At 37.1% G+C, this 40,528-nt stretch carries 36 protein-coding genes and 1 tRNA gene; 35 read left to right on the top strand and 2 right to left on the bottom strand.

The annotated features are described in order from the left end of the window. Positions 1-167: 167 nt before the first annotated feature. From J5J03_RS06155 to rsmI, 3 genes are read left to right on the top strand one after another with little or no spacing between them, the layout of a single operon-like run. Positions 168-914 (top strand): tRNA1(Val) (adenine(37)-N6)-methyltransferase, encoded by a 747-nt coding sequence (locus J5J03_RS06155; protein ID WP_208587364.1) that lies wholly within the window; start codon positions 168-170, stop codon positions 912-914. Further along, positions 898-1,203, top strand: coding sequence for a GIY-YIG nuclease family protein (locus J5J03_RS06150; protein WP_208587362.1), 306 nt, complete (start codon positions 898-900; stop codon positions 1,201-1,203). The genes J5J03_RS06155 and J5J03_RS06150 overlap by 17 nt, the downstream gene beginning before the upstream one ends. Then, on the top strand, positions 1,175-2,041 hold the full coding sequence (rsmI, locus tag J5J03_RS06145; protein WP_208587360.1) for a 16S rRNA (cytidine(1402)-2'-O)-methyltransferase: 867 nt from the start codon (positions 1,175-1,177) through the stop codon (positions 2,039-2,041). The genes J5J03_RS06150 and rsmI overlap by 29 nt, the downstream gene beginning before the upstream one ends. 52 nt (positions 2,042-2,093) lie before the next feature. Here the strand turns inward: rsmI and J5J03_RS06140 are convergent, their stop codons facing one another. Next, positions 2,094-2,372, bottom strand: coding sequence for an AbrB/MazE/SpoVT family DNA-binding domain-containing protein (locus tag J5J03_RS06140; RefSeq protein WP_153836820.1), 279 nt, complete (start codon positions 2,370-2,372; stop codon positions 2,094-2,096). Between the two features lie 430 nt (positions 2,373-2,802). Here J5J03_RS06140 and metG point away from each other — a divergent pair, with 430 nt between their 5' ends. From metG to J5J03_RS06010, 26 genes are all read left to right on the top strand, one after another. Further along, positions 2,803-4,755: a methionine--tRNA ligase gene (gene metG / locus J5J03_RS06135; protein ID WP_208587358.1), complete on the top strand. Its 1,953-nt coding sequence runs from the start codon at positions 2,803-2,805 to the stop codon at positions 4,753-4,755. A 404-nt stretch (positions 4,756-5,159) separates the two neighbouring features. Then, positions 5,160-5,930: a TatD family hydrolase gene (locus tag J5J03_RS06130; protein WP_208587356.1), complete on the top strand. Its 771-nt coding sequence runs from the start codon at positions 5,160-5,162 to the stop codon at positions 5,928-5,930. A 191-nt stretch (positions 5,931-6,121) separates the two neighbouring features. Continuing rightward, positions 6,122-7,369, top strand: a complete 1,248-nt coding sequence (locus J5J03_RS22145; RefSeq protein ID WP_208587354.1) for a G5 and 3D domain-containing protein — start codon at positions 6,122-6,124, stop codon at positions 7,367-7,369. Between the two features lie 151 nt (positions 7,370-7,520). Further along, on the top strand, positions 7,521-8,084 hold the full coding sequence (gene rnmV / locus J5J03_RS06120; RefSeq protein WP_208587344.1) for a ribonuclease M5: 564 nt from the start codon (positions 7,521-7,523) through the stop codon (positions 8,082-8,084). Next, positions 8,081-8,971 (top strand): 16S rRNA (adenine(1518)-N(6)/adenine(1519)-N(6))-dimethyltransferase RsmA, encoded by an 891-nt coding sequence (gene rsmA / locus J5J03_RS06115; RefSeq protein ID WP_208587342.1) that lies wholly within the window; start codon positions 8,081-8,083, stop codon positions 8,969-8,971. The genes rnmV and rsmA overlap by 4 nt, the downstream gene beginning before the upstream one ends. Before the next feature lie 174 nt (positions 8,972-9,145). Next, positions 9,146-9,409, top strand: a complete 264-nt coding sequence (gene veg / locus J5J03_RS06110; RefSeq protein ID WP_018934293.1) for a biofilm formation stimulator Veg — start codon at positions 9,146-9,148, stop codon at positions 9,407-9,409. 590 nt (positions 9,410-9,999) lie between these two features. Beyond that, complete coding sequence (locus J5J03_RS06105) at positions 10,000-10,179, top strand: small, acid-soluble spore protein, alpha/beta type (protein WP_208587340.1); 180 nt, start codon at positions 10,000-10,002, stop codon at positions 10,177-10,179. 92 nt (positions 10,180-10,271) lie between these two features. Further along, positions 10,272-11,141, top strand: coding sequence for a 4-(cytidine 5'-diphospho)-2-C-methyl-D-erythritol kinase (ispE, locus tag J5J03_RS06100; RefSeq protein WP_208587338.1), 870 nt, complete (start codon positions 10,272-10,274; stop codon positions 11,139-11,141). A gap of 54 nt (positions 11,142-11,195) precedes the next feature. Next, on the top strand, positions 11,196-12,014 hold the full coding sequence (gene purR, locus J5J03_RS06095; protein WP_208587336.1) for a pur operon repressor: 819 nt from the start codon (positions 11,196-11,198) through the stop codon (positions 12,012-12,014). Between the two features lie 166 nt (positions 12,015-12,180). Beyond that, positions 12,181-12,471, top strand: coding sequence for a septation regulator SpoVG (gene spoVG / locus J5J03_RS06090; protein ID WP_018934289.1), 291 nt, complete (start codon positions 12,181-12,183; stop codon positions 12,469-12,471). A 471-nt stretch (positions 12,472-12,942) separates the two neighbouring features. Then, positions 12,943-14,307 (top strand): bifunctional UDP-N-acetylglucosamine diphosphorylase/glucosamine-1-phosphate N-acetyltransferase GlmU, encoded by a 1,365-nt coding sequence (glmU, locus tag J5J03_RS06085; RefSeq protein ID WP_208587334.1) that lies wholly within the window; start codon positions 12,943-12,945, stop codon positions 14,305-14,307. Between the two features lie 28 nt (positions 14,308-14,335). Next, entirely contained in the window at positions 14,336-15,283 is a 948-nt protein-coding gene (locus J5J03_RS06080) for a ribose-phosphate diphosphokinase (protein WP_208587332.1), read from the top strand. Positions 15,284-15,365: 82 nt separating this feature from the next. Next, positions 15,366-16,004, top strand: a complete 639-nt coding sequence (locus tag J5J03_RS06075) for a 50S ribosomal protein L25/general stress protein Ctc (protein ID WP_208587330.1) — start codon at positions 15,366-15,368, stop codon at positions 16,002-16,004. A gap of 275 nt (positions 16,005-16,279) precedes the next feature. Next, entirely contained in the window at positions 16,280-16,840 is a 561-nt protein-coding gene (gene pth / locus J5J03_RS06070; RefSeq protein ID WP_208587328.1) for an aminoacyl-tRNA hydrolase, read from the top strand. Positions 16,841-16,986: 146 nt separating this feature from the next. Then, entirely contained in the window at positions 16,987-17,220 is a 234-nt protein-coding gene (locus J5J03_RS06065; RefSeq protein ID WP_231710626.1) for an anti-sigma-F factor Fin, read from the top strand. A 126-nt stretch (positions 17,221-17,346) separates the two neighbouring features. Next, positions 17,347-20,880 (top strand): transcription-repair coupling factor, encoded by a 3,534-nt coding sequence (gene mfd, locus J5J03_RS06060; protein ID WP_208587326.1) that lies wholly within the window; start codon positions 17,347-17,349, stop codon positions 20,878-20,880. Between the two features lie 135 nt (positions 20,881-21,015). Beyond that, complete coding sequence (spoVT, locus tag J5J03_RS06055) at positions 21,016-21,552, top strand: stage V sporulation protein T (protein WP_208587383.1); 537 nt, start codon at positions 21,016-21,018, stop codon at positions 21,550-21,552. 742 nt (positions 21,553-22,294) lie between these two features. Beyond that, positions 22,295-23,161 carry a glucose PTS transporter transcription antiterminator GlcT gene (gene glcT, locus J5J03_RS06050; RefSeq protein WP_269435791.1) on the top strand — a complete coding sequence of 289 codons (867 nt, stop codon included), beginning with the start codon at positions 22,295-22,297 and terminating at the stop codon, positions 23,159-23,161. Between the two features lie 186 nt (positions 23,162-23,347). Then, positions 23,348-25,369, top strand: a complete 2,022-nt coding sequence (gene ptsG / locus J5J03_RS06045; protein WP_231710624.1) for a glucose-specific PTS transporter subunit IIBC — start codon at positions 23,348-23,350, stop codon at positions 25,367-25,369. A gap of 444 nt (positions 25,370-25,813) precedes the next feature. After that, positions 25,814-27,382 carry a putative polysaccharide biosynthesis protein gene (locus J5J03_RS06040; protein ID WP_208587324.1) on the top strand — a complete coding sequence of 523 codons (1,569 nt, stop codon included), beginning with the start codon at positions 25,814-25,816 and terminating at the stop codon, positions 27,380-27,382. Between the two features lie 11 nt (positions 27,383-27,393). Then, positions 27,394-28,851 carry a bifunctional methyltransferase/pyrophosphohydrolase YabN gene (gene yabN / locus J5J03_RS06035; RefSeq protein ID WP_208587322.1) on the top strand — a complete coding sequence of 486 codons (1,458 nt, stop codon included), beginning with the start codon at positions 27,394-27,396 and terminating at the stop codon, positions 28,849-28,851. Between the two features lie 24 nt (positions 28,852-28,875). After that, on the top strand, positions 28,876-29,136 hold the full coding sequence (locus tag J5J03_RS06030; protein ID WP_208587320.1) for an RNA-binding S4 domain-containing protein: 261 nt from the start codon (positions 28,876-28,878) through the stop codon (positions 29,134-29,136). Between the two features lie 70 nt (positions 29,137-29,206). Next, positions 29,207-29,506: a sporulation protein YabP gene (gene yabP / locus J5J03_RS06025; protein ID WP_018934276.1), complete on the top strand. Its 300-nt coding sequence runs from the start codon at positions 29,207-29,209 to the stop codon at positions 29,504-29,506. Further along, positions 29,503-30,066, top strand: a complete 564-nt coding sequence (gene yabQ / locus J5J03_RS06020; RefSeq protein ID WP_208587318.1) for a spore cortex biosynthesis protein YabQ — start codon at positions 29,503-29,505, stop codon at positions 30,064-30,066. The genes yabP and yabQ overlap by 4 nt, the downstream gene beginning before the upstream one ends. A gap of 27 nt (positions 30,067-30,093) precedes the next feature. Continuing rightward, positions 30,094-30,471 (top strand): FtsB family cell division protein, encoded by a 378-nt coding sequence (locus J5J03_RS06015; protein ID WP_208587316.1) that lies wholly within the window; start codon positions 30,094-30,096, stop codon positions 30,469-30,471. 73 nt (positions 30,472-30,544) lie between these two features. Then, positions 30,545-30,955, top strand: a complete 411-nt coding sequence (locus J5J03_RS06010) for a S1 domain-containing RNA-binding protein (protein ID WP_018934273.1) — start codon at positions 30,545-30,547, stop codon at positions 30,953-30,955. A 726-nt stretch (positions 30,956-31,681) separates the two neighbouring features. On the opposite strand, the gene J5J03_RS06005 is transcribed toward J5J03_RS06010, so the two are convergent. Further along, positions 31,682-31,755: transfer RNA gene (locus J5J03_RS06005), tRNA-Met, on the bottom strand. Between the two features lie 278 nt (positions 31,756-32,033). Between J5J03_RS06005 and spoIIE the strand changes: the two genes are divergently transcribed. The 6 genes from spoIIE to ftsH all read left to right on the top strand — a co-directional run bounded on the left by spoIIE (position 32,034) and on the right by ftsH (position 40,370). After that, on the top strand, positions 32,034-34,490 hold the full coding sequence (gene spoIIE, locus J5J03_RS06000; protein ID WP_208587314.1) for a stage II sporulation protein E: 2,457 nt from the start codon (positions 32,034-32,036) through the stop codon (positions 34,488-34,490). An 83-nt stretch (positions 34,491-34,573) separates the two neighbouring features. Further along, positions 34,574-35,308 (top strand): vWA domain-containing protein, encoded by a 735-nt coding sequence (locus tag J5J03_RS05995; RefSeq protein ID WP_208587312.1) that lies wholly within the window; start codon positions 34,574-34,576, stop codon positions 35,306-35,308. After that, entirely contained in the window at positions 35,280-36,224 is a 945-nt protein-coding gene (locus J5J03_RS05990) for a serine/threonine protein kinase (RefSeq protein WP_208587310.1), read from the top strand. Before J5J03_RS05995 ends, J5J03_RS05990 begins: the two co-directional genes overlap by 29 nt. A gap of 66 nt (positions 36,225-36,290) precedes the next feature. Beyond that, a complete protein-coding gene (gene tilS, locus J5J03_RS05985) occupies positions 36,291-37,697 on the top strand; it encodes a tRNA lysidine(34) synthetase TilS (protein ID WP_208587308.1) in 1,407 nt (468 codons plus the stop codon). Between the two features lie 11 nt (positions 37,698-37,708). Then, complete coding sequence (gene hpt, locus J5J03_RS05980) at positions 37,709-38,254, top strand: hypoxanthine phosphoribosyltransferase (protein ID WP_208587297.1); 546 nt, start codon at positions 37,709-37,711, stop codon at positions 38,252-38,254. 91 nt (positions 38,255-38,345) lie between these two features. Then, the gene (ftsH, locus tag J5J03_RS05975; RefSeq protein ID WP_208587295.1) at positions 38,346-40,370 is read left to right on the top strand and encodes an ATP-dependent zinc metalloprotease FtsH; all 2,025 of its coding nucleotides are present in this window, start codon (positions 38,346-38,348) and stop codon (positions 40,368-40,370) included. Positions 40,371-40,528: the final 158 nt, after the last annotated feature.

The raw sequence follows: 40,528 nt of genomic DNA, 5'->3' as shown, positions 1-40,528 counted from the left end.
TTTTCTTCACCAAGTTAGCTGAGGCCGTGCCCCCGGAAAGGGAGTATTTTTCCGCAGCGTCGACTTAGCACTCATCATCAATCAGAATGGAAGAAAGCTTCACTCCACAAATTTTCATTACTTCGCAGTATGTATCAACTATGCACTTTATTGAAGGGGATAAACAAATGCAGCTTAAAGAAGACGAACGAATTGATGATCTGTTAGTAGATCAAACCATGAAAATTATTCAAAGCCCGACTAAGTTCGCCTTTTCCATCGACGCTGTGCTACTGGCAGACTTTGCTTCAACACCAAAAACAAGAGGAAAAATACTGGATCTTTGCTCAGGTAACGCCGTCATTCCATTGTTATTATCAAGACAATCTAACGTCCCCATTACAGGAGTAGAAATCCAAGCACGGCTATATGACATGGCATGCCGCAGTATTGAGTTAAATAAACTGGGCGATCAAATTGATATGATCCATGGCGATTTAAAAGATATGCCAGATCACTTTAAAAACAACAAGTTTGATTTAGTAACCGTTAATCCACCTTATTTTCGAACTGTGAATAAAAACCACCAAAATCATAATGACTATCTAACAATTGCAAGACATGAAATCTATTGTACGTTAGAAGATGTGGTACAATCGTGTAGTAAGCTTGTAAAATCAGGTGGGAAAGTAGCCATGGTACATCGTCCGTCACGTTTTGTCGATATTATTACTTTATTCAGGCAATATAAAATAGAACCTAAGCGTGTTCGTTTTGTATACCCGAAAGAAGGAAAAGAAGCAAACATTTTATTAATAGAAGGAATTAGAGATGGAAATTCAGATCTCAAGCTACTGCCACCATTATATGCTTTCGATGAAAAGGGAAAATATACAAAAGAGGTAGAAGGTATATTATATGGAAGAAAAAAATAATCATTATGTTTATATTCTTAAATGCAAGGATGAAACTTTATATACAGGCTATACAACCGATATCAAGCGAAGATTGAAAATGCATGAACAAGGTAAAGGTGCTAAATATACAAGAGGTAGAGCTCCATTTCAATTGCAGTACCAGCAACCATGTAAGACAAAATCAGAAGCATTGCAGTTAGAAGCAAAAATTAAAAAGCTTACTAGAAAGCAAAAGGAATTATGGATTGAAGAAAACCAAACGGAAAGGTATGGCGTATATGCAGATACAGAAGAGCTACCAAACTGATGCAGAAAAAGGCACATTATACGTGGTGCCGACACCAATCGGCAATTTAGAAGATATTACGATTCGTGCATTACGCATATTGGAAGAAGTTGATGCTGTTTTAGCTGAAGATACTAGAAATTCCGGGAAGCTGTTACACCATTTTGAATTGAAGAAAAAGATGATCAGCTACCATGAACATAACAAAATGGCAAGACAGGGTCAAATTCTTGAGATGCTAAGTAATGGACAAAATCTGGCTCTAGTAAGTGATGCAGGTATGCCAGGAATCTCAGACCCAGGATATGAAGTGGTACAAGCTGCAATCAAAGCAGATCTTCCAGTTGTTGTTTTACCAGGGGCAAATGCTGCATTATCAGCATTAGTTGGTTCAGGATTGCCAACTGATCATTTTTATTTTTATGGCTTTTTACCACGTAAGAAAAAAGATCGTGAACAGGCACTACAATTACTGCAATCCATTGATACAACGTTTATCTTGTATGAATCACCACACCGTATTGAGGAGACAATTAAGGTGTTAGGGGAATCGCTTGGTGTTAGACAAGTAGCAATAGCAAGGGAGTTAACCAAAAGATACGAAGAATTTATTAGAGGGACATTACCAGAAATAGCAGAATGGATAGCAGATAAATCGATAAAAGGTGAATGCTGTATTGTTGTGGAAGGAATTAAGGATCATCCACAAACGAATTGGTGGACAGACCTTACCTTAAAAGAACATGTCGAAAAAGTGATCGAACTAGAGGGATGTGCAAGTAAGGAAGCCATCAAAACCGTAGCAAAAGATCGCAATGTTACAAAAAGAGAAGTATACAGTGCTTATCATGTGGAGTAAAACTGCAAATAAAAACCCTGTTTCAATCACTGAAACAGGGTTTTTATGTATCTTATTTGTTCAATTTCTTTTGGATTTCGTCAACTAGTGTCTGAGCACCTTCAGGACTAAGTACTAGCTTTCCATCCGCTAATGTAAAGTTGTCGTCAGAGATATCACCAGTAATATGACAAGTCATATTTGGTTTATATTTTTGTAAAATAATACGCTCATCATCGACATAAATTTCAAGAGCATCTTTTTCTTCAATTCCTAAAGTACGACGTAGTTCGATCGGAATTACAACACGACCAAGCTCGTCTACCTTTCTCACAATACCTGTTGATTTCATTATTTATTCTCCCCTTTGATAAATAAATTCGGCAATATTCGACATCTATAGCGTTATAATACCATTAGTTGCCATTATTGTCAAACTTAATTTTCTCATTTTTTTCAAGCTTTTATAAAAAATTTGAAGAAATACAAGTCTATAGTTTGGTAGAGACTTTTCGACAATTTTAGATGTTTTAAACGTAAATAAAATGGTGACAATGTATTTATCACGGTTTAACCGTCCATAAGATTTACTTAAAGTTTCAGAACTGCAAGGAAGTTAACTGGGGGATCACGGACGTTAACTCTAATAATTTTCGCTATTAAGCAGTGGGATACCCTTCCCATTGCTCGAAGTCTCACTTTATAATGGAAAAATGTTCGAAAAATCGCTACAATGAAAGCAGACTGTTTATATAGATGAATATGTATTGAGGAGGTATAGCATGACAGAGCAAAAGAAAACTTTTTATCTAACGACACCAATTTATTATCCGAGTGGAAATTTACATATTGGCCATGCATATAGTACGGTTGCTGGTGATGCGATGGCGCGTTATAAAAGACTCAGAGGATATGATGTTCGTTATTTAACAGGAACAGATGAACATGGTCAAAAAATTCAAAAAAAAGCGGACGAAGCAGGAGTTACACCACAAGCATATGTGGATGAAATTGTAAGTGGCATTAAGGATTTGTGGGAAAAATTAGATATTTCTTATAGTGATTTTATTCGTACGACAGAAGAGCGTCATAAAAAAGTTGTCGAAAAAATTTTCGCTCGCTTGTTGGAACAAGGTGATATTTATTTAGATGAATATGAAGGTAAATATTGTACTTCTTGTGAATCCTTTTTTACGGAACGCCAATTAGTTGATGGACGATGTCCTGATTGTGGTGGACCTGTTGAGGATGTAAAAGAAGAATCTTATTTCTTTAAGATGAGTAAGTATGTTGATCGTTTGCTAGCTTTTTATGAAGAAAATCCAGAGTTTATCCAGCCAGAAAGCCGTAAAAATGAAATGATCAATAACTTTATTAAACCAGGATTGGAAGACTTAGCGGTATCTCGTACAACATTTGATTGGGGAATCCAAGTCCCTGGAGACCCTAAACACGTTATCTATGTATGGATTGATGCATTAAGTAATTACATTACTGCATTAGGTTATGGTACAGATGATGACAGTTTATATCAAAAATATTGGCCGGCAGACGTTCATTTGATGAGTAAAGAAATTGTGCGCTTCCATACGATTTATTGGCCAATTATGTTAATGGCGCTTGATTTACCATTACCGAAAAAAGTCTTTGCGCACGGTTGGATTTTGATGAAAGACGGAAAAATGTCGAAATCAAAAGGGAATGTTGTGAATCCGACAGATTTAACGGAGCGTTATGGATTAGACGCATTACGCTATTACTTGCTACGTGAAGTACCATTCGGTTCAGACGGTGTTTTCACACCTGAAGGATTTGTAGACCGAACAAATTACGATCTTGCCAATGACTTAGGTAACTTATTAAATCGTACAGTAGCGATGATTAATAAATACTTTGATGGTGAAATTCCAGCTTTCCGTGCTTCAGAAGAGCCGTTTGATGAACAATTAGAAATATTAGGGAAAGAGACAGTAGCTAATGTAGAAGACGCATTAGATGAGATGGGCTTTTCTGTTGCATTAACACACATTTGGAAGTATGTAAGTCGAACAAACAAATATATTGATGAAACAGAACCTTGGGTTTTAGCGAAAGATGAAAGCAGAAAAGATCGTTTAGGTAATGTCATGGCACATTTAGTCGATAGTTTACGCCGAACTGCAATTTTATTACGCCCATTCTTGACACAAACACCGAATCGAATTTTCGAACAGATTGGTGTAAGTGATAATGAAACACTTCAAACTTGGGAAAGTATGTCAGATTTTGGAGTGATTGAAGCAGGAACGAAAGTGATTAAGAAAGATCCGATCTTCCCACGTTTAGACGTTGAAAAAGAAGTACAAGTTATTAAGGACATGATGACCAAACCTGAGCCAGAGAAGAAAGAATCGAAATCCCAAGCCAAAAATGAAATAACGTATGATGATTTTATGAAGCTAGATTTACGTGTAGCAGAAGTAACGCACGCTGAGAAAATGAAAAATGCAGATAAATTATTGCGTATTCAATTAGATCTTGGTAGCGAAAAACGTCAAGTAATATCAGGTATTGCACAATACTATACTCCTGAATCATTAGTAGGGAAAAAGGTAATTTGTGTAACCAACTTAAAACCAGTTAAGCTACGTGGCCAATTGTCAGAAGGTATGATTCTATCCGGAGAAGACAAAGACGGCTCCCTATCCTTGGCTACAGTAGAATCAAACCTGCCAAACGGCTCCGTCGTAAAATAAATATCAAAAAGTATACACACATACCATTTGAAACGTGTGTGTACTTTTTATTTATGCGCAGAAAAATAGACTGCGAAGTAACGTGGATATGGAAAAGAGATATCCCCGGAAGCGCCGATCTGTTCCGAGGAAAAAGGCTTCTCTTCCAGGGAAAAGATCTTCTCTTCCGAGGATAAACGACTATATCCAGGGAAGAGAAGGCGATATCCTCGGAACAGCAAAGGATATCCCCGGAAGCGCCGTTCTGTTCCGTGGAAAAGATCCTCTCTTCCGAGGATAAACGACTATATCCAGGGAAGAGAAGTCCTGTTAACTTTGCAACTAAGCTACTTCAGTTTGTATCTACTACGAATGAAATGAGCAGAGTAGAATCAGTTTAGTTTGTTTTTTTAAGGAGGAATAGTATGTTATTTGATACACACGTTCATTTAAACGTATCGCATTTCGATGAAGACCGTGAGGAAGTATTACATCGAGCGAAAGAGGCCGGTGTCGAAAATATGGTCATTGTTGGATTTGATCATGAAACGATCCCGAAAGCAATTGAGATGGCCGAACAATATGACGATATTTATGCTGCAGTTGGCTGGCATCCAGTCGATGCTATCGATATGACTGACAAAGAACTAGAGTGGTTAGAAGAATTGTCCTCTCATCCAAAAGTAGTCGCTTTAGGTGAAATGGGCCTAGATTACCATTGGGACAAATCTCCGAAAGATGTACAAAAAGAAGTTTTTCGCAAGCAAATTCAGTTAGCCAAAAAAGTTAATTTACCTATTATTATTCATAATCGGGAAGCGACAGAAGATATTATCCAAGTGTTGCAGGAAGAAAAAGCAGAAGAAGTTGGAGGTATCATGCATTGCTACAATGATTCTGTTGACTATGTTGATGCATGCTTAAAAATGAACTTTTATATATCACTAGGTGGGCCAGTAACGTTTAAAAATGCTACTTTACCGAAGGAAGTAGCAAAGTATGTACCGGAAGATCGTTTATTGATCGAGACAGACTGTCCATTTCTCGCGCCACATCCAAATCGAGGAAAACGAAATGAGCCTGCCTACGTGAAGTTGGTTGCAGAAAAAATAGCAGAACTGCGTGAGGTAAGTTATGAAGAAATAAGTAAGCAAACAACTGAAAATGCCAAAAGATTTTTCGGTCTAATAAACTGATGCTGCCTTTAGCAGCATATGTTTCAGGCAATGTTACGGTAATGTAAACAAACTGAAATATTCTGTGGAAAAGAGCAGCAAAACCCTTTGAATTCAAGGGTTTTGCTGCTCTTTAGTTTTCATAACTCCATTTGACACTGAAAAAGGATCTTTATATAATACAACGGCGAGTAAAAAGGAGGGAAGAGTTCATGAAACGTCTTAAAATTAGTCACTTATTGAACAACAAAGACTTCATATACGCACTTTCTTTATTTGCATTTATCGGCTTTATCTGTATATCATTTTATGAATTATCAAAAGCAGAAGTTACAGTTGTTCAAGAAGATGAATCAACGACAGTCCGTACACATGCTAATACTGTCGAAGATGTTCTAAATGAACTTGCAATTGAAGTGGGAGAGCATGATGAACTTTCACATGAATTAAGTGACCTCGTAAATAGAGATATGAAAATCGAGCATACAATTGCAAATCAAGTCATAGTCAGCATAGATGGCAATGAACAAACATATTATACAACTAGTGATACAGTTGAAGAATTTTTGGCAGAACAAGATATAGAATTAACAGAAAATGATCAATTATCATTAGCAGCTAATACAGAAATAGATGATAACTTAGTAATTGGTATCGATAAAGCTTTTCAAGTTGTCATTAATGATGCTGGTGAAGAACAACAAGTCTGGACGACTGGAGGATCTGTTCAGGAATTATTAGCGGAATATGACATTGAACTAGATGAATTAGATCGTGTGGAGCCAGAACAGACTGCATCAATAAGCAAGAGCACCGATATCGAAATTACACGAGTAGAAAAAGTAACAGATGTTGTAGAAGAAGAGCAAGACTTTAGTTTGGTAAAACGAAACGATAGTTCACTTGAAAAAGGAAAAGAAGAAGTAGTATCAGAAGGTGAACCAGGTTTAATTGAAAAACACTATGAAGTTGTATTAGAAAATGGGGAAGAAGTATCCCGTGAATTAGTGAAAGAAGAAGTGAAAAAGGAAAGTAAAGAAAAAGTTGTAGCAATTGGTACGAAAGAAAACCAGCCAAAAACGACGACAACAGCTTCTGCGGATACATCTTCTAATAGTAACGGAACGGCAACCGAAACAGTATCCAGAGGTGACAATGAAGAAGAGGGTGAAACCCTTTACATGAAAGCGACAGCATACAATTGGGACTGTCCATCATGTGATGGTAGAGGTAAGACTTCTACTGGATATGATTTAAAAGCAAATCCAAATGGAGTTATAGCAGTAGACCCTAGCGTAATTCCTTTAGGTACGAAAGTTTGGGTTGAAGGATATGGATATGCAGTCGCTAGAGATACTGGCGGCAATATCAAAGGGAATAAAATTGATCTTCATATGCCAACCAAGCAAAAAGCTGAGAGCTATGGTATGAAAACAGTTCAAGTAAGAATTGTGGAATAATTGTAAAGCTTACCTTTCTAAACAAAGGTAAGCTTTTTTGTGTTAAAATGAGAAAGGCTATGAGTGTTAAATAGCAAAGCTTCTACTCAGAAGTTAGCTGATCATTCGTAACGTATAAAAGCTATAATAAGCAAGAATGGAGGAGCCTTTTTTGAAGGTGAAGGAAATCATTGTCGTAGAAGGAAAAGACGATACCGCAAAATTAAAACAGGCATTAGATGTCGATACAATAGAAACAAACGGTTCAGCTATCAACAAAGATATATTAGCACAAATTGCACATGCTAAAAATAAACGAGGTGTTATTGTATTTACTGATCCTGATTATCCAGGTCAGCGAATCAGACAAATTATAGATCAGCATGTTCCAGGTTGTAAGCATGCCTTTTTAACAAAAGCTGAAGCTGTCCCGATCAAAAAACAATCTAAGAGTCTTGGCATAGAACATGCTTCATTAGATGTTCTCCGTGAGGCACTAGGACAAGTTTATGAGTTAACAGCGAACGGCGAAACTGAAATTACCAAATCAGATCTGCTTCGTTTTGGCTTAATAGGTGGACATGGTTCAAAAGATAGAAGACAGAAGCTTGGGGAACAATTAAGAATTGGACATATTAATGGAAAGCAGTTATTAAAAAGGTTGCAGATGTTTCAAATTGGGAAAGATGAATTTGAACAAGTGATGGAACAAATAATTCAGGAGGAACGTGCATGAGCGAGCAGAAAGCAATAGCCACACCGAAACGAACAAGAGAAATCCTTAAAAAATATGGCTTTTCATTTAAAAAAAGTTTGGGGCAGAATTTCCTCATCGATATAAATATTTTAAAAAATATAATTCATAATGCTGGCATTACGAAAGAAATCAATGCAATTGAGATTGGTCCTGGTATTGGTGCACTTACAGAACAATTAGCTATTGCTGCTAATAAAGTTGTCGCATTTGAAATAGACGGACGTTTGGTACCGATTTTAGAAGATACTTTACAAGCGTATGATAACGTAAAACTTATCAATCAAGATATTCTCAAAGCAGATTTTGAAGAGGTATGGGACAGGTATTTTCAAGATGATAAACCAGTGAAAGTAGTGGCGAATCTCCCTTATTACATAACAACACCTATCTTAATGCAATTATTGATGGCTAATTTACCAATATCAAGTATTACAGTAATGATTCAAAAAGAAGTTGCTGAAAGGATGGCAGCTGCTGAAAATACAAAAGAATATGGATCTTTATCGATAGCAATCCAGTACTATACAGAAGCAAAAGTAAAAATGGTTGTACCGAAAACAGTTTTTATGCCGCAGCCACGCGTAGACTCAGCAGTTTTGCATTTAGAAAAGCGAACAACTCCACCAGTTGACGTTGAGGATGAGAAATTCTTTTTTCAATTAGTTCAAGCAAGCTTTCAACAACGAAGAAAAACATTGCGTAACAATTTATCACGACATTTTAAAGATATACTGTCAAAGGATCAGATAGAAGAAGGGTTTGACCGAGTTGGAATTGATGGGACAAGACGAGGAGAATCTTTAAATATTCAAGAGTTTGCTACTTTAGCAAATTATTATGAGCAGTATGTAAAAGAAACTTCCTAAAAAATTGGGAGTTTTCTTTTTTTATACATAATTTTCTTAAAAAAAGGTAAGCTAAACACATAACTTCCAAATTTTTTTGTTGACAGCTTTTGATTAATATTGGTATAATGGAATATTTTTAATTGACGGTTGGACAAGAATGTAGTATAATAAATCTTAGTGAGGTGGAGTGTATTGGCTAAAACATTGGTTGAAATCAAACAAGGTTTAGATGGAAATGTCGGCAAACGTCTACGAATTAAAGCAAATGGTGGAAGGAAGAAAACCATTGAGCGTTACGGAACATTAGCAGAAACATATCCTTCTGTTTTTATCGTTGAACTTGATCAACAAGAGAATGCATTTGAACGTGTATCTTATAGTTATGCAGATATTCTCACTGAAACAGTTGAACTGAATTTTACGGAAGAGTTAGAAGCGGTCTCAGGTGAGCAGTAAACAATGTTTACTGCTTTTTTTATGGTAAAAATTAAAACGACACATAATTTATAAACCCCGAAATAACTGGATATGGATTTGCTCTCTTCCATTCTTTTCTTGATGAGTGCATAACCATCGCTGCGGAAAAATACTCCCTTTCCGGGGGCACGGCCTCCAAAGAAAACCATTTTGCAAAGTGGATCTTTGGCTCGCACTGTTCCCCCAGGAGTGTCGCATTTTTCCGCAGCTTAGAATAGTGTTCTGGAAAAAAAGAGAGGGGAGCAAAACGTATATATTCTGGGTAAACCTTTCCAATCCCTAATTCAGAACACTTAATATAGCGCAGTATTCTGCCGGAGCGTATGTGAGCACTCATCATTAATCAGAATTGGGAGAAAGCCTCACTTTGGAAATTTTCATTAGTTCGCAGTATTTATCTAATTCGGTTAATAATGCAGTAATTGTGATATCATCTAAGCATGTGATTGCTCATGCAATTTAAAGTGCCAACAAGATGTCTTTCACCCTTTTATTACCTCGTATCATAATCAGTTGCAAACATAAAATAGGACTGTCGTAAAACACGACAGAAAGGGAGTTATCTTCAGATGGGTCGAAGACGAGGGGTAATGTCCGATCGGTTTAAAGAAGAGCTTGCTAAAGAATTAGGTTTTTACGACACGGTGCAAAAAGATGGTTGGGGTGGAATTACCGCACGAGATGCCGGTAATATGGTGAAAAGAGCAGTACAAATGGCAGAAGAGAGTTTAAAAAAGGGCAAAGTCTAAGACTTTGTCCTTTTTGCGCTTTTATTTGCTTTTATGGTATCTTTACATATAGTAAAAATCCTGAATATAAAATAGTCAGTAGGTGAGCGACTTTGTATACGATAGAAAAAGCCCCGGCTAAAATAAACTTAACCTTAGATGTACTTTATAAACGGCCAGATCAATACCATGAAGTTGAAATGGTAATGACTACAGTAGATTTGGCTGATCGAATTGAATTCTTTTTGTTAGAAGAACACAAAATAGAGGTGGCATCAGAAAACCGTTTTGTTCCTAATGATGAAAGAAATTTAGCATATCGAGCGGCAAGATTGCTAAAGGACCGTTATGATGTAAAAGAAGGTGTCCGAATTAAAATAGATAAACAAATTCCAGTGGCAGCAGGACTGGCCGGCGGGAGCAGTGATGCTGCTGCAACATTAAGAGGATTAAATCGGTTATGGAAGCTTAATTTAACGCTGGATGAATTAGCTGTTTTAGGAGCAGAGGTTGGTTCAGATGTGTCTTTTTGTGTGTATAATTCAACAGCTCTTGCCAAAGGGAGAGGGGAAGCCATTATAGAATTGCCACCACCTCCTCAATGCTGGGTGATTTTGGCAAAGCCTGTTCAAGGTGTGTCTACACAATCTGTGTATAAGTCTTTACAATTAGACGATTTAGAGCATCCTGACACAAAAGGAATGGTTAAGGCGATAAAACAATCTGATTATCAAGGCGTATGTAATAGGTTAAAAAATGTATTGGAAACCGTAACATTACCTAAAAATCCGGAAGTAGAACAAATAAAGCAACAAATGCTTCGGTCTGGTGCAGATGCTGTATTGATGAGTGGGAGCGGTCCAGCTGTATTTGGGCTAGTGCAACAAGAGAGCAGAGCAGATCGAATTTATAACAGCTTGAGGGGATTTTGTGAAGAAGTATATGTGGTACGCTTATTAGGTTGTCATCAAAGACTTGATTAAACACGTATAAAATGTTATATTTACCACAAAATATTCGGATTTTGGGGTGTAGTAATGAAAAGAAGTGATCGTCTAGTTGCGATGACCAATTATTTAGTTGAACATCCAATGGAATTAATTTCTCTTCCCTTTTTCTCTGATACATATGGTGCTGCTAAGTCTTCGATTAGTGAAGATTTGTCGATTATCAACCACATGTTCAAAGAAGATGGGATAGGTTATTTAGAATCTATTTCCGGTGCTGCTGGTGGTGTAAAATATGTGCCTAATGTCTCGGTGAAAAAAAGTGAATCCATGATCAATAAGTTATGTGAAGAGCTGGAAGATCCTAATCGGATTTTGCCTGGTGGTTATTTGTTTATGAGCGATATTTTAGGTACACCTAGTACGGTTAGAGATGTTGGTAGGCTTTTTGCTTCTCGTTTTGCAGGATTAAACATTGATTCCATTGTAACGGTAGCAACGAAAGGGATTCCTTTAGCCTATGCTGTAGCCTCGTTTTTAAATGTTCCTGTTGTCATTGTTCGTCGTGACCCGAAAGTCACGGAAGGTTCAACCGTAAGTATCAACTACGTGTCCGGTTCTTCTAAAAAAATTCAGACGATGGTGTTGTCTAAACGTAGTCTGAAACCTGGAGAAAATGTTTGTATCATCGATGATTTTATGAAGGCTGGTGGTACGATAAATGGCATGAAAAACTTACTGCAAGAATTTGATGCCAATGTGAAGGCGATTGGTGTACTGGCAGAGGCAGAGGATGAAGAAGAAGATCGTGTAGTAGATGATTATACTTCTTTGTTGCAAATCAAAAATGTAGATTCTGATAGTAAACAAATAGAGGTATTAAAAGGAAACTATTTTGAGCAGTACTAAAGGATCGTGTAAAAAGGTCTGATTATATCGAATTATGTCATTCACCGCCTTTTATAAGAAAATTTCCTTAAAAAGATAATATTTTTTAAAATTTAAGCAGGAATTTTAAAAATTTTGTTGAATTAAGATAATAAGTTCTTAAAAAGGGAAAAGGTGGTGAAACATAGTGGAAGTAACTGACGTAAGATTACGCCGCGTGAATACCGATGGAAGAATGCGAGCTATCGCATCCATTACATTAGATCATGAATTTGTGGTCCATGATATTCGAGTGATTGATGGGAATAATGGAATGTTTGTAGCAATGCCTTCTAAACGTACGCCGGATGGTGAATTTAGGGATATTGCACACCCGATTAACTCTGGTACCAGAGCAAAAATTCAAGATGCTGTTTTAGAAGAGTATCATCGTGCTGGAGAAGCTGAAGTAGAGTATGAAGAAGCAGGAGCTTCTTAAAAAAGAGTAAAAAAGTCTAATCAATTCTTTTGATTAGGCTTTTTATTTTTTGTCATCGAATATAAAATATATCCGCAAAATCCATAAACTACGAAGTAACTCGCTTGAGGATCTGCTCTTGTCCCTTCTCCCACAGAGAGTGCACAGAATAACGCTCCGGTAGAATACTGCGCTTTCCGAGGATAATGTGAGTGCCCGTGGAAAGCGCAGTATCTTGCCGGAGGGTATGCCAAAGCAAAAATCAGATTGAGAGAAAGCCCTACTTCGGAAATTTTCATTACTTCGCAGTATGTATCAATTATTCCTTAGTATCAGTAAGCGATCGATATTTTATAGATATTTAAATTATGCCATCTTTATTGAAAATACACCTGTTTTCGTATATATTCATAATTGGGATATTATTGTACAAAATGAGCAGATCCTTTTCACATAAATATACAAGAGGTGAAGAAGAACGGAGGGACTATCTTGTCAAATCGGTACGCAATTGTTTTAGCTGCAGGAAAAGGAACAAGAATGAAATCTAAATTATATAAAGTTCTCCATCCTGTTTTAGGAAAACCAATGGTACAGCATGTGGTTGATCAATTGAAAGGATTAGATCTTGCTAGTATAACGACTGTTGTTGGCTTTGGAGCTGAGAAAGTACAGGAACAATTAGGACAAACATGTGAATTTGTTATACAGGAAGAACAGTTAGGAACAGGACATGCTGTACAGCAAGCTGAAAAATATTTAGCCAATAAAAAAGGTACTACCATTGTAGTTTGCGGTGATACACCATTATTAACGAGAGACACCATACAAGCGGTATTGAACCATCATGAGAAGGAAAGTGCTGCAGTCACTATTTTAACTGCCCATGCAGAGGAGCCTACTGGATACGGACGAATTGTAAGAAATGCAAATAATCAAGTTAACAAAATTGTAGAGCAAAAAGATGCAACCGAAAAGGAAAAAATGATTCAAGAGATCAATACAGGCACATATTGCTTTGATAATGTATGGTTATTTGAAGCACTAAAGAAGGTATCCAATGATAATGCTCAAGGCGAGTATTATTTACCAGATGTGATCGAAATCGCTCAAGAAGAAGGCAGAAAAGTAGCTGCTTATCAGACAGATAATTTTGAAGAAACAATTGGTGTTAATGATCGTGTTGCATTATCTCAAGCAGAAATGCTTATGAAAAAGCGAATTAATGAACAACATATGAGAAATGGTGTGACCCTTATAGACCCTGCCAATACTTACATAGGTACAGATGTAAAAATCGGAACAGATGTTGTAATTGAACCCGGTTGTGTTTTAAAAGGAAGCACGACTATAGAAGATGAGGCGGTAATTGGACCGAACTCAGAAGTAAATGATTGCCATATTGGAGCGAATACTGTACTCCGTCATAGTGTCGCAACCTCAAGCTATATTGGTCAGCACGTTCAAGTTGGTCCTTTTGCACACATTCGTCCAGATGCATCGATTGGTGACGATGTAAAAGTAGGTAATTTTGTTGAAATTAAAAAGTCAAAGATAGATAATAAAAGTAAAGTTCCACATCTCAGTTATATTGGCGATGCAGAAATAGGAAGCGGCGTAAACATTGGATGTGGAGCGATTACCGTTAATTATGACGGGAAGAATAAATTTAAAACAACGATAGAAGATGATGCTTTTATCGGATGTAATGCTAACTTAATCGCACCAATTACCATTGGTAAAGGAGCATTAGTTGCAGCAGGTTCGACCATCAATCAAGATGTACCAGGTGATGCATTATCTATTGGCCGAGCAAAACAAGTTAACAAAGAGCAATACGCAAAGAAATATAAATAATTATTAAAAATCACATGGAGGTATACAAATGTCCTATAAGGATTCATCCTTAAAAGTATTTACATTAAACTCGAATCCAAGCCTAGCTGAAGAGATTGCAGCTAATATCGGGGTGGAGTTAGGAAAAAGCTCGGTAACAAAATTTAGTGATGGTGAGATTCAAATAAATATAGAAGAAAGTATCCGTGGTTGTGATGTATATGTTGTACAATCAACTTGTGAACCAGGTAATCAGCATATTATGGAGCTTTTGATTATGATCGATGCATTAAAAAGAGCTTCGGCAAAATCGATTAATATTGTGATGCCTTACTATGGATATGCCAGACAAGATCGTAAAGCACGCGCACGTGAGCCAATTACAGCCAAATTAATTGCAGACTTACTGCAAACAGCTGGTGCTACCAGAGTTATTACGTTGGATTTACATGCACCACAAATTCAAGGGTTCTTTGATATTCCAGTTGATCAGTTAGTCGGTGTTCCGATTTTATCTAGTTATTGGAGTAAAAAAGGTCTAGAGGATATCGTAGTAGTGTCACCTGATCATGGTGGGGTAACACGCGCACGACAATTAGCGGATAGATTAAAAGCACCGATTGCAATCATTGATAAGCGTAGACCACGCCCGAATGTTGCGGAAGTGATGAATATTGTAGGTAATATCGAGGGAAGAACAGCGATTCTTATCGATGATATTATCGATACAGCAGGAACGATTACATTAGGAGCAAATGCTTTAATTGAAAATGGAGCAACAGAAGTATATGCTTGTTGTACCCATCCAGTACTATCTGGGCCTGCAATCGAACGAATAGAGAATTCAAGAATTAAAGAATTAGTAGTAACGAATAGTATTCCATTACAAGAAGCAAAACAAATAGATAAAGTTACGCAATTATCAGTAGCGCCTTTAATTAGTGAAGCGATAATTCGTGTACATGAACGTCAATCTGTAAGTATTCTATTTGATTAAGTTTTCTGAAAAAAGAGGTTTAGCCGATCACACTCGAGGGAAATATATTAATATCAGTTATTTTCTATGGAGGGTGATTATTTTGGCAGCAACTTTGCAGGCAAAAAAAAGAGAGAATTTAAAAACTTCTAATACAAGAGCAATTAGAACGGCAGGAGAAGTACCAGCGATTATTTATGGTTATCAAGTAGAACCAAAAACAGTGGCAGTAGACAGTATTGAATTATTAAAAACAGTAAGAGATGAAGGTAAAAATGCGATTATCTCATTACAAATAGATGGTGATGCCGTTGATGTAATGTTGCATGATTATCAAATTGATCCATTAAAAGATCAATTAGTACATGCAGACTTTTATGCTGTTAACATGAAAGAAGAAATGGATGTACAAGTTCCAATAGTGTTAGAAGGTGAAGCAATCGGTGCTAAAGAAGGTGGCGTTCTGCAACAACCATTATATGATTTGTCTATTAGGGCGAAACCTAATGATATTCCTGAGCAGATTACAATCGATGTTTCAGATTTAGCTGTAGGGGATAGTATTTTAGTTTCAGATTTAAAAGAAGGAAGAAATTATGACATCCTAGAGGATGAGGGAACAACTATTGTTTCTATCTTAGTTCCTGATGAAGAACCAGCAGAAGACTCCGCTGTCGATGAACCGGCAGAACCAGAAGTTATTAATGGAGATAAACAAGAGCACGGAGACAGTGAAGAATAAAGTGAGACTGTGATCAGTAGGGTATGGCCTTCCACTAATCATGAAACAGGTTGTTAACGTTTGTAACCTCTACTTATCTTTGTATTAGGGGTTACTGACATTTAGTACCGTTGATAAAAGAAAATCGCAAAAGATATATCGCTTGGAGCTAGACATTACTTTTTGTAAATTTCTTATGAATAATCAAGACGCAACTACCAAAAGTTGCGTCTTTTCACCGTTTTTTATGTTAAACTATAAGGAAGAAAAAAATAGTTAAAGGAAGTCTTTATGCTATGAAATGTATCGTAGGTTTAGGAAATCCAGGCATCAAATATCAGCAAACAAGACATAATGTTGGTTTTATGGTAATCGACGAACTACTTAATCGTCATGGCTGGACATTAAATAAAAGTAAATTCAAAGGGCACTTTACGCTGGAAGCTGTCGAGGGAGAGAAAGTCATATTACTTCAACCGCAAACCTTTATGAATTTGTCAGGTGAATCACTTCGGCCATTAATGGATTTTTACAATCTTCAACCAGACGAAGTGACGGTTGTCTATGATGATTTGGATTTACCATTGGGTAAAATTAAGCTACGACAAACTGGTGGACATGGCGGTCATAATGGTGTTCGCTCTTGTATTGATCAATTAGGTACAAAGCAATTTAACCGATTACGTTTTGGAATCGGCAGACCGGATACCCCGATGTCTGTAATTGATTATGTTCTTGGGAAATTTGATGAAGAAGATCAGGACATATTAAAACAGTCGATTGATCATGCAGCTGATGCAATGGAATCGTGGCTAAAGCAGCCATTTCCAAGAGTAATGAATGAGTATAATTTGTAAAACAAGACTTATCGCCAAGAAATAGCGAAAGTCTTATTAGTTCTAATACGTTTTACAGTATAAATAAGTCATCATTAAGTATAGATTTTACCTATACGGGGTAGAATAACAACTAATTACGATAGCTTTCTGATAAGGAGGCGCGAATGATGACTTTGTTATACACGTGTAAACATTGTGGTACAGAAATCGGGAGATTGAGACCACAGATGTTGGATTTAGAAAAGATAGGTTGGAATTTGTTATCGACAGAGGAAAAGAACCAACTGATGAATTATCAGCAAGATCAGACTGTTACACTTCAATCTATTTGTGAAAATTGCCAACAATTATTAGATCAAAATCCACAGTACCATGAGTTAGATTATTTTATTCAATAGGATAACCTCAACTCTCCTTTAATTACACAATAAGCTTTGGTATGTTCACCAAAGCATTTTTGTGCGTTTTGGCAATTAATGAAGAAATCAACATATATTAGTTTTAAGGTATTTAGGGGGAGCATTATGTATGAAATAAAACGATACTTACAAAACCGTGATGATGTCTATTCCATTATTAATGGGGTTGAATCCGGCTTAAAAGAACAACTAGTTTCGGGTTTATCTGGATCTGCCAGAAGTATGTTTACAACTCTGATTCAAGAAGCTACTCAAAAGAAAACATTAATTATAACCCATCAATTAACACAAGCCCAACAACTATATGAAGATATGTTAGAGTTTTCGGAAGAGAAAAATGTGTATCTTTATCCTGTCAATGAGCTGCTTGCTTCTGAACTAGCGGTCGCAAGTCCGGAATTATTAAGCCAACGAATAACCTCACTGACAAATTGGCTTAATGCTGATAATGCGATTTTGATTGCTCCAGTAGCAGCTTTAAAACGGATGCTACCGCCTATGGAGTATTGGCAAACCTATCAACTTGATTTCGAGCTCGAGCAGATTATTGACATTGACCAAACCTTAGAATATTTAGTTGAGATGGGTTATCTCCGTCAGGATATGGCTTCAAGCCCTGGTGAGTTTAGTTTGCGTGGTGGAATCTTAGATATCTATCCTATAACAGAAGAACAACCACTTCGGATTGAATTATTTGACGATGAAATCGATTCGATTCGTTACTATGATGCAGAGTCACAACGCTCATTAGAAAAACAAGAACAGGTTACAGTTATCCCTACGACAGAATTGTTGCTAAAGGATAGTGACCTAGTCGCTACAGCTCAAAAACTAGAACAGTCACTAAATAAAACGTTGAAAAAGGTTAAGAATAAATCTGATCAACAAGTTCTTACGGAGACGATTACAGCGGACATAGATCGTCTAAATCATTGTGAACGTTTTCAGGAAATAAGAAAATATGCAGGGTTTTTCTACGATGATAACTATAGTTTACTAGATTATTTACCAGAAGACGGATTTATTATATTAGATGAAATGAGTAGAATTCAGGAAACCGCCTCTCATTTGGATAACGAAGAACAAGAATGGCTTAAAGATAATTTGCAACGCGGTAAAGCTGTCAGTGATTCTAGGTTATCGTTTGATTGGCATGAAGTTTGGAATAATATGAAGCAGCAGCGGTTATACCTTTCTGTCTTTTTACGCCATATTCCAAACACAAATCCAGCTAATATTGTGAATCTCTCCTGCCGGGCAATGCAACAATTTCATGGGCAAATGAATTTATTAGAAAACGAAATGGACCGATGGGATAAAGGGGAATTCTCCGTTATTATTTTGGCACCAAATCAAAGTAGAATGGAAAAAATTCAATCTGTTCTGGAAGATTATCAGATGAGTGCCACAATGAGCGAGACATTACCAGACTTACCTATAAAGCATCCTGTAATCACCATTGGCAACATTAGTGGTGGTTTTGAATTACCAATGCATAAAATTGCCGTTATAACCGAGAATGAGTTGTTTAAACAAAAAACAACTAGAAAAAAACGTAAACAAAAAGTATCGAATGCTGAGCGGATTAAGAGTTATCAAGAATTACAAGTCGGTGACTATGTCGTACATGCTAACCATGGTATTGGTCGATATATAGGGATTGAAACATTAGAAGTGAATGGTTTGCATAAAGATTTTATGCTTGTTAAATATTCAGGGGATGATAAGCTTTTCGTACCGATAGATCAAATAGATTTGGTGCAGAAGTATGTTGGTTCAGAAGGTAAAGAGCCTAAATTATACCGGTTAGGCGGTAATGACTGGAAGAAGGTCAAAAGCAAAGTACAATCCAAAGTCGAGGACATTGCAGATGACTTGATGAAGTTATACGCAGAAAGAGAAGCTGCTAAAGGGTATGCTTTTTCACTAGATACTGAAATGCAACGAGATTTCGAAGCATCGTTCCCATATCAGGAAACAGAGGATCAATTACGCTGTGTCGAAGAAATTAAGCAAGATATGGAGAAAGAGCAGCCAATGGATCGCCTTCTTTGTGGAGATGTTGGTTACGGTAAAACAGAGGTTGCCATTCGTGCAGCTTTCAAGGCAATCGCCGATGGTAAACAAGTGGCGATATTGGTTCCTACAACTATTTTAGCGCAGCAGCATTATGAAACGGTAATGGAGAGGTTCCAGGATTACCCGATTAATATTGGTTTGTTAAGCCGTTTTCGAACAAGAAAACAGCAATCAGAAACATTAAAAGGTTTAAAGAATGGCACGATAGATATTGTGATTGGAACCCATCGATTATTATCTAAGGATGTTAGTTATAAGGAGTTGGGACTACTTATTGTTGATGAGGAGCAACGTTTTGGTGTAAAACATAAAGAGAAAATTAAGCAATTAAAAACGAATGTAGATGTATTAACCTTAACCGCTACACCAATACCGAGAACATTGCATATGTCGATGCTAGGAGTTCGTGATTTATCAGTGATTGAAACACCACCAGAGAATCGTTTTCCGATTCAGACGTATGTCATGGAGTATAATGCACCTTTAGTAAGGGAAGCGATTGAACGTGAGTTATCCAGAGGTGGTCAAGTATTCTTTCTATATAATAGAGTGGAATCTATCGATAAAATTGCGCAGGACATCCAAGCATTAGTAGAAGATGCCCGGGTAACTGTTGCACATGGACAGATGAATGAATCTGAACTGGAGAATGTGATGTTTTCCTTTTTAGAAGGGGAAGCAGACGTATTAGTGAGTACAACGATTATTGAAACAGGGGTAGACATTCCTAATGTCAATACCTTAATCGTTTATGATGCCGATCGTATGGGGTTAAGTCAGTTATACCAATTACGTGGCCGGGTAGGACGTTCTAATCGTGTTGCTTACGCTTATTTCACTTATCAGCAAGATAAAATTTTAACGGAAGTTTCTGAAAAGAGGTTACAGGCTATCAAAGAGTTCACTGAATTAGGCTCAGGGTTTAAGATTGCTATGCGTGATTTATCTATCCGAGGTGCTGGTAATATCTTAGGTGCCCAGCAACACGGCTTTATCGACTCTGTCGGTTTTGATATGTATTCTCAGATGTTGAATGAAGCTGTGGAAGCGAAAAAACAAGGCAAAGCTGTCGAAGAAGTACAGCCCTTTGAAGTGGAGTTAGACTTAAAAATCGATGCCTATATTCCAGATAATTATATACCGGATGAAAAACAGAAGGTTGATATGTATAAACGATTCCAAGCTATTTATTCACAAGAAGATGTCCATGATTTACGAGATGAACTGATCGATCGTTTTGGCGATTACCCAGAAGAAGTTGAAAATCTTTTCCATGTATCAACACTAAAAATGATGTCCAAGAAGGAACGAATCGAAGCGATCACCGAACGAAAGCAAAAAATAGAAGTAATAGTAGAAGAAGAGAGAAGCCAGGAATTAGATGGTGCGAAATTATTTGAATTTGCCAATCAATATGGCAGGTTAATTCAATTAGGTACGGAGAATCGCAAGTTAAAAGTGGAGTTCCGCTTTGATAAGTCCCAATATATCAAGCGATATGAGATTTTAGAGGAGTTTATCCAGACATTAAGTGAGATGAAACAAACACCTGTAGCCTAGAATTATGAAATTATCTCCGAAAAAAGGTATAGTTTCCATTTTAATTAATCATACTAACCTTACAACATAATTATTTCTGATAAAGAAATAATTGTATGTACTGCTCAATTATAGAAAGTGAGGTAAATGATTAATATGAAGGCTACAGGAATTGTACGTCGTATTGATGATTTAGGAAGGGTTGTTATCCCGAAAGAAATTCGCCGAACACTAAGGATTCGTGAAGGTGATCCACTTGAAATTTTTGTGGATCGTGACGGTGAAGTGATTTTAAAAAAATATTCTCCCATTAGTGAGCTAGGTGATTTCGCAACTGAGTATGCGGAGGCATTATTTGATTCCTTAGATTTATCGGTACTTATTAGTGATAGAGATGAAATTATTGCTGTTGCAGGTGAATCGAAAAAAGACTACTTAGGTAAGCACATATCAAAAAAGATTGATCAATTAATGGATAGTCGTGATTCGATTATCGAAACGAAAACCAACACATTAGAGATTATCGAAAATAAAGACGAGGAATTAGAGGCATATTTACTTCAGCCAATCATTGCAGGCGGAGACCCGATTGGTTGTATGGTGTTGTTTACAAGGGAGAATAAGGATTTTGGTGATGCAGAGAAAAAAGCAGCCCAAGCGGCAGCAACCTTCCTCGCTAAACAAATGGAATAAGAACAACGGATAGTATAGAAGTTTAATGCTTCTATACTATTTATGTTTAGAAGTAAAAATGGTGCGCTAAATATATAAACTACGAAGTAACGTGCATGGACTTGCGTTGTTTCATTCTGTTTTTTGAGAAGTGTTGTCATTCGCTCCGGCAGAATACTGCGCTTTCCATGGGCACGGCCTTAGCCTCCTCGGAAAGCAAAAGTCGCTTTCCTGCGGGGTCTTCGGACTCGCGTAAGTTCCCATAGGAGTCTCCGTATTCTGCCTCCGCTAAGCGTAGTATTCTGATGATCGAAAGAAGAGAACTTTTGGGAATATATCTGTGAATTTCTTCTTACTTGATAAGAAATACACACTAAGCTGCGGAAAAATGCGACACTCCTGGGGGAACAGCGCGAGCCGAAGATCCACTTGGTGAAGTGGTTTTCTTCACCAAGTTAGCTGAGGCCGTGCCCCCGGAAAGGGAGTATTTTTCCGCAGCGTCGACTTAGCACTCATCATCAATCAGAATGGAAGAAGGCCTCACTCCACAAATTTTCATTACTTCGCAGTATGTATCTAATTTGCAGTTTTCGCAGTATGTATCTAATTTGCAGTTGTTGAGAATACGAGTTATTTTGTAATAAGAATCCAGATATCGAGTTTTATAGTTCATTTGAAATAATGAATGGGACATTATTCCTGCTCCGTTTACTCATTATAGGTGATATCTTTGGAGGTTTTTAGTACAATAGTGTAATGTGTTATGGTGGAAAGGGAGGTGGAGAGTTTGGACGAGCAACAAATGACGGTTAAGAAAGCGCTAAATAATAATGTGATTATCGCGTCCCACCCATTATATAAGGAAGTTATCTTAATCGGTAAAGGGATTGGTTTTGGTAAGAACAAGGGAGATATTGTACCGCAAGAACAGGCAGAAAAAACATTTCTGTTAAAGGATGAGCAAGAACAGGCGCAATATAAACAATTGGTGTCATATATTGATCCACAAGTTATGGAAGTGTTGCATGAGATTATGCTATTAATTGAGACAAGAATGGACGAAACACTCCATGAGCATATCCATGTTGCTTTAACTGATCACTTATCGTTTGCAATTAGCCGTGCACACCAAAATGTACAATTTTCTAATCCTTTTCTCTTTGAGATCGAATCATTGTATCCGAAAGAATTTCAGGTAGCTCAAGAAGTTGTTTCAGTAATTCAAGAGCGAGTTGGAGTAACTTTTCCTGAAGGAGAAGTTGGATTTATAGCATTGCACATTCATAGTGCTGTAACGAATAAAACCATCCATGATATGAACCGTCATCATCAACTTATTTCGAAATTAGTAACCATCATTGAAGAAAATTTAAATATCGAGTTGGAACGGAATGATATTAATTATAACCGTCTTATACAGCATCTCCACCGTGCAATTGAAAGGGCTTATCAAGGGGAACAACTAGGTGAACAAACAAATTTAGCAAAAGTCTTGAAAACAACTTATCCAGTATGCTATAATCTTGCTTGGAAATTGATCAAAGTAATGCAACAACAATTACATATACGAGTTGATGAATCAGAGGTGTTGTATTTAACGATTCATCTACAGCGACTAACGCAATCATAAACGTGTTACTGATACGATCAGGCATGAGTAAAAAGGTTGTTTTAGGAAAAGATAGGGGAGAAGTGTATACTTCTATCATTTTCCTAAATCAGAAAACCTTTTACTCATGCCTTTTTTATTTGCTTACGTATATGACATGAATGAGAGCTGTTGCATGTATGAAAAAACAAGAGGAGGAAATTGATCATGTCCAATTTATTTGGTACCCTGCAAAAAGTAGGGAAAGCATTGATGCTACCGGTAGCATTATTACCAGCTGCTGGTATTTTACTTGCATTCGGTACAAGTTTTGCTCAAGACCAATGGGTAGAAAAATTCCCATGGTTCGGAAATGATATTGTTCAAAAAGTTCTAGAGGTAATGTCTGAAGCGGGTGGTATCGTCTTCGATAACTTGCCATTACTCTTTGCTGTCGGGGTTGCAATCGGTTTAGCAAAAGGTGATGGTGTTGCAGGTTTAGCTGCTATCATCGGGTATTTAATTATGAATGTAACGATGAGTGTATTTGGTGGTATCACAGAAGGGATGACAGAAGAGGCTGCATATGAAAGTGTGCTAGGGATTCCAACCTTAGGAACTGGTGTCTTCGGTGGTATTATAGTTGGTATACTCGCCGCCTATATGTATAACCGGTTCTTTAATATTGAATTACCGCAATTTTTAGGTTTCTTCGCTGGAAAACGTTTTGTGCCAATTATTACTGCGTTTACATCATTATTATTAGGTATTGTGATGTATTTAGTATGGCCATTTGCTCAAGAAGGATTAAATGCTGTTTCTCACTTTATGTTAGAAACAAACAGAACTCTTTCAACGTTTGTATTTGGTGTTATTGAACGAGCTTTAATTCCGTTTGGATTACACCACATCTTTTATTCACCATTTTGGTTTGAATTTGGTTCTTATACAAGTGCAGCAGGCGAGATTGTTCGAGGGGATCAAACAATCTTCTTCGAACAGCTTAAAGACGGTGTAGATTTTACAGCTGGTAACTTTATGACTGGTAAATTCCCTTTCATGATGTTCGGTCTTCCAGCTGCAGCGTTAGCGATTTATCATACAGCAAAACCTGAGAGAAAGAAAGTGGTTGGAGGTATCATGTTCTCTGCAGCCTTAACCTCTTTCTTAACAGGGATTACAGAGCCACTTGAATTTTCATTCTTGTTCGTAGCACCATTACTGTTTGCGATTCACACTGTTTTCGCAGGTTTATCATTTATGACCATGTACTTATTAGATGTAAAAATAGGTATGACATTCTCTGGTGGTTTAATCGACTATATCCTGTTCGGAATTATGCCTAACCGTACGGACTGGTGGTGGGTAATCATCATTGGTTTAATTTTCTCTGTTATCTACTACTTTGGTTTCCGATTTGCGATTCAGAAGTTCAACTTAGCAACTCCAGGTCGTGAAGATGAAGCACAAGATGCCGAGGAAGACGGAGAAGTGGACGACCGTCCATTTGAAATTCTAGAAGCTATGGGTGGAAAAGAAAATATTACGAACCTTGATGCTTGTATTACACGCCTGCGCGTAAGTGTAGATGATAAAGGCAAAGTAAATAAAGACCGTTTAAAACAACTAGGTGCTTCTGGCGTAATGGAAGTAGGTAACAATATCCAAGCTATTTACGGTCCAGTTTCTGATACGATTAGAGGACAAATGCAAGACATTATGGATGGGAAAACGCCAACGAAAAAAGCGGAGCCTGAAAAAGAGGCTATACCATCTGACAATAATGTAGTGGGAGACCTTGATTTTGTTAGTCCAATGCAAGGGGAAGTAATGCCGTTATCTGAAGTACCTGATCAAGTATTCTCCCAAAAAATGATGGGAGACGGTTTCGCAGTGAAGCCAACAGCCGGTGAAATTGTGTCACCTGTAAATGGTAAAATCATTAATATCTTCCCAACAAAACATGCTATCGGTATTGAAGCTGATAATGGAACAGAAATTCTAATCCATATCGGTATCGACACGGTAAACCTAAAAGGAGAAGGGTTTACAGCTAAAGTGGCAGAAGGCGATGAAGTAAAACAAGGTCAAACCTTGATGGAAGTCGACCTAGACTTTATAAGCAATAATGCACCATCAACGGTAACACCAGTGATCTTTACTAACTTAGCAGAAGGCCAATCAATCCAATTAAACAAGACGGGTAACATTAACAAAGAAGACAAAGGCATCTTCCAAATTAATCAATAATAAATAATACACGCGTTTCAAAAACAACGAAACGCGTGTATTTTTTACAATCAATTAAAGAATTTAGACTGCGAAGTAACTTGGACTTCCAAGTAAATCTGGCCTTAGTGCGGACATTTGTTCCGTTATTTGTGACAAAAGTGCCGTTTTTAGGGTGGTTGCAGACATCTATTCCGCTATTCATCAAAAATAGTGCTAATTGAGGCTGAAATGAACCAAATAAGGTATTCAATGTCCGCTAACATCGGAAAACAGGTGATTTTCATTCAAATAACGCACTAAATGTCCGCTCAATAAATGTCGCAGTATGTATCTACTTTGAAGTAGCTAAACAGTACATTACTGTATCTTTTTTCTTTTGGTCTTTGGGTGGAGCTTTTTTATCTACCTGTAATGTGTCTGTGTTATAATGGCAAGGAATTTTGAAAATGAAGGAAGAACAAGATGAATAATGATAAACAAAATAATCAAGTTTATAGAGGAGCTTTTGCACTCCTTTTAGCAGGCATACTAAGCAAAGTGATCAGCGCCTTTTACCGGATACCATTACAAAATTTAACAGGTGATGAGGGATTCTATATTTATCAGCAAGTATACCCGATTTTAGGGATTGCTTTTATGTTTGCTTTATATGGCTTCCCCGCTGCGATCTCTAAGTTTTTAGCCGAGAATGGAAAAGAACAACACAACCAAAAGATGTACATATTGATTTTTACTGTTATGATGGGTTTTGCAATATTTCTCTTTCTTACGCTTTTTTTATTAAGTCCTGTTTTTGCTAACTGGATGGGAGATCGTATGTTAACTGATCCACTTCGTCACGTTTCTTGGGTGTTTTTGTTTATTCCCTTTGTTGCCCTATTTAGAGGGATCACCCAATCAGATCAATGGATGGAACCGACCGCTTATTCGCAAATGATCGAACAGTTATTACGCGCTACCATCATTATCCTCACAGCTATACTGATTTATCAAGGGCACCTACACGTATACAAAATCGCGGATGGAGCAATGATAGCAAGTATTATCGCATTGAGTATATCTTTTATTTTCATTTATTTATATGCTAAAAAAAGTAGCATATGGAATGACGGCCATTCATCGCGAAGTATACCCATTAGTCACTTAATCTCCCCGATCATTGTTGCTGGACTTATCATCAGTATGAATCATATGTTGTTATTGCTTATGCAGCTTGCTGATGCATTTACAATGGTTCCAGGGTTGCTTAAATTTGGTGAAACATTAAGAGAAGCTACAACAACAAAGGGAGTCTTTGATAGAGGACAACCGTTATTACAACTAGTAACCGTTGTTGGCTCATCATTTGCAATGGCATTGGTTCCACAAGTAACAAAAACTAATTGGCAAATTAGTAGAGAAAAAACCATCGAAAAACTTCGATTAACAACCAAATATTGTGTATTACTTTCCGTAGGAGCTACTGTAGGTTTGTTTACATTATTTCCTGAAGTGAACCAGTTATTTTTTCAAAATCAAATAGGTACTTCTAGTTTGCGAATATTAACGATTTCTCTATTATTTACTTCTTTAACAGTAACGATCGCCTCTACTTTGCAAGGATTTGGATATATGAAGTGGACGGCAATTATCCTTTTTTTAGGATTATGGGTTAAAATGGTGCTGAACTATTTCCTTATTCCTTTATGGGGAATGGATGGAGCTGCTATAGCAACCGTTAGTACCGTAATTATTATATGTATGATGAATTTTTTATTGCTCCGTTCGATATTAAGCGGAGATCGATTATTTGTGATCCCTTGGACAAAGTTAACAATAGCGAGTTTATTGATGGCGGTTGTGTTAGCTATTTTAAAAAAGACAGCCTTCTATTTTATTTCATTCGATAATCGATTAGCTCTATTCCTTTTTGTAATAGGGAGTGTAATAATCGGCTTTATCGTCTATGCTATTGTGGTTGTTAAGTGGCGTATTTTAACTAGGAAAGAACTTGCACCAATCCCACTATTAAATAGGTGGAAGAAAGGATAGGAGATAAGAACATGAAACCTTTTATCGAAATTATTGGTCTTGGCGGAGGAGATATTAATCAGCTCCCATTGGGAATATATCGAAAACTCACAAGCGAACAAAAAGTTTGTTATGTAAGAACGCTCGATCACCCGGTAATTCAGGCATTACAAAAGGAATCGGTAGATTTTCATTCGTTTGATGACATCTATGAAAAGCATGATCATTTTGATGCTGTGTATCTTGAAATTGTTAGAACATTAATAGATACAGCTAGCGAGAAGGGGAACGTTGTTTATGCCGTGCCAGGTCACCCAATGCTTGCTGAGCAAACCGTACAGTTATTAATACAACATCAGAATGTGGAGGTAGAGATTGTTGGTGGTCAAAGTTTTTTAGATGATTTATTTTCTGCATTAAAAATAGATCCGATCGAAGGGTTTCAATTTGTAGATGCGACATCATTTAACCGTCGTCACCTACAATATGAACAACATCTTGTTTTTTGCCAAGTATATGATGCTTTTATTGCATCAGAGGTGAAGCTAACTTTGTTGGAGGACTTACCAGCAGATTATCCTATTTTTTTAGTGGAAGCAGTTGGCAGTAAAGAAGAGTCGATAAAAGAACTACCATTAGTCGAGTTAGATCAGCAAATGCAGCTAAGTAACTTAACGAGTGTATACATCCCTCCAATAGACAAAGAAAAACTTCATCACCAATTTTATCGTTTGAAAGAAGTGATTGCAGCTTTAAGAGCACCTGGAGGATGCCCGTGGGATCAAAAACAAACACATGAAACATTAAAAAAATATTTAATTGAAGAAGCTTATGAAGTGATCGAAGCCATAGACAATGAAGATGATGAAGCTGTGGCGGAAGAGCTTGGTGATGTCCTACTGCAAATCATGTTACATAGTCAAATTGGAGAAGAAGCAGGATTTTTCACCATTGATGACGTAATATATAATATCACAGAAAAAATGATCCGACGTCACCCCCATGTTTTCGGTAAATTAGAGGTTAAGGATGAAACCGAAGTAATCCAAAATTGGGAAGCAATCAAAAAGGAAGAAAAGAGAGAACAACAGCAAACCATTTTATCTGAATTGAACAAAGGGTTACCAGCAACATTACTAGCAGAGGAGATCCAACAAAAAGCAGCTAAAGTAGGTTTTGATTGGAGTGAACCAGATCCAATTTGGGCAAAGGTTTATGAAGAGTTAGAAGAATTAAAAAATGCAAGAGAACATGAAAGTTTCGATGCGCAAGAAAAAGAATTTGGAGATATACTATTTGCAATGATTAACTTAGGAAGATATTATAAAATTAATCCAGAAATAGCTTTAATGCGAACTAATCAAAAATTTATACATCGTTTTCAATCCGTAGAGCAAAAGGTGAAGGAAAGTGAACAAGCATGGGAATCCTTCACATTAGATGAATTGGACCAATTTTGGGAAGAGGCAAAGCGTCTTGAAAATGAATGACAATGTAGAGGAAGGGAATTATCGATGCGACTGGATAAATTTTTAAAAGTTTCTCGTTTAATTAAACGAAGGACCCTAGCAAAGGAAATTGCAGACCAAGGTAGAATTCTTATCAATGGTAATGTTGCGAAAGCTGCTACTAATGTAGCGACAGGTGATGAAATGAAGATTCAATTTGGTCAGAAACTATTAACAATTCAAATTGATGATTTAAAAGAAACAGTAAAAAAAGATGAAGCAAGTAATTTATATACCATTAAACATGAGGAATATATCAATCAATAGTGTTCTATGAAGTTCTAAACTTGTCCCTTTATTCATATATTAGTGATGGATAAAAGGGAGGGAAAAACTAATGAATTACTATGATAAAAAAACGATGCCAGCACCGCAAATGGAACACCATGTGAAAATGACTAATCGTCGTCTCTTGGAGATAGATGGAGTCAAAGAAGTTGATAGCTTTGATAGTGAAGAGTTTCTACTGCAAACCGTTATGGGTTATCTAGTTATTCGTGGAGATAATTTGCAAATGAAAAACCTCGATGTAGAATCCGGCCATGTTTCCATTAAGGGTAAGATTTATGAATTATCTTATTTGGACGAGCAACATGGGGAGAAGGCTAAAGGATTGTTTAGCAAGCTATTCAAATGACATTAAGCACACAATTTATCACAATCATAACGATGATAGTATCTGGTGTCTACCTTGGTGCTAGTTATCATACGTTCAAACGGCTGGAACGATTGTGGACCTCCAGCATACTATGGAAATATGTCTTGGAGATTCTCTTTTGGCTTATACAAGCGGTGATTCTATATTTTATATTGTTCTTCGTCAATGAAGGAATTTTAAGATTCTATATCTTTTTAGCAGTGCTATGTGGTTATGCGATGTTCAAAAGCCTTTTTGAACAGGCTTTTGGACGCATCGTAGATACGTTAATTCGGATTGTACTTCGTATTTATCGCTTCCTATACCGAATAATAGAAATTTTTGTTGTAAAGCCCATAGTATTTATCGTATCATTAATAGTAGTATCTATTAGCAAAGTATTTACAGCTTTATATTCGTTGCTATTGATACTATTAAAAATATTGGGATGGCCGGTAAAGTTGATTCTTTCTATCCTCCAGCCATTGTTACCAAAAAATGCAAAAAAATATCTACATCCTTTTTATCGATTTTATAGTAAAATAAGAAAGAAAGAATAAATTCCACAAGGGAGGCACTGGTGAATTATGGCTAAACGAAACAAGGTATCTCGTATCAATGACGCCTATATTGAACAATACGACGCTCAAGTAAAACGGCAAAAACGCAGAAAAAAGAAGTTATACCGTAGATTAATGTTATTTGGCATAATTGTCTCCGTCACCATGGTTAGCCTCGTTACTTTTCATATTAATCAACGTCTGAAATATCAGGATATGCAACAGGAATATACGGAGCTTTCCGAAGAATTAACTACTCTTCAAAATGAAGAAAAGAAACTGACTGAAGAAATAGAGCTTTTAAATGATGAAGAATATTTGTTGCAAATTGCAAAAACGAATTATTTCTTTACGGAAGAAGGAGAGATCGTCTTTAAATTACCAGAAGAGGATCCATCTTATTGACACCGTTTTAATTGCTTGGCTATAATATAGTTGTAGTATATTTTTTTAAAATTTAAGGAGGAGCAATTTTTTTATGTCAATCGAAGTAGGCAGCAAGTTGCAGGGAAAGGTAACAGGAATCACTAATTTTGGAGCGTTTATTGAATTACCTGGAGGTAAAACAGGTCTAGTTCATATTAGTGAAGTTGCCGATAATTATGTAAAAGACATTAATGAACACCTAACTGTCGGTGATGAAGTAACAGTTAAGGTTCTTAATGTCGAAGATGATGGTAAAATCGGTTTGTCCATTAAAAAAGCAAAAGACAATCCACCGCCATCTAATCGTCGCAAAAATCAAGGAAATCCAAAAAATAACCGCGAAAGAGGCGAATCATTTGAACAAAAAATGAATCGTTTCTTAAAAGATTCTGAAGATCGCTTAGCGACGCTTAAAAAGCATACAGAATCAAAACGCGGAGGACGAGGGGCGAGAAAAGGCTAAAACTTGCTGTCTATGTAACGTAAAGAAGACGGATGTGACTCGTAATTATATATCATAAAGAAAAAGCTATCGATCAAATGATCGGTAGCTTTTTCTTTGTAAGGGGTAAGTCTATAGAAGGGAGGTACTGGTTTAACTATAGTATCCTTCGCGAATAAACATATTAACACAAAATACATATACTGCTACTGCGCAGTAACGTCATGGACTTGAGTTGTTTCATTCTGTTTTTTGAGAAGTGTTGTCATTCGCTCCGGCAGAATACTGCGCTTTCCGTGGGCTCGGCTTCAGCTAACTTTGCAAAGTGGATCTTCAGCTCTCGCTGTCCCACAGGAGTCTCCGTATTCTGCCTCCGCTATGTAGATAATTCTACCTTTTGTAAGAGGAAATACTCGGTAACCATTTCTCGGTGTTACTTCTTTCAACAATCAGAACACTACGCAAAGCGAAGGCAAGATACGTAGACTCCTACGGGACCAGCACGTGTCCGAAGACCCCGCAAGAAAACGTTCTTTGTTTTCTGAGGAGGCTGAGGCCATGCCCGTGGAAAGCGAAGTATCTTGTCGTAGCGTATGCAAGCACTCAAGCAAAAATCAGATTGGAAGAAAGTCTCAATTCGGAAATTTCCATTAGTTCGCAGTCTGTATTTACATTGAATAATAGAGTTGGCGAGTGTATTAGTTTATATAAAAAAGACTTAGGCATTTGCCTAAGTCTTTTGCCTTATAGCGGCGGAGGGGATCGAACCCCCGACCTCACGGGTATGAACCGTACGCTCTAGCCAGCTGAGCTACACCGCCACCGTATAAAAGAAAGTTGTCTTATTTGAAAGACACAAAAAATATAATACAACAGCTTTACCTATCTGTCAACAAACAACTTCAAATTTCTTATTATCTTTTCTGTATCAACACGGTCTGTCAAAATTATTGAAAGAAGTCAAAGGCAAGGTGAGAAGAAAATGTCGTTTGGTTCTTTATATAAAGAATAGCGTCGAACTTTTTAGAACGGCATCTTCCTTGTTTTGACAAAAAATCGAGAGGAGATGTGATTTAATGTGGACAGAGGAGTGATATAAATGAACACATATACGGATAATAAACCAAAATCTTTTTTTTCTAGTTCTCATCCTATGATGAATAACTTACGCCAAAAGATCGGCCAACATTGGACAAGCTTATTGTTTGAGAAAGGTTTGCTTATTTGTATTATCGGTTTTCTATTAGGAAGAGCTGTCATCTTATCGACACTTTCACCATTTGTGATCGCTTTTGTTGCGGCAGTCTGGTTTTTACGTCGGGACAAAGTACTTCCACTTATTACATTCTCATTAATAGGAGCTTTTACATACAGTCTATCACATAGCTTCTATATATTTTTATCAATTTCTATCTTAATAGTCCTCTCCTTTTTTATCTATCAATCGAAGTCGGTCGAGAGGATCTTACCGTTCTTCGTCTTTTTTGCAGCAAGTATTCCTAGAATAAGTATCTATGCGATGACAGCAAAGCTAACATATCTGGAATGGGTCATTGCTCTTGTTGAAGGGATATTGGCAGCTGTTCTATTACTAATCTTTATGCAAAGTATTCCATTATTATCACCAAAAAGATATAAACCACTCTTAAAAAATGAAGAAATTGTTTGTTTTATCATTTTATTAGCTTCGGTACTAACTGGAGTAATTGGTGTAGAAATCTATGATGCGCAAATGGAACAGGTTTTGGCACGATATTTAGTATTGCTCCTTGCCTTGGTTGGTGGTGCAGCAATTGGTTCCACTGTTGGAGTTGTAGCAGGATTAATATTGAGCCTTGCTAGTATCGCCAATATGTTTCAAATGAGTTTATTAGCTTTTTCAGGCTTGTTAGGTGGGTTACTGAAAGAAGGAAGAAAACTGGCTGTCAGTTTAGGTTTATTAATTAGTACGTTGTTAATCAGTTTATATGGCGAATCCTTTGATTATCTGGCAACAGCATTAATGGAATCAGCCATAGCGATATTATTGTTTTTAATAACACCAAGCAAATTGATTAAACAGATTGCTAAATATATTCCAGGAACGGTTGAACATACTAATGAGCAGGAGCAATATTTGCAAAAGGTTCGTAATGTTACTGCCCATCGAGTCGAACGGTTCTCCAATGTATTTAAAGCGTTATCTCGCAGCTTTCAAACAGAATCCAATCAATGGCAGGAACAGGATCTAGAAGTGGACTACTATTTAAGTAATGTCACAGAAAAAACTTGTCAAACATGCTTTAAAAAAGAAACCTGTTGGGTACAACAATTTGATAAAACATATGATTTAATGCGAGATGTCAAAGATCAATTGGAGTCAGATAATCAATTAAATAATATAACGAACAGACAGTTTGAAAATCACTGTATTAAATCTCGTAAAGTGATCGATACCATGCAACAAGAACTATCATTTTTTGAAGCAAACAAACAACTGAAGAAACAAGTGTTAGAAAGCAGACGTTTTGTCGCAGATCAATTAAGTGGTGTATCAGAAGTTATGGAGAATTTTGCTAGTGAAATTCTCAAAGAAAAAGAAAACCATGAGCAACAGGAAATTGAAATAGTTGCAGCGTTAAAACACGTAGGGATTGAACTAGAAAAATTAGATATTTATAGTTTAGAGAAAGGAAACATCGATATTGAAATGGTGATTGCGTTCCAGCAATACCATGGAGAAGCTGCCAAACTGATCGCACCTATTCTTTCTGATATATTGGACGAAACGATCATTGTCGTTACAGAAGATCTATCTCCTTTAGCAAAAGGACATAGCTTTTTTACCTTTGGTTCTGCCAGAAAATTCGTCATTGATACTGGAGTGGCACACGCAGCCAAAGGAGGAGGATTAATATCGGGGGATTGCTATAAATCAATGGAGCTTGGTGCCGGAAAATATGCTTTAGCTATTAGTGACGGGATGGGAAATGGAGACAGAGCACATGAAGAAAGTACCGAAACATTACGGTTATTACAACAAATTTTAGAATCTGGTTTACATGAGCAGGTAGCAATTAAATCGATCAACTCCATCTTAGCACTCAGAACAAATGAAGAGATTTATGCAACATTAGATTTGGCAATGGTTGATCTCCACCATGCAGTCGTTCGCTTTTTGAAGGTAGGTTCTACTCCTAGTTTTATTATGCGGAGTGATGCTGTAGAGAAGATAGAGGCTAGTAACCTTCCCATCGGGATTATTCAGGAGGTAGAAGTTGATGTTGTCAGTGCACAATTAAAAGCAGGAGATTTCTTAATTATGATGAGTGATGGGATTTTTGAAGGTCCGAAAGACATAGAGAATGTCGATCTATGGTTGAAGCGAAAACTGCTGGAAATGGAAACAAAAGAACCTCAAGAGATCGCTGATTTATTACTGGAAGAGGTGATTCGAACTCAAAGTGGTGAGATTGAAGACGATATGACGGTATTGGTAGCTCAAATTACGGAAAATCAACCACAATGGGCACCTATTCGTTCCTTTCGGCAATTTGAAAGAGAAGACATTAGCTAATGAACAGCAAGTCAAACGTATAATTCCCCCCAATATTGGCGAACCTTACTAATAATCAATGACCAATAATAGGAGGGAAATGCATGAAAACTGGGACACTTAAACAAATTCTTTTAATTACGGATGGTTGCTCTAACCAAGGAGAAGATCCAGCATTAGTAGCTAGTTTAGTAGCCGAACAAGGAATTACTGTTAATGTCATTGGCATATTAGAAGATGATCATACAGAACAACCTGAAGGATTGGAAGAAGTAGAAGAAATCTCTGAAAACGGACAAGGGGTTAGTCAAATTGTTTATCAGGATGCATTAGCACAAACCGTTCAAACTGTTACCAAGCAGGCGATGACGGAAACGTTGCAAGGAGTTGTGAATAATGAATTAAAGCAAATCTTAGGTAGTGAAAAAACAATGGAAGAATTACCCCCAGAACAGCGCGGGGAGGTTATGGAAGTAGTCGATGAATTAGGAGAGACATGTGATTTAGAAGTGTTAGTACTTGTTGATACAAGTGCCAGCATGACCAATAAACTACCAACTGTTCAAGAAGCTCTTATTGATCTTTCCATCAGTATGAATGCAAGGATTGGGCGGAGTCGTTTTGCTGTATATCAATTTCCTGGACGAAAGAAGCCGATTCAACAATTAGTAGATTGGACATCAAAGCTAGATTCTATCACTTCTATTTTTGCTAAAATATCAAGCGGAGGTATTACACCAACTGGACCAGCTTTAAAAGAAGCTATGTATCAATTTGGCAAGAAGACGTTACGAAGGAGATTTACACGCGATGATTACACAGACATCGAAGAAGCCTGATATTCAGTTAAGAAAAGGACAAATTGTCAAAGGTAAATGGCACCGTCACCATTACCATGTCGTAAAAAAACTGGGTAGTGGTGCGATTGGCGCAGTTTACCTTTGTGTACACGAAAAAAAACAAGTAGCACTGAAAATCAGTAAACAAAGTGCTTCTGTGAGTTCTGAAGTAAACGTATTGAAATCCTTCCAAGCGGTTCAAGGTTATCACCTTGGACCTTCTTTGATAGATGTGGATGATTATCAGGCTCAGAATGGCTTTACCTATTCATTTTATGTAATGGAATATATATCTGGTGAGTCCTTGCATGATTTTATTAGAAGGAATGGTCATGAATGGTTAGTATCTCTTTTGATCAAATTTGCTAATGATTTACATGTATTACATCAGCAGGGGTATGTATTTGGTGATTTAAAGATAGAAAATTTAATTGTATCACGTAAGCCCGTTCAATTAAGATGGGTTGATGTCGGTGGGACAACCTTACAAGGTAGAGCGATCAAAGAGTATACTGAATTCTATGATCGTGCTTATTGGCAATGTGGTTCACGTAAAGCTGACCCAGGTTACGATCTCTTCGCGCTAGCAATGGTGATCTTGCGAGTCTATTATCCAAATGGTTTTACTAAAGGAAGTAATCCTAAAAAAACATTAGAACAGAAAATCAATCAGGCAGTGGCAATCGATCCATTGAGAAAATTATTACTGATGCTCATTAATAATTCGATAACAGAGGCTGAACAGATAAAAGATTTTTTGTTGAATTATTTTATTCATCAGAAGTCTAAAAGAGATAAGAGAAGACGTCATCAAAAAGCAAAGAGCCCTCATGAAGCATTATATCCTTTTCTTGAAATAGGTAGTATATTAACTATTGGAGGTGCCTGTTATCTTTATGTTACATTTTTTATGTGATAAAAAGATTTTATCATTCATATTATGTTAAAATAATGTAAACAAGATTGGATGGGGTGGTGGTGTTTGAGTAAAACAACCCTTTATGATAAATTAACGCCATTTATGAAGAGACATCAATTACTACACAAGCGTGCAAAGGTGTTAGTAGGTGTTTCAGGTGGTGCAGATTCTTTGTTATTACTACACTATTTAGTAAGCTTGCAGAAACTATGGGATGTACAAGTTAGGGTAATATCCATTGATCATGGTTTGCGAGGGGAAGATTCTGCAGAAGATGTTCAATACGTTGAACAGGTTTGTGAACAATTAGGCGTCCCTTTTATAGGCAAGCAGGTAGATGTGAACAGGAGAAAAGAAATACATAAAGAAGGAACACAAGTAGCAGCCCGTATTTTGCGATATCAAGTATTTGAAGAAGTTATGGAAGAAACAGGATCTGATTTTTTAGCTTTGGCACATCATGGTGATGACCAGATAGAAACTGTATTAATGCGATTGGTACGTCAGTCTAATCCAGCTGCTTTAACTGGTATTCCAGTAAAAAGAAAATTCGCAAACGGACATATCATTAGGCCTTTATTATGTTTATCTAAGAATGAAATTTACCAATATTGCCGAGAGCTCGAGATCGTTCCCAGGGAGGATCCTTCAAACCAATCCATGGACTATACACGCAATTTCTTCCGGTTGCATGTTTTACCATTGCTCAAGCAGCAAGATCGTCACGTCCATCTTCATGTACAGGAAATGACAGAGCGTTTGACGGAGGATGAAGAATTCCTCCAAGCACAATCCAAAGCAATGTGGCATGAAGTTGTAACATGTAAAAAAGACACGGTATTTTTTAATATTGATGCTTTTCGATCTTACCCGATAGCTTTACAAAGACGAGCCTTTCATCTAATATTAAACTATCTTTATCAAGAAGTACCGACAGATTTATCTACACAACATGAAAAAGCTTTTTTTGCATTATTAGAACAAGAAAAGAGTAATGTTACTTTAGACTTTCCAAAATCCTTAAAAGTAACAAAAAATTACCAAGAATTGCGTATCCACTTTCTCTCCCAAGTCAAAAAGGAATGGAAAGTCCACCAATTCATAAAGGTTCCCGGTGTAATGCTATTACCGAACGGTGCCACCCTTGAAACTACTTATACCTCTGGAGCCATCCATGAAGATAATCAAACTTTACATATCCCGATCGAATGTGAATCATTATTCCCACTGAGTATGAGAGTAAGAATGCCAGGGGATCGTATCAAGGTGAGAGGGTTAAATGGTCGGAAGAAGGTAAAAGATATATTTATTGATGAGAAGGTTCCTGTTTTTTTACGAGACAGCTGGCCACTCATATTCGGTGCTGATGGAACTTTGCTATGGATTGTTGGTTTAAAGAAAGCGGAAATAGAACAAGAAGGTTCTGTTGGGAAATATATTTCATTAACATATACAGATTCAAATGAATAGGAGGCAGCAAGATGCATGATGAAATAAAGGAAATATTAATTTCCGAAGAGCAAATACAAGCGAAATGTAAAGAGCTTGGTGAACAGTTAACCAAAGAATATGAAGGAAGGTTTCCGTTAGCGGTTGGTGTGTTGAAAGGTGCATTACCTTTTATGTCGGATATTTTACGTTCGATTGATACACACCTAGAAATGGATTTTATGGATGTTTCAAGTTACGGGAATGAAATGCGTTCCTCTGGTGAAGTTAAAATCGTGAAAGACTTAGACACAAAGGTAGAAGGCCGTGATATTTTAATTATTGAAGATATCATTGATAGTGGTCTTACATTAAGTTATTTAGTTGATTTATTTAAGTACCGCCAGGCAAATTCTATTAAAATTGTCACATTATTAGATAAACCTGAAGGAAGAACTGTTGATATTAAAGCAGATGTGGTAGGTTTTGAAGTGCCAAATGAATTTGTGGTGGGCTATGGATTAGATTATCAAGAGAAATATCGAAACTTACCATATATCGGTATTTTAAAACCAGAAGTTTATGGTGGAGAAGAATAATCAAGCAAACGTCAGTTGTAATTAGTTGTCATAAAGTCTTGCAATATGATACTATTTACTATAGTTTTCTCGTTTCGGGAGGAGGTAGGCAATGAATCGGATTATACGTAATGTGATCCTCTATTTCGTAATCTTTTTAGTTGTGATAGGGATCATATCAGTATTCAGCAGCCAAAACAACCAGGCTGAAGAATTAAAAGTAAACGAATTTATGCAAGCATTGGAAAATAACCAAATCAAAGAAATGGAAATGCGCCCTTCCAATGGTGTAATACGTGTGGTAGGGGAGTTAGAGCAAGATGATAAACCCTTTATGACCAATATCCTAGATAGCCCAGGTATTATTGAACAAGTTGAAGAAACTGCTAATGAACAGGGGATATTATGGGTAGAAGAAGAAGAACAACCAAGTGGATGGGTTACCTTTTTAACAACCATGATTCCATTTGTTATTATATTCATTCTATTTTTCTTCTTGCTTAACCAAGCGCAAGGCGGTGGTAGCCGTGTCATGAACTTTGGTAAGAGTAAGGCGAAAATGTACAATGAAGAAAAGAAAAAAGTTCGTTTCAGAGATGTTGCTGGTGCGGATGAAGAGAAGCAGGAATTAGTAGAAGTAGTTGACTTCTTAAAAGATCCACGCAAATTCTCTGCTATCGGTGCAAAAATTCCAAAAGGGGTTTTGCTAGTAGGACCTCCTGGTACAGGTAAAACATTACTTGCCAGAGCTGTTGCAGGTGAAGCAGGAGTTCCGTTCTTCTCTATAAGTGGTTCGGATTTCGTGGAGATGTTTGTCGGTGTTGGTGCATCCCGTGTACGTGATTTATTTGAAAATGCGAAGAAAAATGCACCATGTATCATCTTTATTGACGAGATAGATGCAGTAGGTCGTCAGCGTGGAGCTGGTGTAGGTGGGGGTCACGATGAACGTGAACAAACCTTAAACCAATTGCTCGTTGAAATGGATGGTTTCGGTGAGAATGAAGGAATTATTATTATCGCTGCAACTAACAGACCAGATATTTTAGACCCTGCGTTATTACGTCCAGGGCGTTTTGACCGTCAAATCACCGTGGATCGTCCAGACTTGAAAGGTCGTCAAGACGTATTAGGTGTTCATGCACGTAATAAACCATTAGCAGATGATGTTGATCTGAAGACAATCGCTATGCGTACACCAGGTTTCTCAGGTGCAGACCTCGAAAATCTCTTGAATGAAGCAGCACTTGTTGCAGCACGACATGATAAAGAGAAGATCGGTATGGAAGATATTGATGAAGCAATTGATCGCGTCATCGCTGGTCCTGCTAAGAAAAGTAGGGTTATATCGGAGAAAGAACGTAATATTGTCGCATATCATGAAAGTGGACATACGATTATTGGTATGGTGCTAGATGACGCAGATATGGTACATAAGGTAACGATTGTACCTCGTGGTCAAGCAGGTGGGTATGCTGTCATGCTACCGCGTGAAGATCGATACTTTATGACAAAACCAGAGTTGTTCGATAAGATCACCGGTTTATTAGGTGGTCGTGTTGCTGAAGAAATCATCTTTGGTGAAGCAAGTACTGGTGCACACAATGACTTCCAGCGCGCAACCGGAATTGCTCGTAAGATGGTTATGGAATATGGTATGAGTGATAAGATTGGACCTCTCCAATTTGGAAGTGGTGGAGGGCAAGTTTTCTTAGGTCGCGATATGCAAAATGAGCAAAACTACAGTGATGCGATTGCATATGAAATCGATCAGGAAATCCAAAACTTCATCCAAGAATGTTATAACAGAGCAAAACAAATTCTCACAGAAAATCGTGACAAGTTAGAGCTTGTAGCGAAGACTCTATTAGAAGTTGAGACATTAGATGCAGGTCAGATTAAAGGTTTATTTGAAGAAGGTAAACTTCCAGATCCAGTAGTTTCTGAACAAGATGGTAAAGAAAAACCATCTGCAACAGAAACGAACGATACAAAGGAAGATGGTAACAAGTCATCTGACTTTAAAGTAAACATTCAACCGAAGGAAGAAGAAAGCTATTTTGACCAGGATTCAAAAAGCTATTTCGACCAAGACAAATCAACTGAAGAGTCCGACGACGATAAAGATAAACAATAAGACGAAAAGCAGTTCCTACTTTAAAAAGGAGCTGCTTTTTTACGCTTCAAGAAAGCAATGCAGAATCCATAAACTGCGCAGTAACTGGACATGGATTTGCGTTGTTCTATCCTGTTTTTTGAGAAGTGTTGTCATTCGCTCCGGCAGAATACTGCGCT

Origin of the sequence: Gracilibacillus suaedae, assembly GCF_017599345.1 — a bacterium.
In the GTDB taxonomy this organism is placed as follows: Bacteria; Bacillota; Bacilli; order Bacillales; family Amphibacillaceae; genus Gracilibacillus; species Gracilibacillus suaedae.
This window is presented reverse-complemented; position numbering and strand designations above follow the sequence as displayed.

Bases quoted from the DNA above. Each gene is read 5' to 3' on its own strand.
- J5J03_RS06155 (WP_208587364.1), top strand. From the start codon at position 168: ATGCAGCTTAAAGAAGACGAACGAATTGATGATCTGTTAGTAGATCAA.
- J5J03_RS06150 (WP_208587362.1), top strand. From the start codon at position 898: ATGGAAGAAAAAAATAATCATTATGTTTATATTCTTAAATGCAAGGAT.
- rsmI (WP_208587360.1), top strand. From the start codon at position 1,175: ATGCAGATACAGAAGAGCTACCAAACTGATGCAGAAAAAGGCACATTA.
- J5J03_RS06140 (WP_153836820.1), bottom strand. From the start codon at position 2,372: ATGAAATCAACAGGTATTGTGAGAAAGGTAGACGAGCTTGGTCGTGTT.
- metG (WP_208587358.1), top strand. From the start codon at position 2,803: ATGACAGAGCAAAAGAAAACTTTTTATCTAACGACACCAATTTATTAT.
- J5J03_RS06130 (WP_208587356.1), top strand. From the start codon at position 5,160: ATGTTATTTGATACACACGTTCATTTAAACGTATCGCATTTCGATGAA.
- J5J03_RS22145 (WP_208587354.1), top strand. From the start codon at position 6,122: ATGAAACGTCTTAAAATTAGTCACTTATTGAACAACAAAGACTTCATA.
- rsmA (WP_208587342.1), top strand. From the start codon at position 8,081: ATGAGCGAGCAGAAAGCAATAGCCACACCGAAACGAACAAGAGAAATC.
- J5J03_RS06105 (WP_208587340.1), top strand. From the start codon at position 10,000: ATGGGTCGAAGACGAGGGGTAATGTCCGATCGGTTTAAAGAAGAGCTT.
- purR (WP_208587336.1), top strand. From the start codon at position 11,196: ATGAAAAGAAGTGATCGTCTAGTTGCGATGACCAATTATTTAGTTGAA.
- J5J03_RS06080 (WP_208587332.1), top strand. From the start codon at position 14,336: ATGTCCTATAAGGATTCATCCTTAAAAGTATTTACATTAAACTCGAAT.
- pth (WP_208587328.1), top strand. From the start codon at position 16,280: ATGAAATGTATCGTAGGTTTAGGAAATCCAGGCATCAAATATCAGCAA.
- J5J03_RS06065 (WP_231710626.1), top strand. From the start codon at position 16,987: ATGATGACTTTGTTATACACGTGTAAACATTGTGGTACAGAAATCGGG.
- mfd (WP_208587326.1), top strand. From the start codon at position 17,347: ATGTATGAAATAAAACGATACTTACAAAACCGTGATGATGTCTATTCC.
- spoVT (WP_208587383.1), top strand. From the start codon at position 21,016: ATGAAGGCTACAGGAATTGTACGTCGTATTGATGATTTAGGAAGGGTT.
- glcT (WP_269435791.1), top strand. From the start codon at position 22,295: ATGGTGGAAAGGGAGGTGGAGAGTTTGGACGAGCAACAAATGACGGTT.
- ptsG (WP_231710624.1), top strand. From the start codon at position 23,348: ATGTCCAATTTATTTGGTACCCTGCAAAAAGTAGGGAAAGCATTGATG.
- J5J03_RS06040 (WP_208587324.1), top strand. From the start codon at position 25,814: ATGAATAATGATAAACAAAATAATCAAGTTTATAGAGGAGCTTTTGCA.
- yabN (WP_208587322.1), top strand. From the start codon at position 27,394: ATGAAACCTTTTATCGAAATTATTGGTCTTGGCGGAGGAGATATTAAT.
- J5J03_RS06030 (WP_208587320.1), top strand. From the start codon at position 28,876: ATGCGACTGGATAAATTTTTAAAAGTTTCTCGTTTAATTAAACGAAGG.
- yabP (WP_018934276.1), top strand. From the start codon at position 29,207: ATGAATTACTATGATAAAAAAACGATGCCAGCACCGCAAATGGAACAC.
- yabQ (WP_208587318.1), top strand. From the start codon at position 29,503: ATGACATTAAGCACACAATTTATCACAATCATAACGATGATAGTATCT.
- J5J03_RS06015 (WP_208587316.1), top strand. From the start codon at position 30,094: ATGGCTAAACGAAACAAGGTATCTCGTATCAATGACGCCTATATTGAA.
- J5J03_RS06010 (WP_018934273.1), top strand. From the start codon at position 30,545: ATGTCAATCGAAGTAGGCAGCAAGTTGCAGGGAAAGGTAACAGGAATC.
- spoIIE (WP_208587314.1), top strand. From the start codon at position 32,034: ATGAACACATATACGGATAATAAACCAAAATCTTTTTTTTCTAGTTCT.
- J5J03_RS05995 (WP_208587312.1), top strand. From the start codon at position 34,574: ATGAAAACTGGGACACTTAAACAAATTCTTTTAATTACGGATGGTTGC.
- J5J03_RS05990 (WP_208587310.1), top strand. From the start codon at position 35,280: ATGATTACACAGACATCGAAGAAGCCTGATATTCAGTTAAGAAAAGGA.
- hpt (WP_208587297.1), top strand. From the start codon at position 37,709: ATGCATGATGAAATAAAGGAAATATTAATTTCCGAAGAGCAAATACAA.
- ftsH (WP_208587295.1), top strand. From the start codon at position 38,346: ATGAATCGGATTATACGTAATGTGATCCTCTATTTCGTAATCTTTTTA.